The organism is Alicyclobacillus tolerans (assembly GCF_048984885.1).
GTDB classification, from domain to species: Bacteria; Bacillota; Bacilli; order Alicyclobacillales; family Alicyclobacillaceae; genus Alicyclobacillus_I; species Alicyclobacillus_I tolerans.
This window is the reverse complement of the sequence record NZ_JBMGNK010000002.1, coordinates 1,159,728-1,217,398: the sequence shown is the minus strand read 5'-3', so window position 1 is coordinate 1,217,398 and position 57,671 is coordinate 1,159,728. Positions and strand designations below refer to the sequence as shown.

The 57,671-nt window shown below is 45.2% G+C and carries 57 protein-coding genes (2 of these 57 cut by a window edge); 13 read left to right on the top strand and 44 right to left on the bottom strand.

Annotated features, from left to right (window positions below; genetic code table 11):
• Together ACOJUR_RS05995 and ACOJUR_RS05990 are read right to left on the bottom strand one after the other, a co-directional pair.
• Window positions 1-236 carry the beginning of an acetyl-CoA C-acetyltransferase gene (locus tag ACOJUR_RS05995; protein WP_072872882.1) on the bottom strand. Its footprint begins 943 nt before the window's first position, so only the first 236 of its 1,179 coding nucleotides appear in the window; the start codon lies at window positions 234-236; its stop codon lies beyond the left edge, outside the window.
• A 110-nt stretch (window positions 237-346) separates the two neighbouring features.
• A complete protein-coding gene (locus ACOJUR_RS05990; RefSeq protein ID WP_203114496.1) occupies window positions 347-2,752 on the bottom strand; it encodes a 3-hydroxyacyl-CoA dehydrogenase/enoyl-CoA hydratase family protein in 2,406 nt (801 codons plus the stop codon).
• A 290-nt stretch (window positions 2,753-3,042) separates the two neighbouring features.
• On the opposite strand from ACOJUR_RS05990, the gene ACOJUR_RS05985 reads away from it, so the two are divergent.
• Window positions 3,043-3,387, top strand: a complete 345-nt coding sequence (locus ACOJUR_RS05985) for a histidine triad nucleotide-binding protein (protein WP_072872880.1) — start codon at window positions 3,043-3,045, stop codon at window positions 3,385-3,387.
• Between the two features lie 58 nt (window positions 3,388-3,445).
• On the opposite strand, the gene ACOJUR_RS05980 is transcribed toward ACOJUR_RS05985, so the two are convergent.
• The 6 genes from ACOJUR_RS05980 to ACOJUR_RS05955 all read right to left on the bottom strand — a co-directional run bounded on the left by ACOJUR_RS05980 (window position 3,446) and on the right by ACOJUR_RS05955 (window position 10,071).
• Window positions 3,446-3,907, bottom strand: coding sequence for an OsmC family protein (locus tag ACOJUR_RS05980; RefSeq protein ID WP_072872879.1), 462 nt, complete (start codon window positions 3,905-3,907; stop codon window positions 3,446-3,448).
• 86 nt (window positions 3,908-3,993) lie between these two features.
• Window positions 3,994-4,365, bottom strand: a complete 372-nt coding sequence (locus ACOJUR_RS05975) for a cupredoxin domain-containing protein (RefSeq protein WP_420949519.1) — start codon at window positions 4,363-4,365, stop codon at window positions 3,994-3,996.
• Window positions 4,366-4,470: 105 nt separating this feature from the next.
• Window positions 4,471-5,007: a phosphatase PAP2 family protein gene (locus ACOJUR_RS05970; protein WP_306953050.1), complete on the bottom strand. Its 537-nt coding sequence runs from the start codon at window positions 5,005-5,007 to the stop codon at window positions 4,471-4,473.
• 66 nt (window positions 5,008-5,073) lie between these two features.
• Entirely contained in the window at window positions 5,074-6,105 is a 1,032-nt protein-coding gene (locus ACOJUR_RS05965; RefSeq protein ID WP_420949518.1) for a phospholipase D-like domain-containing protein, read from the bottom strand.
• A gap of 229 nt (window positions 6,106-6,334) precedes the next feature.
• Window positions 6,335-7,066 carry a hypothetical protein gene (locus tag ACOJUR_RS05960; protein WP_420949517.1) on the bottom strand — a complete coding sequence of 244 codons (732 nt, stop codon included), beginning with the start codon at window positions 7,064-7,066 and terminating at the stop codon, window positions 6,335-6,337.
• Window positions 7,063-10,071 carry a DEAD/DEAH box helicase gene (locus ACOJUR_RS05955; protein WP_420949516.1) on the bottom strand — a complete coding sequence of 1,003 codons (3,009 nt, stop codon included), beginning with the start codon at window positions 10,069-10,071 and terminating at the stop codon, window positions 7,063-7,065. Before ACOJUR_RS05955 ends, ACOJUR_RS05960 begins: the two co-directional genes overlap by 4 nt.
• A gap of 122 nt (window positions 10,072-10,193) precedes the next feature.
• On the opposite strand from ACOJUR_RS05955, the gene ACOJUR_RS05950 reads away from it, so the two are divergent.
• The 3 genes from ACOJUR_RS05950 to ACOJUR_RS05940 are packed head-to-tail and all read left to right on the top strand — an operon-like array spanning window position 10,194 to window position 11,306.
• Window positions 10,194-10,523, top strand: a complete 330-nt coding sequence (locus ACOJUR_RS05950; protein WP_072872874.1) for a YtrH family sporulation protein — start codon at window positions 10,194-10,196, stop codon at window positions 10,521-10,523.
• Complete coding sequence (locus tag ACOJUR_RS05945; protein WP_420949515.1) at window positions 10,520-10,972, top strand: hypothetical protein; 453 nt, start codon at window positions 10,520-10,522, stop codon at window positions 10,970-10,972. Before ACOJUR_RS05950 ends, ACOJUR_RS05945 begins: the two co-directional genes overlap by 4 nt.
• A 16-nt stretch (window positions 10,973-10,988) precedes the next feature.
• Window positions 10,989-11,306, top strand: coding sequence for a DUF1811 family protein (locus ACOJUR_RS05940; protein WP_420949514.1), 318 nt, complete (start codon window positions 10,989-10,991; stop codon window positions 11,304-11,306).
• A gap of 78 nt (window positions 11,307-11,384) precedes the next feature.
• On the opposite strand, the gene ACOJUR_RS05935 is transcribed toward ACOJUR_RS05940, so the two are convergent.
• From ACOJUR_RS05935 to ACOJUR_RS05890, 10 genes are all read right to left on the bottom strand, one after another.
• Entirely contained in the window at window positions 11,385-12,473 is a 1,089-nt protein-coding gene (locus tag ACOJUR_RS05935; RefSeq protein WP_420949513.1) for a M24 family metallopeptidase, read from the bottom strand.
• A gap of 47 nt (window positions 12,474-12,520) precedes the next feature.
• Complete coding sequence (locus ACOJUR_RS05930; protein WP_420949512.1) at window positions 12,521-13,135, bottom strand: flavin reductase family protein; 615 nt, start codon at window positions 13,133-13,135, stop codon at window positions 12,521-12,523.
• A gap of 21 nt (window positions 13,136-13,156) precedes the next feature.
• Window positions 13,157-13,960, bottom strand: coding sequence for an enoyl-CoA hydratase/isomerase family protein (locus ACOJUR_RS05925; protein WP_420950508.1), 804 nt, complete (start codon window positions 13,958-13,960; stop codon window positions 13,157-13,159).
• A gap of 167 nt (window positions 13,961-14,127) precedes the next feature.
• The gene (locus tag ACOJUR_RS05920; protein WP_072872869.1) at window positions 14,128-15,732 is read right to left on the bottom strand and encodes an APC family permease; all 1,605 of its coding nucleotides are present in this window, start codon (window positions 15,730-15,732) and stop codon (window positions 14,128-14,130) included.
• A gap of 262 nt (window positions 15,733-15,994) precedes the next feature.
• Complete coding sequence (locus ACOJUR_RS05915) at window positions 15,995-16,909, bottom strand: proline dehydrogenase (RefSeq protein WP_306953062.1); 915 nt, start codon at window positions 16,907-16,909, stop codon at window positions 15,995-15,997.
• A gap of 27 nt (window positions 16,910-16,936) precedes the next feature.
• Entirely contained in the window at window positions 16,937-17,887 is a 951-nt protein-coding gene (locus ACOJUR_RS05910; protein WP_420949511.1) for a 4-hydroxy-3-methylbut-2-enyl diphosphate reductase, read from the bottom strand.
• A gap of 66 nt (window positions 17,888-17,953) precedes the next feature.
• Window positions 17,954-19,474, bottom strand: a complete 1,521-nt coding sequence (locus ACOJUR_RS05905; RefSeq protein WP_420949510.1) for a nicotinate phosphoribosyltransferase — start codon at window positions 19,472-19,474, stop codon at window positions 17,954-17,956.
• Window positions 19,475-19,520: 46 nt separating this feature from the next.
• Window positions 19,521-20,408 (bottom strand): inositol monophosphatase family protein, encoded by an 888-nt coding sequence (locus tag ACOJUR_RS05900; RefSeq protein ID WP_420949509.1) that lies wholly within the window; start codon window positions 20,406-20,408, stop codon window positions 19,521-19,523.
• A 270-nt stretch (window positions 20,409-20,678) separates the two neighbouring features.
• Window positions 20,679-23,861, bottom strand: coding sequence for a bifunctional cytochrome P450/NADPH--P450 reductase (locus ACOJUR_RS05895; protein ID WP_420949508.1), 3,183 nt, complete (start codon window positions 23,859-23,861; stop codon window positions 20,679-20,681).
• 170 nt (window positions 23,862-24,031) lie between these two features.
• Window positions 24,032-24,637: a TetR/AcrR family transcriptional regulator gene (locus tag ACOJUR_RS05890; RefSeq protein WP_306953068.1), complete on the bottom strand. Its 606-nt coding sequence runs from the start codon at window positions 24,635-24,637 to the stop codon at window positions 24,032-24,034.
• 236 nt (window positions 24,638-24,873) lie between these two features.
• On the opposite strand from ACOJUR_RS05890, the gene ACOJUR_RS05885 reads away from it, so the two are divergent.
• Window positions 24,874-26,367, top strand: a complete 1,494-nt coding sequence (locus tag ACOJUR_RS05885) for a lyase family protein (protein WP_420949507.1) — start codon at window positions 24,874-24,876, stop codon at window positions 26,365-26,367.
• Here the strand turns inward: ACOJUR_RS05885 and hutH are convergent.
• The 4 genes from hutH to ACOJUR_RS05865 form a co-directional block, all read right to left on the bottom strand.
• Window positions 26,364-27,896 carry a histidine ammonia-lyase gene (gene hutH, locus ACOJUR_RS05880; protein WP_072872862.1) on the bottom strand — a complete coding sequence of 511 codons (1,533 nt, stop codon included), beginning with the start codon at window positions 27,894-27,896 and terminating at the stop codon, window positions 26,364-26,366. The two genes, ACOJUR_RS05885 and hutH, sit on opposite strands and share 4 nt — an antisense overlap.
• 162 nt (window positions 27,897-28,058) lie before the next feature.
• Window positions 28,059-28,469: a hypothetical protein gene (locus ACOJUR_RS05875; RefSeq protein ID WP_420949506.1), complete on the bottom strand. Its 411-nt coding sequence runs from the start codon at window positions 28,467-28,469 to the stop codon at window positions 28,059-28,061.
• A 28-nt stretch (window positions 28,470-28,497) separates the two neighbouring features.
• The gene (locus tag ACOJUR_RS05870) at window positions 28,498-30,600 is read right to left on the bottom strand and encodes a S9 family peptidase (RefSeq protein ID WP_420949505.1); all 2,103 of its coding nucleotides are present in this window, start codon (window positions 30,598-30,600) and stop codon (window positions 28,498-28,500) included.
• Between the two features lie 25 nt (window positions 30,601-30,625).
• Window positions 30,626-30,958 (bottom strand): hypothetical protein, encoded by a 333-nt coding sequence (locus ACOJUR_RS05865; RefSeq protein ID WP_072872859.1) that lies wholly within the window; start codon window positions 30,956-30,958, stop codon window positions 30,626-30,628.
• A gap of 139 nt (window positions 30,959-31,097) precedes the next feature.
• Here ACOJUR_RS05865 and ACOJUR_RS05860 point away from each other — a divergent pair, with 139 nt between their 5' ends.
• Window positions 31,098-31,247 carry a hypothetical protein gene (locus ACOJUR_RS05860; protein ID WP_165611920.1) on the top strand — a complete coding sequence of 50 codons (150 nt, stop codon included), beginning with the start codon at window positions 31,098-31,100 and terminating at the stop codon, window positions 31,245-31,247.
• Window positions 31,248-31,370: 123 nt separating this feature from the next.
• Here the strand turns inward: ACOJUR_RS05860 and ACOJUR_RS05855 are convergent, their stop codons facing one another.
• The 3 genes from ACOJUR_RS05855 to ACOJUR_RS05845 are packed head-to-tail and all read right to left on the bottom strand — an operon-like array spanning window position 31,371 to window position 33,732.
• Window positions 31,371-32,348: an electron transfer flavoprotein subunit alpha/FixB family protein gene (locus ACOJUR_RS05855; RefSeq protein WP_306953075.1), complete on the bottom strand. Its 978-nt coding sequence runs from the start codon at window positions 32,346-32,348 to the stop codon at window positions 31,371-31,373.
• Window positions 32,349-32,370: 22 nt separating this feature from the next.
• Window positions 32,371-33,141, bottom strand: a complete 771-nt coding sequence (locus ACOJUR_RS05850) for an electron transfer flavoprotein subunit beta/FixA family protein (protein WP_072872857.1) — start codon at window positions 33,139-33,141, stop codon at window positions 32,371-32,373.
• Between the two features lie 3 nt (window positions 33,142-33,144).
• Window positions 33,145-33,732 (bottom strand): TetR/AcrR family transcriptional regulator, encoded by a 588-nt coding sequence (locus tag ACOJUR_RS05845; RefSeq protein ID WP_278247826.1) that lies wholly within the window; start codon window positions 33,730-33,732, stop codon window positions 33,145-33,147.
• A 204-nt stretch (window positions 33,733-33,936) separates the two neighbouring features.
• Between ACOJUR_RS05845 and ACOJUR_RS05840 the strand changes: the two genes are divergently transcribed.
• Window positions 33,937-34,227: a hypothetical protein gene (locus ACOJUR_RS05840; RefSeq protein WP_238413511.1), complete on the top strand. Its 291-nt coding sequence runs from the start codon at window positions 33,937-33,939 to the stop codon at window positions 34,225-34,227.
• A 218-nt stretch (window positions 34,228-34,445) separates the two neighbouring features.
• On the opposite strand, the gene ACOJUR_RS05835 is transcribed toward ACOJUR_RS05840, so the two are convergent.
• From ACOJUR_RS05835 to ACOJUR_RS05780, 12 genes are all read right to left on the bottom strand, one after another.
• The gene (locus ACOJUR_RS05835; protein WP_420949504.1) at window positions 34,446-34,889 is read right to left on the bottom strand and encodes an RrF2 family transcriptional regulator; all 444 of its coding nucleotides are present in this window, start codon (window positions 34,887-34,889) and stop codon (window positions 34,446-34,448) included.
• A 69-nt stretch (window positions 34,890-34,958) separates the two neighbouring features.
• Window positions 34,959-35,267, bottom strand: coding sequence for a non-heme iron oxygenase ferredoxin subunit (locus tag ACOJUR_RS05830; RefSeq protein ID WP_072872854.1), 309 nt, complete (start codon window positions 35,265-35,267; stop codon window positions 34,959-34,961).
• Window positions 35,268-35,347: 80 nt separating this feature from the next.
• Window positions 35,348-36,745 carry a Fe-S cluster assembly protein SufB gene (sufB, locus tag ACOJUR_RS05825; protein ID WP_072872853.1) on the bottom strand — a complete coding sequence of 466 codons (1,398 nt, stop codon included), beginning with the start codon at window positions 36,743-36,745 and terminating at the stop codon, window positions 35,348-35,350.
• Window positions 36,746-36,798: 53 nt separating this feature from the next.
• Window positions 36,799-37,221: a Fe-S cluster assembly sulfur transfer protein SufU gene (gene sufU, locus ACOJUR_RS05820; RefSeq protein ID WP_072872852.1), complete on the bottom strand. Its 423-nt coding sequence runs from the start codon at window positions 37,219-37,221 to the stop codon at window positions 36,799-36,801.
• Window positions 37,208-38,446 (bottom strand): cysteine desulfurase, encoded by a 1,239-nt coding sequence (locus tag ACOJUR_RS05815; RefSeq protein WP_420949503.1) that lies wholly within the window; start codon window positions 38,444-38,446, stop codon window positions 37,208-37,210. The genes sufU and ACOJUR_RS05815 overlap by 14 nt, the downstream gene beginning before the upstream one ends.
• A complete protein-coding gene (locus ACOJUR_RS05810; protein WP_072872851.1) occupies window positions 38,446-39,726 on the bottom strand; it encodes a SufB/SufD family protein in 1,281 nt (426 codons plus the stop codon). Before ACOJUR_RS05810 ends, ACOJUR_RS05815 begins: the two co-directional genes overlap by 1 nt.
• A 12-nt stretch (window positions 39,727-39,738) precedes the next feature.
• Window positions 39,739-40,524: a Fe-S cluster assembly ATPase SufC gene (gene sufC, locus ACOJUR_RS05805; RefSeq protein WP_420949502.1), complete on the bottom strand. Its 786-nt coding sequence runs from the start codon at window positions 40,522-40,524 to the stop codon at window positions 39,739-39,741.
• 332 nt (window positions 40,525-40,856) lie between these two features.
• Window positions 40,857-41,165, bottom strand: coding sequence for a metal-sulfur cluster assembly factor (locus tag ACOJUR_RS05800; protein WP_072872849.1), 309 nt, complete (start codon window positions 41,163-41,165; stop codon window positions 40,857-40,859).
• Between the two features lie 14 nt (window positions 41,166-41,179).
• Window positions 41,180-42,298, bottom strand: a complete 1,119-nt coding sequence (ald, locus tag ACOJUR_RS05795; protein ID WP_072872848.1) for an alanine dehydrogenase — start codon at window positions 42,296-42,298, stop codon at window positions 41,180-41,182.
• Window positions 42,299-42,397: 99 nt separating this feature from the next.
• Entirely contained in the window at window positions 42,398-42,697 is a 300-nt protein-coding gene (locus tag ACOJUR_RS05790) for a hypothetical protein (protein ID WP_420949501.1), read from the bottom strand.
• 120 nt (window positions 42,698-42,817) lie between these two features.
• Window positions 42,818-43,876, bottom strand: a complete 1,059-nt coding sequence (locus ACOJUR_RS05785; RefSeq protein ID WP_420949500.1) for a hypothetical protein — start codon at window positions 43,874-43,876, stop codon at window positions 42,818-42,820.
• Window positions 43,866-44,414 (bottom strand): sigma-70 family RNA polymerase sigma factor, encoded by a 549-nt coding sequence (locus tag ACOJUR_RS05780; RefSeq protein WP_238413512.1) that lies wholly within the window; start codon window positions 44,412-44,414, stop codon window positions 43,866-43,868. Before ACOJUR_RS05780 ends, ACOJUR_RS05785 begins: the two co-directional genes overlap by 11 nt.
• Window positions 44,415-44,601: 187 nt before the next feature.
• Between ACOJUR_RS05780 and ACOJUR_RS05775 the strand changes: the two genes are divergently transcribed.
• Complete coding sequence (locus ACOJUR_RS05775) at window positions 44,602-45,681, top strand: quinone-dependent dihydroorotate dehydrogenase (protein ID WP_420949499.1); 1,080 nt, start codon at window positions 44,602-44,604, stop codon at window positions 45,679-45,681.
• Between the two features lie 103 nt (window positions 45,682-45,784).
• On the top strand, window positions 45,785-46,393 hold the full coding sequence (locus ACOJUR_RS05770; protein WP_203114522.1) for a superoxide dismutase: 609 nt from the start codon (window positions 45,785-45,787) through the stop codon (window positions 46,391-46,393).
• A 98-nt stretch (window positions 46,394-46,491) separates the two neighbouring features.
• On the opposite strand, the gene panD is transcribed toward ACOJUR_RS05770, so the two are convergent.
• The gene (gene panD / locus ACOJUR_RS05765; RefSeq protein ID WP_072872916.1) at window positions 46,492-46,896 is read right to left on the bottom strand and encodes an aspartate 1-decarboxylase; all 405 of its coding nucleotides are present in this window, start codon (window positions 46,894-46,896) and stop codon (window positions 46,492-46,494) included.
• Window positions 46,897-47,021: 125 nt separating this feature from the next.
• Between panD and iadA the strand changes: the two genes are divergently transcribed.
• Entirely contained in the window at window positions 47,022-48,359 is a 1,338-nt protein-coding gene (gene iadA / locus ACOJUR_RS05760) for a beta-aspartyl-peptidase (RefSeq protein WP_072872843.1), read from the top strand.
• 64 nt (window positions 48,360-48,423) lie between these two features.
• Here iadA and folE read toward each other — a convergent pair whose 3' ends face one another.
• The 4 genes from folE to ACOJUR_RS05740 all read right to left on the bottom strand — a co-directional run bounded on the left by folE (window position 48,424) and on the right by ACOJUR_RS05740 (window position 52,465).
• A complete protein-coding gene (folE, locus tag ACOJUR_RS05755) occupies window positions 48,424-49,008 on the bottom strand; it encodes a GTP cyclohydrolase I FolE (protein WP_083574013.1) in 585 nt (194 codons plus the stop codon).
• Window positions 49,009-49,230: 222 nt separating this feature from the next.
• Window positions 49,231-50,166 (bottom strand): MerR family transcriptional regulator, encoded by a 936-nt coding sequence (locus ACOJUR_RS05750; protein ID WP_420949498.1) that lies wholly within the window; start codon window positions 50,164-50,166, stop codon window positions 49,231-49,233.
• Between the two features lie 288 nt (window positions 50,167-50,454).
• Window positions 50,455-51,096 (bottom strand): TetR/AcrR family transcriptional regulator, encoded by a 642-nt coding sequence (locus ACOJUR_RS05745; RefSeq protein WP_203114524.1) that lies wholly within the window; start codon window positions 51,094-51,096, stop codon window positions 50,455-50,457.
• 172 nt (window positions 51,097-51,268) lie between these two features.
• Window positions 51,269-52,465 carry a hypothetical protein gene (locus ACOJUR_RS05740; RefSeq protein WP_420949497.1) on the bottom strand — a complete coding sequence of 399 codons (1,197 nt, stop codon included), beginning with the start codon at window positions 52,463-52,465 and terminating at the stop codon, window positions 51,269-51,271.
• Between the two features lie 252 nt (window positions 52,466-52,717).
• On the opposite strand from ACOJUR_RS05740, the gene sigK reads away from it, so the two are divergent.
• The 3 genes from sigK to ACOJUR_RS05725 all read left to right on the top strand — a co-directional run bounded on the left by sigK (window position 52,718) and on the right by ACOJUR_RS05725 (window position 54,990).
• On the top strand, window positions 52,718-53,455 hold the full coding sequence (gene sigK / locus ACOJUR_RS05735) for an RNA polymerase sporulation sigma factor SigK (protein WP_072872840.1): 738 nt from the start codon (window positions 52,718-52,720) through the stop codon (window positions 53,453-53,455).
• A 35-nt stretch (window positions 53,456-53,490) separates the two neighbouring features.
• Window positions 53,491-54,066, top strand: coding sequence for a hypothetical protein (locus ACOJUR_RS05730; RefSeq protein ID WP_129583474.1), 576 nt, complete (start codon window positions 53,491-53,493; stop codon window positions 54,064-54,066).
• A 135-nt stretch (window positions 54,067-54,201) separates the two neighbouring features.
• The gene (locus ACOJUR_RS05725; protein ID WP_072872838.1) at window positions 54,202-54,990 is read left to right on the top strand and encodes an SDR family oxidoreductase; all 789 of its coding nucleotides are present in this window, start codon (window positions 54,202-54,204) and stop codon (window positions 54,988-54,990) included.
• An 88-nt stretch (window positions 54,991-55,078) separates the two neighbouring features.
• Here the strand turns inward: ACOJUR_RS05725 and ACOJUR_RS05720 are convergent, their stop codons facing one another.
• Window positions 55,079-56,311 carry a S1C family serine protease gene (locus ACOJUR_RS05720; RefSeq protein WP_072872837.1) on the bottom strand — a complete coding sequence of 411 codons (1,233 nt, stop codon included), beginning with the start codon at window positions 56,309-56,311 and terminating at the stop codon, window positions 55,079-55,081.
• Between the two features lie 12 nt (window positions 56,312-56,323).
• Window positions 56,324-57,671, bottom strand: partial view of a dynamin family protein gene (locus tag ACOJUR_RS05715; RefSeq protein WP_420949496.1) — the 3' portion only. 614 nt of this gene lie beyond the right edge of the window; 1,348 of the gene's 1,962 nt are visible here — the last part of the coding sequence; its start codon lies beyond the right edge, outside the window; its stop codon occupies window positions 56,324-56,326.

The window sequence follows — 57,671 nt, the reverse complement described above, 5'->3', positions numbered from 1 at the left end:
GGCAACCCGGCATTGATGGCAATAATGCGCGCAACGTTCATTCCTTGTTCAGCTTCTGGAATAGCACATCCTATCAACACATCATCAATTTCTTCATTGGCTACGCCTTGAGTATCTTGCAAAATCCGTTTTACGACTGCCGCACCCAAATCATCCGGACGAACATTCTTGAGTGACCCTTTAGGCGCCTTGCCAATCGCAGTTCGTGCTCCCGCTACAATGACTGCCTCTCTCATATCAATGCCTCCTCACTTTGCAAATCTCCTGCGTTTATTTCTGAGCAGCCAGGCATCTCTACACTGCATGCATAAAGCCCAACTAGCTCTATAGGTAGCAACTGCAACAATTAGTTGCGTAGCGGTTTACCCGTTTGCAACATGTGCTGCATACGAGCCTGTGTCTTCGGCTCACCAATCAAACTGAGGAATGCTTCTCGCTCCAAATCGAGTAAGTATTGTTCAGACACCAATGTACCGCGCGGCAAATCACCGCCAGTCAGAACATGAATCAATTTGTCGGCAATCTTGGCATCGTGATCAGAAATCTGCCCAGCCCATTTCATGCCATAAACTCCCGTCCGCAGCAGAGCTGCACCGGCTTGCCCCACTACAGGTATGGGCCGCTCTTGGCGAGGTTGATAGCCAGCATCCGCCATACTTCTGGCTATGACTTTGGCATCATGTAATAAATAATCACGATTGACAGAAATTCCGTCCGTCTGACGAAGGAATCCTAACTTACGCGCTTCTTTGGCACTCGTCGAAACTCTTGCTAGAGCAATGGTTTCAAAAACCGTACGCACATAATTATCCAAACGGTCTCCCAGTTGCTGTGGCACATTCTCGATTGCACGGATTAACAATTCTTTATTTCCGCCTCCGCCAGGAATCAGGCCCACACCTACCTCCACAAGTCCCATATAGGTTTCGGCTGATGCTTGAACGCGATCGGCAGGAAAACAAACTTCAGCGCCTCCGCCAAGCGCCAAAGCAAACGGAGCGGCAACAACAGGTTTGGGCAAATACTTTAACTGATAGAGCGTCTGTTGAAACTCATGAACAGCAAGATTCAAATCATCCCAATTTTCATCTTGAGCTTCCATGAGCATCATCATCAAATTGGCGCCAACACAGAAATTCGGAGCTTCGTTACCAATGACCAAACCATCCCAATTACGTTCCACTTCCTGAGTTGCAAAGCGAATCATCTGGGTGACATCTGTTCCAATAGCTTGTTTTAATGAATGGAATTCAAGACATACTATTCCATCTCCAATATCCACAAGACTGGCACCCGTATTTTTCTTAATGAGCTTACCTTGCAACTTTAATTTTTGCAGAGAAATTTGCTCAGGTTGCTCTTCAATCTGCCGATACTCACCATTTCCTACATAGAATCGGTTGTTTTGTGAAGCTTCTTGCTGATAAAAAGAGGTACATCCGCTCTTGAGTAACTGCTCAACAAACTCTGGTATGCGTTCTCCCTCACTGCGCATCCGTTCTACCGATTCTTTGAGCCCAAGAATATCCCATGTTTCATAAGGGCCTAATTCCCAATTGAAGCCCCATTTCATAGCTTCATCTACAGCCAGGATGGAATCTGCAATTTCCTCTTGTCTTTCTGCTGTATACAGTAAAACTCGCTTCAATATTTCCCAAACAAAAAGTGAAACTTGGTCTTTGCCATAAGCGAGTGCGCGGATTTTTTCCGGCAGTGTTTTGGCCGATCTCGCTACTTCAAAAGAGGAAGACTTAACCTTTTTACGAGGACGATATTCGAGAGTGTGGAGATCAAGCGCCAATATCTCTTTACCAGTCGATGTTTTCTCCCTCTTAAAAAAACCTTGTCCACTCTTCTCGCCAATCCAGCCTTTCTCAACCATGTTGAGAATATAGTCAGGTAGAGCAAATGCTGCTTTTTCTTGCTCATTGCTGACTGACTCTTGAACATTTTTTGCCACATGAACAAAAGTATCGAGCCCAACCAAATCTAAAGTACGAAATGTAGCACTTTTAGGGCGCCCTAGCACCGGACCAGTGACAGCATCTACTTCATCCACACCAAAGCCAAACTTCTCCATAGCCTGCAGAGTAGCTATCAACCCATAAGTGCCAATCCGATTGGCAATAAAGTTGGGTGTATCTTTGGCCAAAACCACGCCTTTGCCCAGAACCCGACTTCCGAATTCAGTCATATATGTTACAACTTCTGGCAACGTATCTGGACCAGGAATAATTTCAAGCAATTTCATATAGCGGGGAGGATTGAAGAAATGTGTACCAAGAAAACGCTGTCGAAAAGACAAAGGACAGTCACTTGACATAGCCGCGATGGAAATACCAGACGTATTCGTGGAAACAATCGTCTCATCCCCGACAACCTGAGCGACACTCTGCAAAACCTGCTTTTTAATCGCCAAATTTTCTATAACGGCTTCAATCACCCAGTCACACTCTTTAAGACGCTCCAAATGATCGGTTAGGTTCCCAACTTCAACCAAATGAGAGTCTTCTGTTGTATAAAAGGCTGCTGGCTTGGATTTTTTTGCAGTTTCCAATCCCTTTAAGGCAAAACGATTCCTCACTTGCCAAGATGACAGTGTCAGCCCTTTCTTTTTCTCCTCTTCTGTCAACTCCTTAGGCAGAATATCGAGCAGCAGAACAGGAATGCCCACATTGGCCAGATGAGCAGCAATTGCGGCGCCCATTACGCCAGCACCTAGAACTGCAGCTTTTTTAACTGAGAAACCCACGCTGATTGCCTCCTCACTTTACGAGCTTTATAGCGCCCTCTTTTTCTGAGGACTCGGTCCTACTTTCGATCCTACATTACGGACCGACCAGTCGGTAGATTAACTATTCTTATCTTACCACGCCTACACTCTTATGAACAGTTCTAAATGGAAAGAAGTTTGATTTGAAAAGAAAAAAATTTCTGCTTACAATTTGTTTTCTAAATGGATAGACAGAACTTTGATTGTAAGTTTTACAAGTTTTAATGGTATGCTTTATCTCAGATAAAATTACTGAAAGGATGGTACAAATGGCCGACTGCTTATTTTGCAAAATAATCACAGGCGACGTCCCTTCCGAGAAAGTCTTTGAAACAGAAAAAGTTTTAGCCTTTCGCGACATCCGGCCGCAGGCGCCCGTACATATCTTGATTATTCCAAAAGAGCATATCGCTTCTGCCCAACAAATTAACGCCAGTAATTCTCAGGCAGTCGCTGATATTGCCGAAGTTATCCCGAAAATTGCCGAACAAGAAGGAATTTCCAAACAAGGTTACCGAATCGTAACCAATATCGGTTTCCACGGACAACAGACCGTCGAACATTTACATTATCATCTACTCGGCGGCCGACAACTCGGTTGGCCGCCAGGTTAACCCATGAAATCTGTATCATCCGCCATAGTTAGATAAATACGAAACACCTCCCGAGCTTTTAATCCGGGAGGTGTTCTTCCGCTTCAACAATATCCAGAGGAGGAATTTCACTGCCGTTCAACATCAGATGCGGCACAATCTTTGCGTTTAAGGAGGCGCTGGCAGAACAGTATTTTTCTTCACTTAAATGAATGGCACGCCAAACTTTAGCTGGTTGCAAGTCTCCTTCCAAATAGTAGGTCAAATGAATTTCCGTAAACGCCTGCGGTCTTTCTTCGCGACGATGTCCTACTGCTTCAATATGCATCTGTTTGACCGGTTGTCGCATACGCTCTAAGATTAAACTCATATCAATCCCAGTGCAGCCAACAAGCCCCATTAAAAGCAGCTCCATTGGCCGATTTCCTTGTCCGGTACCACCGTCTTCACGGCTAGCATCCATATACACCGTATTTCCAGACGGACCTTCCGCTTGAAAATGCCTTTGCCCGAGCCATTTAGCCTGCACTTTCATTTCCATTTTAATGCCCTCCTGCAGCCTATCAAACTTTTATCTTCACAACTCTCTAGCCATACGGGCATAGAAAAATTTCTCCATTCCTGCAACTACTTCTCCACCACTTGCAGCTTTCCTTTCAATGCAGGTTCAGGAATGCTGTTTTTATCTGAATAGTAATCAAATAGTCCCGTCTTTTCGGGAGAAAATGACACATCGACTGATTCTCCAGGACGAAGGTTTTGCGTAAAAATATAGAAAGCCGGGATAACAAGATTGTGAATTGACTTCCCACGATTCTCAATATGCAATTTTAATGGTTCAGATTCGACTGCACGAATGAATGAGGGACGAATTTGCTTATCCGTGATGACTACTTGAACAAAGGCAGAATTCGCCACCGCAGACATTTTAACAGCTGGATGATTGAATGCTGTAGAAAGAAAGGTAAGACAAAGTATGGAAGTGATGGTCCGTAGCAATCAACAAACACTCCTTTTATCGGCATGATTCCCGACATATCTTAGGGAATGTTGTTAGCTTGGACGAAAGTCATCAATTCCATGTCCAATCATGCAATTTTTTCCTCACTGCATGATTGTAGTACTCGTCAGCAGAGAGAGCACAAACAGGCCAATAAAAGAAAGTCCCATCCCTGTCAACGCTCCTGCCCACACATCACTGACATAGTGCAGACCACAGTAAATCCGTGAAAAAGCCAGAAGAATAGCAAGCACTAATAAAACCAATGCATATCCTGGAACGAATATAAAAGGTATGACCAGCGCAAAAGCACCCGTTGCATGATTGCTTGGAAATGATTCTCCAGGGTCGTGATCCAGCAGAGAACGCATGTACTGTTCTTCAAACGGTCGTTTGCGGCTAATCCAATGGCTAATAGGGTGATTCAACAATCTTCCTAGAACGGCACTGAGAATAGCTACCAAATCAAGCGATAACAGAGAATGATGGAACCAAGGCCGATTGGACAATCCAAACCCCATATTCAGCAAAAAAATAATGAACAGTATCAGCATTGGATTCCACTTGGCTATAACTTTCATCCATCCATCTATCCAAGCTATCCGGCCAACTTTATCAGATAGCCACTTGGCTACTGGCAAATCAATATTGAATACCGCCTGCAGCGTAATACCCTCCTAAATGAACAATCAAGAACTACAAATCAATTAAAAAATATGGTCTGGCTGTGGTGAATCGCTCCCTCGAACCATTTGATGAAGCAGATTTTCTTGAATCGACGCAGAAAACTTTGGCATATCCTCCAGCAGTACATCTACTTCATGATTTTTATTAAACGCCTGATAACTAAAGTTGCAACTGCCAATAAAAATTATCTTGCCATCATCAATATCTAAAATTTTAGCATGCATCAATTCTCCTTGATATGGACGATAGTAACGAACCGTTGCCCCCGCTTGCCGCAACTGACTGGCAGCTCGGCGCGAATATCGTTCGTTAGGATCCAATAAAATCTCAACCTGAACTCCTCGCGACAAATCACTTTCTAAAGCGCGGATGATCTCTCTACTGGACAAATCAAACGCTTCTATCTGCACAATTTGATGAGCACTAGACAGAGCCTCTAACATTGCAGGCTCAATAGAACGGTCGTAAATAAGCAAAGAATCCGTTACAGGCGCTTGTGCTGGGTAGCCACCTGCCCGTTGCCAATCAAAGAGAAAAAGTGAAAGAAAAGACTGAGAAGCATAAGGAAAATAGACAGAAGCGTCATTATTGGTCCAAGATGTTTGACCGAAATTCATTCCGCCCAAAAGTGCTTCACCATCACAGAGCAACATTTTAACATGCGAAATGCCACCAGAAATGTGTAACGATTTTACTGGTACATTGTTATTTCCCAGATAAGGGAGAGCCGTTTGTTGAGAACTTTTTTCCGTGGAATCGATGACGACACGCACATCGACTCCACGGCGTTTAGCTTCCGCCAACGCCTGAAGAATCTCCGGATCGGACAATTCGTAAATGTCTAGATAACATATGTGTTGGGCATGGTCAATCATCTGCAGAGCTACATTTCGTATGTCAGTCTTCCAGAGAAGTGTCAAATGTTTCTCAGTGACAGGAGGAATCGAAAATTCTTCATAGCGATGCGTTTCCGTACCACAGGCTACCAGAAATAACGTAAAAAACATACATAGAGTGGTTTGAACGATGCGTCTAAACTTAAATGGACCCAAACAGCCTACACCTTCACCTAGCAGGTCGACCTACTTTAAATTTGCGCTGAAGATAAGTTCGGCAATCATCGTTCATCACCTTTTCATTTTACATAATTTCACAAAATTATAAGAAGTTTTTGCATAGAAGATGGCCATTCAATTCAATGACTTGCGCTTTCACGCATATATAGCGTTGGCCATGAAAGCTACCGTATTTCATAAAGGTTACTAGAGACTTTTGGCAAATTTATTTTTTGTCCAAATAGACAGGTTCCGCATTTTCAAAAAGTAATCGGAAACGTCGCGATGTCTTGAGGAAGTCTAAAGGTGTATCAGATTTCAGATTTTCCCAAGGCACATTGTCTAAAATTTCTGCACTGCTATGTACAGAGTCACCATCTCGAATTTTCCCGTCTGGAAACTGTTCTTGCCAAAGTTTGTGCATAGCTTGATGAACACTATCCTGAAAATCCTGTACATGAAGACCGAAGAAGCGAAAAGAATCAATAGGAGACGCTTGCATTTCTTCTACAATGAACAAAAACCCTGCCAAAACATGTCTACAAAATGGATCCCCATCCTCGCATGTACAATGAGCTTTCTGCCGCCAAAGATGAACTGTCTGTTCATTAGGAACCACTGGCAAGCCCGCATGCTCAAGCCAATCCAGCCATTCCCCTCCCCACACGCCACTCAGCAATTCAGCATACCAATCAGGCCGTCGAGCAAGCCACTTGGCCATATGAGAAGCGTATGGACGCCAGTCGCCAAGCGCTGGTAGATGAAACTGTTCAATGCGCCGATAACCGCTCGCCAAAGCAACCGACCCCAGCCATTCACCACTTGAAAACCGCAATTGGACAATTTCTCCTTGCTTGAACCCTGTTTTGGCTCTGCGCAACCGGCTTTTATCGATCGCGGCAAAAAGCGGCTTCCAAAGGCGCTCGATGGTTGCTTGCCCATCCTGTCTGGCTTTCAATCTTCGTCCCCCCAAACCAGGCTGTTGTCCAGGCGAAACAGTTCTTGTAGTTCCTGATTGCCCATTTCCGTAAGCCAATGCTCTGAGCCACCGACTATTGCCTGCGACAATCCCCGCTTTTTACTGAGCATCTCATCAATTCGCTCTTCAAGAGTACCTGCCGAAACTAATTTATGCACCTGAACATCCCGTGTTTGCCCCATCCGATGAACGCGATCGGTCGCTTGATCTTCTACGGCAGGATTCCACCATCGGTCAAAATGAAATACATGATTGGCTCGCGTTAAATTCAACCCTACACCACCAGCACGCAACGAAAGGATGAAAAAGGGAGAAACACTGCGCCCCGATTGATACTGCTCCACCATCTCACCGCGCATCCGGGCATTTAATCCACCGTGCAAGAAAAAAGGACGCTTACCAAATTGCTGTTCAATAGCTGTTGTAAGCAGTTCACCCATTTCTCTAAACTGAGTGAAAATCAGCGCTGCTTCCGACTCTTCAGCAACCTCCTGCAGGCGTTCCATCAAAAGTTTGAGCTTACCGGAACGTTTCACATCGACTGCCCCACCTAATACAAGTGCAGGATGATCACAAATTTGTTTGAGCCGAACTAAAGACGCTAAGATCTGTCCACGTCGTGACATACCTGCAGCACTTGGCAAACGACCAAATAATTGATCAATCACAGCTTGGTAAAGAGCCGCCTGCTCGGTGGTCAGCAGGGCATACTCAACACTTTCCCATTTCATCGGCAACTCTTCACGAATCGCAGGATCACTTTTGCGCCTGCGCAACAGGACAGGTGATAATAAACGGCGCAAGCGCACCGCCGCTGGATGCTTCTCGTTTGCTTCATTCGCTTGGACAGAAAAATCAAATTGCTGGAGGAACCAATGCCTTGATCCGAGATATCCAGGATTAATAAAGGAGAATAGCGACCAGAGTTCTTCCAAGCGATTTTCTACAGGTGTGCCAGTAAGAGCAATGCGATGATAAGCATGCAAACGCGCCGCAGCTTGAGCTTGTTTGGTATGCAAATTTTTGATGTTTTGAGCTTCGTCCAAAATCACCGAATCCCATGAAATATTTTCAAATTCTGCTTGATCACGTACCAAAACTGTATACGTGGTAATCACCATTTGAATCCCTTGCTTTTGCAATTCACTCGCATCAAGATGTTCTCTACGCGTGGGTCCATGATGAATATAAAATTGAAATCCTGGTGCAAACCGTCTTAATTCGGATTTCCAATTTTGCAGAAGCGATGTGGGACAGACCAACAAATGGATTCCCTGAGAATCGCCACTCTCTGCAATATGTTGTAAGTAAGCAATGACCTGAATGGTTTTGCCTAGACCCATATCATCCGCAAGACAGGCTCCACAAGGAATGTTACGAAGATAGCAGAGCCAAGAAAAACCTTTTATTTGATAAGTTCGTAATCTACCTGCAAAAGATTTAGGTGTTGGAAGAAGCGGTGGATCTCCTGCTTGCACAAGCATCTTCAATATGCGACTGGCTGTGCTTGCCCCTTCTGCAAATTCAAACTCAAATTGAATCTGCTCATCTGATAAAGAATCCTGCAATAGGGCGGCTTGCGCCATTTGAAGCGTACTTGCGGTTTCTTTTCCATCTGTTTCTAAACCAGCCAAACGAATCCGTTCAAGTATCTCTTCAATCGGTATAATTTTCCACACACCCTGCAACTGCAGTAGTGATTTTTTCTCTTCTACTAAATTCATGAATTCTTTACGCGATATGACTTTATTATCAATAACTACCATCCAGTCAAACTCAACCAACGGAAGCGCCGGGACTACAGATTTGGTCGATCCGCCAGTTACACGGCCTGTTTTCTTTTTAACACTTGACTGTACCTGTACGCGTATTTGTATGTCCTTTGCTATCTCAGCCAACCCTTCCACACGCACAGGAAAGCCAGCGGAACGTAAAGCGGGCAGGATTTGGTCAATCCATTCCAGTAAATATTGTGAGGCAATTTCTGCACATGTAGGTACTGCTTCAGAAAGGGATTTTGCTATTGCAGGATCAATCTGAGCCGCTTGATAAAGTTGCTGCCAAACCCAAGTCTCCGGATGTTGCAAGTAGTCTTTTCCAAACAGTCCTTCACGTTTTTGTGAAGTGTATAATTCAGACATGGATACTCTTTCTTCAGGCCAAAACCGATGAACCCATTCAAATTGCAGTTGCCAAATATCCGAGGGCGCAACAGGTGGCCGCAAAGCAAATCCCAAGCGATAAAAAGCACTCCCTGAAGTATCCCCGAGCTCATCGGTTCCCCATGCGGAACCTTCAATTTCTTGGCGCAACGCTCTGCAAAGCAGCCAGCCATCTGCCGCAAACAGTTTCTGATAAGGTTGTGAAAGCGCTTCTTGCCAAGCATTCAATATCTCCTGTTCGCCTCGATAAAGCACTCGATAATTATAGGTTCGATTAGCAGCATTGGGTGTCTCTGCAACTCCAGTTGCAAATTTTTGTATAAACCAGCGAATGATCTCCAAAAGCACGGTGTCCACTAACTGCATTGCATCCACAAGCGGTTGGCTAGATTCCATCAAAACAGCTACACTGCTAATAATCCTGCGACGAATACTTCTTGCCACAGGATTTCGCCATGTTGGCAACCACAGCCCCACAAACGGTTGCCCTTGCAAATAGAGATTTGGAACAGCATCGTCACGTGCTGCAATTTGTCGCGCTAATTGAAATGTATCTAAAAGCGACGCAGTCACCGGTACTGCAAAAGCACAAACTTCCTCATCCTTGAGGAGGCTTTCTGCCAATTGCAGGCACGCATCAATCCAGGAATCGTCCCTTTCCTTGGTGTTTAAATAATCGTCGAGTGTACAGGAATGTGAAATACCTGTTAACTCGTCCCTCCAGACAACGCTTCCTGGCTTCTGGATATTACTGCCACATAGATAGGTGACAGGGTTAGCATATAATTTCCAGGACAAGCCATCCGTTGCAATTTGCGTCATCTTCTACCCTCTCGTTTCAAAGCTGATTATTCCATCTTACCACGATTTAACGATTCTATGTCCCTTTTCTCTGTCGTAAAAATAAATGCATGAGCCTAAAAGAAACGGGAGTTGACCTTAGAATGAGCATTATCACCACCTGGGTCATAGACTTTTTTGTAGCCATGGGACTTGTGGTAGGAGGTAGCCTATGCGGAGGTTTAGCCACGATTCTCACCCACTCACGTCCCCCTTTGACAACCATGCTCGATCTCGCTGAACAACTAAAAATCTGGGCACTAGTTACGACACTTGGCGGAACCATGGATACGCTTCGCGTTTTGGAAGTCAGTTTGTTTGGGATGAATCTAGGGCCTCTCATGCGACAAGCCACCTATCTATTCGCAGCATTGCTTGGTTGCCAAGCAGGGTATCTTTTGATACGTTTCCTGGCTGGAAGTGATATTCTTTGAAAGTAAGAGAACGCCTCGCTTGGTTTTGTCTCGGCTTACTCATGGGGGCTCTAACACTCTTTGTTATGCAAAGTCGTGAAATCAATGACTTGTATCTGAAGGCTGCAAAGTCTAACATCATTATCAGTGAACTCAAAGAAGAAAATGCGCGGATGTATGTTCAACTGCATAATCCTTCGCAAACTCTGATACAGAGCATTCGTGTGGAATGTTCAGTTCCAGGCAACAATGAAGCCGTAGCCATGATTGGATCGCGCTACGCCAAAGAACAACTCACTTTTTTAATTGGCCGGGAATTGGACATCCTCATGCGTAGTCCCACCATTCCCGAGCGTATTCTTAATGGGCAAACTTTTATGGCCCTGGGTCGAAAATACCAAATTCGAGTGACAATGGTGGTACTTGGCGAAGTCATTTATGTGCAGTTGCGGGCTAGTCCTGAGGCATAATAGTGGAGTGAACATAGTGGCGTTATTTAGTGAAATGTCGAAAGAAGAATTGCAAAAAGAAATGAAATTGCTGCAAGAAAAAGGACAACGTGCGTTTGATGAACAAAATTGGAGTGCCTATGAAGTTTACATGACCCAATGGTATCTGGCTAAATCGTATGAGATACTTCCAGAAAATCAAGTGGAGGTAGGGAAAACATATAAAATTGCCGAAGAAATCAATGAATGGTTTACCGTGACAGGCCTGGAGGGAGTCATGGCCTGGGGGTTTCGCGAATCGACAGGAGAAACGGAAGCTCTGCCTATTGCCCGACTTGAAGAAATAGAAGAGTAAAAGAACTCGCTCACGGTTGCTTAGATGATCCGTGAGCGAGTTATTTGCTTCAAAAAATACCTGACCGCCCGCCCCGACTTAAAAATTGATCAGCATAGCTTCTAACGATTTAGAGGCTTGATTCAATACTTCTACAGCATCTTCTCTTACAGCAACCAAATCTTCGATACGAACGCCAAATTTTCCAGGTAAATAGATCCCTGGTTCTATGCTCATAACCATTCCTGGAACAATGATTTGTTCATTTCCTTGCATGACAAAAGGCGCTTCATGGATATCAATACCCACTCCATGACCCGTACGATGTGTGAAATACGCACCATATCCAGCACTTTCAATGACCTGCCGCACAGCATCATCCACTGAACCCAGACTTTTCCCAGGCTGGACCGCCTCAATACCAGCCTGCTGAGCCGCTAAAACCACTTGATAAACCTCACGCATCTCCATACTTGGTTCACCAAGTATAAAAGTGCGCGTAATATCACTGCAATAATGCTGATAAATGCCCCCGGTATCGACAATCAGTGTAGAATGTTCCAATTTGGCGGTTCCGGGCTCATGATGAGGAGCTGAACCATGATGGGCAGTAGCCACAATAGGTGGAAAGGACATACCCATGGAGCCCACTTTTGTCCATAACTCCGCTAATTTCTGTGCAATTTCTGCTTCACTTGCTTCAGGATGAAAAAAGAATCGAATTTCCTCCACCACTTTATCTGCCATACGGCTTGCTGTTCGCAGTAAATCCAGTTCATCTGAAGATTTCACCATTCGCAACGGCTCAACAAGCGGATCGACTGAAAAAAGACGCAATGAAGAGTTCTCTTTTAAAATTTGCAACAAGTGTGCCGAACGCCAGTGCCCGTCTATAGCTAAAGTATCGCCTGGCACCTGATGAAGAAGACGTGAATAAGGAGACTCTCCATCACGATAGGTTTCATATTCATGATGATCCGCAACTTCGCCTGCAAACATTTCGTGCAACAGTAAAAATGAATGTCCATCTGACGTAACAAGCAGGGCAACCACTCGTTCACCTGCTTCCACATAAAAGCCAGCAAAATAGTATAAATTGGCTGGAGAAGCTAATATAGCCGCCGAATAACCGCATTGATGTAACTGATAGGAAAGTTTTTGACGTCTGGTTTCGTAGAGAGTTGTCATTCATGCACCCCCAAATATACCAAATTTTTCATACCCAAATACTCCGCCTATTTCAAACTGGGACGCGGCAGATGAAAAATATCGGTCGTTCTCGCATAAGCATCCCCCGCCAACCTTGCTACAGGCTGTAACGTTTCAAGCAAAATATGTCGACCATCATAGACGCTGTCATCTACATGTAAAAAAATTACTTCTCCAATGACCAATGAACCAGCGCCTTCTTCATCGCCAAAATGTAAAATATCTACTTTCCGACATTCCATATGCACCAAACTTTCTGCTACACCCGGTGGTTTTACCCGTTGGCTGGGTCTTGGTGTTAACCCCGCGACTTCAAATTCATCTACTTCAAAATCATACTCAGGAGATGTCAAATTCATTTTTTCCACCAAAGACTCAGAAACAATGTTAATAACAAATTCGCCCGTTTCCTCTATGTTCAACAAAGTATCCTTTTTCTCTAAATTCCCCATTTTTCGCATAGGAGCAAAGGAAACAATGAATGGTTTAGGACAGACGCCATTAAAAAATGAAAACGCGGCTAAATTTCGTTGACCATCTTGACTGACTGTAGAGACAAACGCAATGGGTCTTGGCACGATAGTACCAATCAAAAGTCGATAATTTTCTATGGCTGATAATTGACTAGGGTTAAAATCCATACCTTCCAATCCCTTCTCTTTTTATCTACCTTGAAAATTCGGCTTTCTCTTTTCTAAAAACGCTCGAACGCCTTCCACCACATCTTCCGTAGCAAAACATCGTTGAATGAGTTGGTACTCTTCCCGCAACTGAGTCTGCAAATCCGCATCGACCGCATGGTGCAACAGTCGCTTGCTCAATGTCATAGCGATGGGCGCATGCTCAGCTAGATTAGTAGCGTAAGCCATCACTCTGGACATAAACTCACCATCAGCAAACACTTCATTCACCAAGCCCACTTGTTCCGCTTCCATAGAAGATATGTCTCTTCCCGACAATATCCATTCACTGGCTCTTGTCCAACCAATCAAACGTGGCAAGAAATAGCTCATCCCTGCATCCGGCGACAGTCCTCTCCGTATGTATCCCGTAGTCAATTTGGCTGAAGTAGCCATAAATCGCAAATCACAAGCAAGTGCCATCGCCATTCCCGCCCCCGCAGCTATACCATTGATGGCTGCAATCACTGGCTTGTCACATTCTCGAATCGCCAACGCTAAATGTCCAACCCACCCCAACGGATCGAGAGACTGATGACGTGTTATCCCATGCCGCATGGACTCAACGGTACTTAAATCGAGTCCGCTACAAAATCCTTTGCCCGATCCGGTCAAAACGATGACACGCACTGTGTCATTGGCAGAAGCTACCCGCAAAGCATTGATTAGATTAGAAGAAAGATCTCCATTCACTGCGTTATACGTCTCTGGACGGTTTAACGTCAAAAGACGTACACCATCCTTGTCATCTTCCAGTAACACTGACTGACTGTTCAACTCTTCCATAGCCACTCCGCTCCCTCTTCATGTATCTGTTTTCACATTCCTCAGAATAAACCGAAACAAGACAGAAAAAAAGAGCAAGGCGTATTGCATACTCGCAATATGCCTTGCCCAACATTCCCCATATCCTAAGTGCATCTAACATTTTGAAACGAATACAATTCAATCCATTATACTTCTACAGCCAATTCACCAATTTCTTCTGCTTCTTTGTCCGTCGAGAAATCTGGAACACGCAGACGGCTAGCTACACCCCAGTAATAGAAGACAAGCGAACCGACACCAACCACGATTGAGTCCCACCATGGACCAGGAATAATAGGCTTTTTCAGGGGTCCAAAAGAACCTATATACGACATGACACCAAGGAATAAATAGTAAACGATAACCCAAATGCCGGATTTCCAGTCCCTCTTTAAGCGAGTTATTGAATCTGGACCTTTATCCATGAATGCGAGATACAGCACCAAAGAGCCAATGGTCATGCTGATCAGTAATTTGTCTACAGTCCATCCTGTCCAATAGACAATCCAGCTACCTGCAATAAATGCTAGTGGTGCAATGATACTCATTCCGCCCAATCTAAATGGACGTTTGAGTTCAGGTGCAGCACGCCGCATAGCCGCTGCCGAAACCGGACCAAATACATAAGTCAATACAGTTGCCGAAGTTACTGCGCCAACAAGTCCCTGCCAAGAGTGAAAGTTGCCCGGAAGAATCCAAACAATGGAGAGGATAAAACTTAACCAGAGAGCTGGTCTGGGCAATCCTGTCTTTTTGTTCAATTTACCAAAGATAGAATAAAAATATCCGTTACGCGACCATGCAAAGAGAACACGAGCTGTCGAAGACAAATAGATGTTGCCTGTACCTGCTGGCGAGATAACGGCATCGATAAAGAGCAGCGAAGCCAGCCAGCCAAACCCAAGAGTCATGGCTAGATTAGCAAACGGTGAATTAAAGTTAACTGCCGCCCACCCTTTCGTCAAATCGGCAGCAGGCATTGCGCCTACAAAAGAAACTTGCAACAAAATATAAATAATAGCTCCAAGAGATATGGCCAAGATGATAGCAAGAGGAACATTGCGTTGCGGATTCTTTGCTTCGCCAGCAAAGTCTATCGCTTGACGGAATCCAAGAAATGCAAAGACAATACCTGCAGTGGAGACTGCAGAGAATATGCCTTTTACTCCTCCAGGACTTGCTCCGCCAGCCGCAAAACTCGCCGGATGCATATTGAATAACAAAATGATGAGTGTGAGTAACGGAAGAATGAATTTCAAAGCTGTCACAATAGAATTAATCTTACCAAAAACTTGCACACTCCAATAATTCAGCAAGAAGAAGAGAACAAGGAAAGCAATCTCAAGAATGAGTCCTGCTAGAGTATAGTTGTTGCTGCCTTTTACTGATAATCCAGGGAGATAATACGTGGCGTACTGACGCACAGCCTGTGCCTCGATGCCAGCCACACTGGAATACGCTAACAATGAAGCGAATCCCATAATATAGCCAACCAGTGAACCGTGCGTATATTCAGGGTAACGGATAATACCTCCGGTACGTGGCAACGCAGCACCCAACTCAGCGTATACCAAACCAATAAACATAACGGCGATGGCACCAAACACCCAAGCAATCCAAGCTTCTGAACCAGCCAATTGAGCACCAGACTGAGAAGCAAAAAGCCATCCAGAACCTATTATGGCACCAAGACCCAAAAAGGTTAAATCAGCCAAAGTAAGCGCTTTTTTTAACTTCCCTTGACTCGCCATTGAGACACCCCTTTCTCACATACCCTTTTGACAAGCGTTCATATTTTGCTAACATTCATAGCTTTTGAACCTATATTAATCTGGCTATCACCCGCCTTCGTAGTGGTTGTTCGCCAAGCGCTTGCTTGTTCCGCTTAGTGAAACAACCGAATAGGACTTGGTGATAATTCTATGCGAATTTATCAGATAAATCAAATGTTTGAGTGCATTCAATTATCAAGAAAGTTTTGGGAATCCCAATTTTTTAACTACACAGAACGAATTAACGAAACATACCTTTTAAGACAAAACCGACGTTGGCCGGCCGTTCCGCCAGACGCCGCATGAAATAACCATACCAGTCATCACCGTATGGAACATAAATGCGCAATGGATGGCCTTCATCGGATAATTGCTGCTGTAAATTGACACGAATACCGTATAGCATTTGAAATTCATACTTATCTTTAGAAATTTGGTGTCGTTCAATAAATGATTTACAGTGTTCAATTATAGCTTCATCATGGGTTGCAATCGCAGTCAGTCCTGGTGAAAGTAGATGGGCTTCCACCATTTTTATATAATTAGCATCTACATCCGCTTTCTCAGGGTAAGCCACAGACTCTGGCTCCTTATATGCCCCCTTGACAATGCGTAAAGATGCACCTTTGCTGGCCAAACGGAGCAAATCATCCATACTGCGGTAGAGATACGCCTGCAATACAGTCATGACATTAGGATACTCAGACAATAACTCTTCAAAAATATCCAGCGTTACTTGACAACGCGCGCTGTCCTCCATATCTATGTTAACAACAATACCATACAGCAACGCTTTATCCAGTATTTTCCTCATATTCTCCATACAAAGTTCACGCGATATATCTAACCCAAGTTGCGTCATTTTTAAGGAAAGCGTGGATTTTACCTGATGTTGGTGAATCGCTTCCAGCGCTTGCAGACAATCGTCAGCTGCTTTCCGCGCCTCTTTTTCGTCTGCTACAAATTCACCTAGATGATCGAGTGTTGCAGTCATATGGCGCATGTTTAATTCCCGCACAACACGAATCGCATCAGTAATTTGTTCTCCAGCCACAAACCGTTGAGCACCCAATTTATGTCCATAGCGCTGTGCCCATCGATTAGCAGATTGATTTTTAGCTAATGCCTGGAAAAATGCACGCAATAATTCTTCCATTCAAAATAATCCTCCTAGAAAATAAACTTAGGCGTCTTTATCCTTACGCACCATTGGAAGAATTTTATCCAATCCAACCTTGTGCTCTGGTTGTTGCGTTTCAGGTACATGAACATCAAACCGTTCAAGAAAATCAATCACCTCTTTAGTAATTGCCGTAGGAGTGGAGGCACCTGCAGTAACCGCCACCTTTCTGGCTCCCTGTAACCATGAAAGTTGAATTTCACTGACATCAGCAATTCGATAGGCAGGCACATGGGCTATTTCTATAGCAACTTGAGCTAAACGATTGGAATTATTACTGCGCGGATCACCCACCACCAGGCAAAGATCTGCTCCTTTAGCCTGCTCTGCCACCGCCTGCTGTCTCGTTTGTGTGGCCAGACAAATCTCATTATGCACCTCTGCTTGTGGGTATCGTTGCAATAACGCCTCAGTCAACGCTTTTGTGTCCCACTGACTCATGGTTGTCTGGTTCGTAATCACAAATTTGTTTGCGGTTACTTGCAATCGTTCAATGTCTTGCTCGCTTTCTATAAGATGTACTTTACCTGGAGCAACTCCCATTGCACCTTCTGGTTCAGGATGACCTTTACGTCCAATATAGAGAATTTCATAGCCCTGTGCAGTTTTTTCACGAATCAGATCATGTGTGCGGGTGACATCCGGACACGTGGCGTCTAAAACTGTCAACCCACGCTCTCGAGCACGTTCCTTGACTTCTGGCGAAACGCCATGCGCTGTAAAAATCACTGTTCCTTCAGAAATTTGTTCCAGAAGCTGCATACGATTCGCACCATCTAATGTTTGAATCCCCAGTTTAGAGAATGCTTCCACGACGTGTGCGTTGTGCACAATCATTCCCAAAATGTAAATTGGCCTTGGCAAGGAAGGATTGTCTGCTGCCTGTCTGGCGAGTACCATGGCATCCACAACGCCATAGCAATAGCCACGAGGACTGATTTTAATCACTTCCATTTTCTTCACCTCCAATAATAAGCTGATGAGCGAATTGAAAGCCTTTATCAACCCATGATAGATTCATTAACCCCGCAATTCGTGCAGTAGACGCTGCTTTAAATCCCAAAGTGGCTGGGAAAGATCAACATGATATTCGTGCGGATTAAGATGTCGCAAAGTTTCTGAAGAAAAACGACACAGTCCATCCTCTACCCGTTTGCGAATTTCTGGCAATCGCGGCAGTGTATATACTAATTCTCCTTGGATAACAATAGGTTGCAATAATTCTTCTATCTCATAATGCACTATAGTTTTGCGTTTGTAAGTATGAATTGGGTGGAAAAGCGTCAACGGCTGTTCAGGATTCAGCTCTTCATCGTCCAGAGCAATTAAATCAGCAACCGCCATCCCGTCTTTTAGTAACCGTAATACTTTTTTCTTTCCGGGATTGGTAACTTTACTTGGATTTTCAGACACTTTAATGCACGGTTCCAATTTTCCATTCATCTCGTGCGCCACTAATTTATAGACGCCGCCCAGCGCTGGACAGTTATTCGAAGTAATTAAACTCGTACCAACACCGTAAGATGTAATCTGAGCACCTTGCAAAGCGAGTTCACGAATCGTCCATTCATCGAGATCGCTCGATGCTACAATACCGCAATCTGTCAATCCAGCAGCGTCGAGCATTTGCCGCGCTCGTTTGGAAAGGTAGGCCAAATCACCACTATCAATGCGAATAGCCTTCAGTGAACGGCCTTCTTTGCGCAATTCGTGACCCACTGTAATAGCGTTTGGAACTCCACTATTGAGCACATCGTAGGTATCCACCAAAAGAACCGTAGCATCTGGAAATGTACGAGCATAGGCGCGAAACGCTTCCAATTCACTTGGAAAACTCTGAATCCAACTATGTCCTTGCGTTCCAGCTACTGGAATGTCAAAAGATTGTCCCGCCAAAACATTACTTGTAGAAGTGCATCCGCCAATGTAAGCTGCGCGCGATCCAAAAACTGCCGCATCAAGGTTTTGGGCACGTCTAAGACCCATTTCAATCACAGGTGCGTTTGGCGCAACCGGATTGACTTTAGCGGCATCAACAATACGCTGAGCTTTGGTTGCTATCAAACTTTGATGATTGACAAATGTAAGTACAGCTGACTCAATGAGTTGGACTTCAAAAATCGGTCCCTCAAAACGAAGCAGAGGTTCATTAGGAAAAACGATGGTTCCTTCCGGAACAGCATAAAGATCTCCTGTAAAGTGAAAATGGCGCAAAGCTTCTATAAAATCATCACCAAACAAATGCAATGAACGTAAATATTCCAGATCTTCTTCAGAAAATCGCACATGCTGTAAATACCAAACTACCTGTTCAAGTCCTGCTGCTATGACAAATCCATTGTTGCAGGGATTACTGCGATAAAACATATCAAAAACAACTCGTTGCTGATGTCGCCCAGCACAAAAATGGCCATACATCATGGTAAGCTGATAGAGATCGGTCAAAAGCGTTGTATGGCGGTTTCGATAAACAGGCAATCGAGAAATTTCCAAAATTCGCTCCGTCGCTTTTCTTGCAGCGAGTGACGAAGGTTCTTTCACCTTACACCTCTCCTCATTCATTCCATGTCATGTGAGATAGATTTTGTCAATCGAATGGTTTTTGGATAATATTATATATTTGTTCAGCCAAGGCACTTTTCCCCGCAACAAGAATATCGCGAGTATGTAAAGAGTGCGGGTTTGCTTCCAAGCTTATCAAGGTACCCCCAGCTTCTTCTACCATTAACGTTCCGGCTGCCAAATCCCACACATTTAAATCAAACTCCCAAAACGCATCTATACGACCCACCGCGACATAAGCTAAATGCAGCGCAGCCGCACCCAAAGCCCGAAAACTTTTAGCCTCCACAGCTACTTCTGCTACCCGTTTTGTCCGCTCAAGGCGTGGCGCAATACGTACAGGCATTCCTGTCGCTACTACAGCACGGCGCAATTCTGTAGTTGCTGATACTGTCACACGCCGTCCAGGAAACTCTTTCTGTGACTGCTCAAGCCATGCTTCAACTGCAGTGTCTTCTGCTAAATAAACTCCTTGCCCACGAGCTGCCAAAAACATCTCATGACGATATGGATCGTAAATGCAAGCTGTTTGTACTTTACCATGAGAAGCGTAGGCAATGGAAACGACAGAAAGCGGCATACCGGAAACAAAATTAGTGGTTCCGTCAAGCGGATCGACCAGCCAAAGATGCGGTTCGTCTGCTAACTCGAAGAGAGCTTTTGCTGCTGCCTCGCGGCCAGGCTCCACTCCCTCCTCACCCAGGACTTGATGGTTTGGATGATGCTTTTCTATCCAAGCACGAATAGCTGCTTCTGCTGCTTTATCTACTTCTGTCACCACATCGGACAATGAAGTTTTTTCTCTAATTTCAAGCGCGGTGCCCAGTCGAACAGAGAACATCCGTCCAGCTTGCAGTGCAGCCCCAGCTGCTGTTGAAAGTAATGTATCCAAAGAAATCGAGGAATTTTGCACCCTGCATGTTCCTTTCTCATGATGATCCACACATTCGAAGGTCCTGTCCTTTTCATTCTCGCTACTGTATCCTAGCACATTGTGCCGCAGATTCGATAAAAGTTTGTTTACGAAAATCTTTTCCTTGCCATCTTCTAAATATGAAAGAAAAAAGCGGGACTCGACGAGAACATCATCTCTCAAGCTACCCGCGAAGCAGAAATACATATGATTTTTACAAGTTCTGCAGATTTCACCAGCTAACCCAACTGTGCATAAGCTACATCCAACTTAATTGGCCCATACATCTTTGACGTACTGACCTCTGTCCATGAGCTGCTGCAGCCATTTTTCAGCATCTTTTTCCTGAACACCATACACCTTTTGATAGCTATGAATCATCTCTTGGTCTACTTCAGGTGCCATTTTCCTTCCATCTCCACAAACATATAGCCGTCCACCCTTTTCCAGAATGGATATCACTTCTTGAGCGTTTTGAGCCAGTAAATGTTGAACATATGTTTTAGGCATTCCTTCCTTACGGGAAAATGCCATGTGAAGCTTGACAAGGCCGTTCCTTTCAAACTCTTTCCATTCCTCACGATAAATAAAATCCGCTTCATTTCTGCATCCAAAGTAAAGATGGGCCGAACCTAACGATTTACCTTGTTTTTGTAGAACAGATCGAGCTTGCAAAAATCCCCGGTAAGGAGCGATGCCAGTCCCCGCTCCCACCATAAGAATAGGAGTCTCAGGGTTTTCAGGAAGTTGAAAGCCTGATTCTGGCGTGCGAATAAAGGCAACCACATGTTCTCCCGGCTGACGTTCAGCTAGATAATGAGAAGCAACTCCATAATATTCGCCTTGACCATTCCATGCTGGGCCTGCAACCACACCCACGGAAATGGAAAGTCGATGAGGATCTATCCGCGGAGAACTGGATATTGAATAATATCGTGGTTTGAGTGCCGGTAAAAGTTCTAAAAATCGTTCAAAAGGAATTTCACAAGCCTCATATTTTTCAAGCAAATCGAGCATAGTGACTCGTTTTTTGAGAATCTGTTCTTCATAAATACCCTTCTCCAACAGATTCTCCAACTCTCGTTTATGCGGTGGACATAGCGTATAAGAGGCAATTTCACGGATTTGAGCGCGTGTCGCCGCTTCTTGAAGTTCAACACTGTTCTGAAGAAGATCGACCAAAGCAACTGGCTGATTTAACGGCAAATGAGAGGCACCGGAGCCACTCGCCCTTAAAATTAATTGATCGCTCTCCGTCAAGTGAAAACGTTTTATGACTCGTTTTACGTTTTCGCTACGATTGCAAGCAAAAATGCCTAGATGATCGCCTTCTTGATAAGAAACATCTGCAGGCAGTTCGATCTCGATATGTCTCGTACTTCTTCCGCTACCGACATGTTGGAGTTCGCGATTGTCACCGACCACTCCATGAAACGCTTGATAAGATTCAGCCAGTGGCGTTTTTGCAAATCCACTAACAAACTGGATGTTTAAAGTGCCTTGATCCTTCTCCTCCTGTTCCCGAATCTGTAAGTTAAATGTTTTCACTGCATCCGCCAACATTTGAGCTTTCCAGTTATCCAAATCTTTTTCAAAATCACCGCTAGCATCAGCTTCACCGCGAGCCGAGAATCGGTTAGCCCCTTTTTCGGCAAGCTTTTCGTCAATCCAACGCGGAACCGCTTGATACGTACTTGACCAGTTATGGTCGCCGCAACCGAGTACCGAATAGTTGACTCCCTTGAGTTGTCCTTCATCTACTTGTTCCAGCCATTGAACAAACTCCCTGGCATTGCTGGGAGGTTTGCCGTTATAAGAAGACGTAATAATCAGCAATGCGCCTTCTGTAGGCAATTTTCCTATATATTGGTTTGCAGGAGCAACTTCACTGCGAATCCCCTGGAATTGGGCCAGATCTGCAAGCTCTTTGGCAATCCGACTAGCTGTTCCCATGTCAGATCCATATAACACGAGTAGTGGTCGTTGATTGACACCTAAAATCTTAGGCACAGACGAACGAGGCTCTTCCTGTTTCTTGGTTTCCACACCTAAATTCAATTGGGATTCTGCCATATGAAGAGAGTTGGTAGCCTCTCGCAGCTGTACGCGAATGGTTAAATCGTCTGGCTTGAGGGTCAATGTTTGCTTAATTTTGAGTTGATAATTCATATGATCTATCAGTTGAAATCTTTGCAAAATCATGCCAAGCACTAAGCTTGCTTCATGAAGCGCAAATTGCATGCCAATACATGCTCGTTGACCATTACCAAACGGTTTATAGGCATGATTAGGCACTTGGTTTAAATCCGCAAATCGTTCTGGACGAAATTCTTCCGCATCTTCCCCCCATGCTTTTTTATCGCGATGAAGTTTGGGGATATGAACGAAAACGACCTCACCTTTTTGTATCTTGTATTTGCCACCAACCACAGTATCCTCTTTTGCATAAAGCGCAAACCCTGGAGCTGTTGGATAAAGGCGCAATGCCTCATTTAAAATCATGCGAATATATTTCAGTTGCAGTACCTCTTGATAAGTTGGAACTTCGCTTTTAAATACCGCATCCACTTCTTCATACGCCTTTTGAAGAACTTCAGGATGCTTTAACAAAAAATAAATAGCAAAAGACAAAAGTCCACTGGTAGTTTCATGTCCAGCAATCAAAAATGTAATCATCTGATAGCGAATATTCGCATCATCGAGGGATTCCCCAGTTTCCGGATCAGTGGCATTCAACATTCTTGCCAGCAGATCGTTCTCCCCTTTATCTCCAGCATTTTTCCGATCCGATATCAATCTATCTACTAAAGAAAACATGGTTTGGATATCGCGATCAAACTGGCGCTTGGTAAGAACCATGAACTGATCTTGAATAGGTAACCGATTGCCTTTATGCATGGCCTCGTCTAATGCCCGAACCATGCTCAATATAAAGGGAATGGGTGTTTCTCGATAAAAGCTGTTAAATCGATAATTGAAACCACACAAGCCAATCGTATCAAGCGTTAATCTGGTCATATCTTCCGGCACACGAATACTTTCATCCGTATTCAACCGTGACCATTTCTGTACCAACTGCAACGCGATGTCCACCATTTTGGAGTGATAAGCTTTCATGGCCGGTTGACTAAATGCTGGCAAAAGTATGCGATGTGCTTTTTGCCAATTGATCTCCTCAGTCCAAGCCGTAAACAGGCCATCACCTGCGAAAGATCGCACATGGAGTAAATGGCCAATATTTTTATCAAACCGAGTCTCATCGCAAACTTCTTTTACAATTTCTGGGTCACTCGTAACAATGAATGATCGGCCTGGAAGTTCAAGCCTTATATTAGGACCCCACTCGTCCACCAGATGATCAAAAGAAGAACTGGGAGAATCTTTATCAATCAGAGGCAAATTTCCAAGCAGCCCAAATTTCTTAGGTTGAGGAAAGGTTGAAAGTTTTTCCATGATGGAACCTCTTTTCACTGTTAAATCGGCATAGAATGACGTTTCCAATCTAAACATGAGCAATTACTCATATTTTTATTATATGAATATAAGATCATATTTGCAAGAAGCTGCTGACCACTCAGTGAATCAAAATCAAAATTTAGATGAATCCATCGAGACTATCCGAATCAATTCTTTAAAAGAGGCATGAGATAATTTTTAAGAACATTTTTTAACTCCCGTACTCCATCCATCCGAATTTCCGATTTATCATGTGTAACCGGCAGTAAGGCTACCATGACCCGCAAACAAATATCCGCATGCAAATGACTCTCTTCCCTCGACATATGGGGTGCCCATAACGTCAATAGTCTAACCAATCTCGACATAACTTCGTTGAACAATAAATCTGTCGCCATTCCCTTGTAAGGTTGAAAAATAACACCAAGCGCTAAATGATGAACTTCGTATAAAACAATTTTTTCAATGAGATTGTCTAACTGCTCAGAAAAATTGCAGGAATGGAGTGTCCTTTCCAAAGATTCATCGAGAATATGATTTAAATCCATACGGTATTGATCGGCTAATGCCAACAATATACTTTCTTTGTTTGGAAAAAATTGATAAACTGAGCCTATAGAGGTTTGAGCCCGTTTGGCCACAGCATTGGTTGTTAAGGTATCTAAACCCTCTTCAACAATCAGATCAGCAGCAGCATTGAGAATTTTTTGAACCCGTCGTTGTCCACGTGCTGTTTTCGGCTGCACATAATGGATATCGGCGTCATTTTCCATATCAATTATCCCTCACCGTATCGAAATCTCACCTGCAAGACGATTGCCGATCAATGCCAATTGGGCATGATGTAAATAATGATAATAGACCACCATGATTCACAACATTTCCATTCTAATCTGAAACTGATTCGACTTCACATAGAACTGGTCTAAGGCGGATAGACTAAAATAAATAATATTCCAAAATTTCACTTGTCTTTTTATCCCTGGTTCGTGGCTCTGGAGGGTATGAAATGAAAGAAAGAAGAACTGTTCATGATTCGCTCGGTCAAATGGAAATTCCCGCTGATGCCTATTATGGAGCTCAAACTGCGCGGGCTTTGCGCAATTTCCCTATTAGTGGACTCCGTTTGCCGCCTATTTTTGTAGAAGCGCAAGCACTCATCAAATGGGCCGCGGCCAAAGCTCATGCTCATCTTCACGCCCTGTCACCAGAACTGGCAGCAGCCATCTGTCAAGCTGCTGATGAAGTCATTGCAGGCCAGTGGAATCAATGGTTTCAAGTTGACATCTATCAAGCAGGCGCAGGTACTTCGCAAAACATGAATGTCAATGAAGTGATTGCTACACGCGCTTCAGAAATTCTCCGCGGCACACGTGAAGAACCTTTAGCCGTCCATCCTAACGACCATGTCAACAAATCTCAGTCAACCAACGATACCATTCACGCCGCTATGAATTTATCCATGCTTTTGACACATCAACGTTTGGTCGATCCGTCTCTGGCTATTTTGGAAACCACTCTAGCTAAAGTTGCCCATCAGGCAGGTTCTGCAGTCAAAGCTGGGCGCACACATCTCCAAGATGCAGTACCTATGCGTATAGCTGACAGTTTCTTGGCATACGCCGAAAACATTCGACGCCATCGTGTATGGTTAAATGAGGCTAGTAGCGCACTGGCGGTACTTGGCTTAGGTGGAAACGCTGTAGGAACGGGTATCAATACTCCTCCAGGTTTTGCAGAACAAGCCATAACTTATCTGGCAGAAAGAACACAGCTTGCTCTCTGCCTCCCGGTTAATCCCTTCACCTTTAATCAAAATCCTGATGAAGTTGTATATTACGGGAACATCTTGCAAAGGACGGCAGAGGCCATTGGTCGTATTGCCAACGATTTACGTCTGCTGGCTTCTGGACCACGCACTGGATTGGCAGAAATTGAATTTCCTGCCGTACAACCTGGTTCCTCAATTATGCCCGGCAAAGTCAACCCAGTTATGGCAGAAATGATGAACATGGTAGTCTTCCAGGTGCAAGGTTGTCAATCGACCATTGCTCTGGCCGGATCGGCCGGACAACTGGAACTTAACGTCATGATGCCAGTCATGGCAGCAAACGCTCTGCATGCCATGACTATTTTAGCCAATGCCGTCAAACAATTTGCAGAGCAAGGAGTGGCAGGGCTGATTCTCCATACGGATGTTTCACGTCATTATGCTGAATCCAGTCTGTCTCTAGCTACTGCATTAAACGTCGCTATTGGCTACGAACGTGCAGCAGCAGTTGTTCATCAGGCACTGATAAATAATTGCAGCTTACTGGAGGCAGGGCAACAGCTCGGGTTGGATAGCCATCTGCTGCAATCAGCACTTGATATTGACAGACTGGCAGTGCCCGTTTCTCGTTATTTACCTAAATCCCGCTCAGACATGGAGTCAAACCACCCAACCACGCCTGAGCCAAACGTTCATCAAGCAAATACAAATTGGCCAGAGACTGGAGATTAAATTCCTTCCTGGAATGACGAATGGGCCATTGGAATAGGTGTAGAAAGCAGAACTTCGGCCAACTTTTCAATTTCGGCGCTGTATGAACTGTCTGCCAGCCGAAATGGAACATGCTCGGTTACAAATTCGAGAATACGTAACGTAGCAGGTGCCATCTGTTCTTGACACCTGTTCATCAGCAGAGCGCGTGTCGCAGCAATAAGCTCTATCGCCACGACACGGGCACTGTTGTGCACCATTTGTCTTACTTGACGAGCCGCAATGGTCCCCATGGAAACATGGTCTTCCTGATTGGCAGAAGACGGAATGGAATCAACAGAAGCTGGATGAGCCAATACTTTGTTTTCTGATACAAGAGCTGCCGCAACATACTGAATGATCATGAATCCCGATTCCAAACCTGCCTCACCCGCCAAAAAAGCTGGAAGATTGCTAAGTTGAGGATTAACCAGTCGTTCAGTACGTCTTTCGGAAATATTTGCCCATTCCGCTACGGCTAATTTTAAAAAGTCAAAAGCAAGTGCCATAGGCTGCCCATGGAAATGACCGCCAGAAAGAATTCGCCCATCCGGTAAAACTATGGGATTGTCGGTTACTGCGTTCATTTCAATGGCAAGTTTGTCTTCAACATAATGAACAGCCTGCCAACTCGCGCCATGAACCTGGGGTGCGCAACGCAAGGAATACGCATCTTGCACGCGCACCTCTCCCTGATGAGTGGTGAGTCTGCTGCCACTCAATAAACCCAGAATCCTTTGAGCCACTTCAGCCTGCTCAGGATAGGGGCGTGTAGAGTGCAGTTCTGGCAAGAAAGCATCTGTAATGCCACCAAGAGCCTCCATGGTCAAAGCTAGTGCAGCATCTGCGGCTAAACCCAGGCGTCTAGCTTCCAATGTTGCCAACGCACCAACTGCTGTCATCGCTTGTGTTCCGTTAATCAGAGCCAGCCCTTCTTTGGCTGTCAATTGTACTGGTTGTAAACCCGCTTTTTGCAGAGCAGCCGCTCCGTCCATCACCACTCCCTGATATTCAGCTTGACCTTCGCCCATCAACACAAGCGCCATATGCGCCAACGGCGCCAAATCTCCTGAGGCGCCCAAGGAACCCTGACTAGGAATAACAGGATGTACACGACGGTTGATACAATCGACGAGCAGTTGCAATGTCTCCCTGCGAATACCAGAAAAACCTTTAACCAGTGCGTTCGTCCGTAATACGAGTAATGCCCTTACCACATCCACAGGAAAGGAGTCACCGACACCCATAGCATGGGAACGGATTAAATTGACTTGTAATCTAGCCACATCTTCTTGCTGAATAGGCACATCTGCCAACTTGCCAAAACCGGTTGTCACCCCATAAACCACCTGTTTTTCAGCAATACAGCGTTCAATATGTTGTCTACTTGCTTCTACCTTTGCCCAAACCTCAGGTGATACACCAACTTGCCAAACCCCTTGGACGATCCGTTCTAATTCTTCCAAAGTCATGTCTGTTCCGTTCAACCAGTATACTTTCTGCTGTTCCATTTCTATTTGTCCCCTTTCTATTACTCTGTTGCTTTAGCATAAGAAAGGGACGACCCAGAGGGCCGCCCCAGAATGAACATCGTGGTTTTTCGAAAATCTTGCATAGCTTGCAAGGTTGTGGTGATAATGGCAGGAAACTTATTTTATGAAAACTATACTTGCTCATGATTCGCCACCCTGTTTAAAATGCCTCCAGTCTAAAGCAGAGTCTTTGAGCAACTCTTCAAAAGACTGATGATCGTCCTCTGCCGGATCAAACAACTCCGCGAAAGTGGCATCTGGATTTTCTTCTAATTTCTCTTTAGCAGAACGAGTCTGAATCTGCTTCTCTTTCTTCGACTTGTCACTTATACGAAGCGAAGTATCTTCATCTGGCTTCTCAGTCATTTTTAGAGCGGACAGTTTCTCCGCCACTGCTGCTGAAAGAAACTCTTCCAAACGTGCGCTTTCTTCCGGTATAACGTTTTTTTTAGGTTTTGCTACCGGCTCCATTTTATCCATGGCGTAGTCAGGTTTCCATTCATCACGATGGTTTACTGTAGAAGCAGACTTCAACTTGTTTCTTTTCGCCATTGGCTCACCTTCATGTACGCAATTAACATTATTCTGCCACAACAGGCAAGTGCCTGTCGATAAATTCTAAAATCGCTTCTAATCTTTCTTTTCTTAACGAAGGTTTACCGCTACGAGACAAATCATGGTTGGCTTCAGGTATGCGCAACAGTTCCACTTCACGCCCTAATCTTTTCAAAATCGTATAAAACTGCTCAGCCTGTTCAATCGGACAGCGCATATCCAGTTCCGAATGAATCAAGAGCAGAGGCGTGCGAACCTGTGCTGCATAAGCGAGTGGAGATTGCCGCCAGAGTGTCTCCACATTGTCCGTAACGTCACCTTTTAATTCCGATTCAGTGAAAAAAGGTCCAATATCGCTTACGCCGTAAAAGGAAACAAAATTGCTAATGGAGCGTTGCGACACGGCTGCAAAAAAACGATGATCATGAGCTATCATCCAGTTGGTCATGAAACCACCGTAACTGCCACCTGTAATCGCAATTCGCTTGTCGTCAAGCACATCATGTTGTCGCAAAGCCATTTCAAGGCCGGCAAGAATATCCTGCATATCTTGACCACCGTAATCGCCCTGGACAGCATCAGCAAATTTTTGCCCGTACCCCACACTGCCGCGAGGATTGACAAAAACAAGAGCGTAACCCTGACTTACGAGATATTGAAATTCATGAAAAAAAGAATAGCTATATGCTGCCTGTGGGCCACCGTGAACTTCTAGTATAACTGGCACTTTGCCATCCACCATTTTGTCAGAATGATGAGGTAACATGACAAATCCTTGCAAACGCCAACCATCCGCAGCACTATACCAAAACGGTTGCACATCTACCCAATTCATCGAAGTTGCCCAAGCATTCGGATAATAAACCTGTTGTTCGTCATTCGGAAAACTGTTGGTTTCCCCTTCGTCCATACTGTCCGTTTCCTGACGCACTGGCCAAGCTGGCAGTCCCTGACCCAGTTGGCATTCTGCCAAATAACACGGTGTTTTCACGTCAGTATAAACATAGACAGCACGGCCTGCCTTGACATCAAAACCGTAAAGATCTCGCCGTCCACCTACCATGCGTTGCAATTCGCCAGTTTGGGCATCCACCCGCACCAACTCTGTCATAGCTTGGCGAGTGACGAGCAGATATACCCAACGCCCATCCTCCGACCATAGCGGCGGCGGAAGACTAACTCCCGCACGCAGATCACTCATGTTGTGATTGCCTGTAGCTTCTTGCCAATTTTGCATTAAACTCGTCCACTGACGAGTTTTCAGATCAAAACGATAAAGCCGTTCAAAAGTTGCATTGCCGTATTCTTTGCCATGAGCAAGTACGGCCAGTGCAGTTTCATCTGGTGATACGGAAAGACTATGAACATCCCATTCCTGGCTGAGCAGCGTCAATTTCCGTTCAGATAAAGAAAGTTCATATAGATCGCGCCAAAGACTTATTTCTGCATCAGAACGGCGATTGGATGCAAGATAGACGGCATTGTTTTTCAAGGAAAGGGCATAAGAAGAAACGTCATATGAACCTTCAGTCATAACTTCCACGGTTGAGCTCTGCAGATGAATCCGAACGAGTTGACGAAATACAGGAGATAAAATGCCTCTGCCATCCGCTTTATAGTACAATCTACGAAAACGCTTACTATGTGCCGACCAAGATTTTTGTTGTTCCAGAATCCAGTCTTTTACTTCTGTATCCTTCAACTCTTCTGGCCAAATTTCTATTTCCCCGTCTTCCGGTACATCCACCAATCCATACATCCATTCACCTTGCGCATCTAACTGAATATCGGAAATGCCTCGTAAAAAACGAGTCATCCGATAAGATTCTCCCCCATTCAGTGGCATGCACCATACTTGTGTCGATCCGTTTCGATCAGAGAGGAAATATAACTTGCTCTCATCAGGGGCAAAAACAGCTCGAGAATTAGACCGTCCTAATTGGGTCCACTGCTTGATGGTATGGGTTGAACGATGATATGCGTAAAGATGAGTTATATTCTCATCCTTGTCCACATCAGGCCGAGTTTGCTCAAAGACAATCCAATTCATTTGCGGTGAAAATATAGGCCGTTTAACAACCTGCAAGCGAAACAGATCGGAAATCTCAACACGCGTATGTTCCACCATCCCAAACCCCTCTCTCTGCGCTAAGCTAGTTCACATCCAGACTGCCTTCATCCTGAAGAAATGCAGCTAAAAACCGCTTCTCATCTTCTACTAATGATGGATGACTATCCAAATATTCGCGCAGCACCTGTTCTTCCAATGAATTGTTCACTTCACCGATTAAGATTCCTGCTGGCCAATCAGCAATTTTTCGATCATACAAAAGCTCCCACTGCTCTGCACCATCTTCCAGACAACGACGTGATACCTGCATGCGTATGCCTGGTTTTTCCTCTCCATCCCCTACATTGTCGAGATACATATACATTTCAAAATCATCCCATTGATGAGTCCAATCGAGCGGATCAAACTTAGCCATGAGTTGCCGCCTTTCTTAGCCAATATCATCATTTCATGACACTTCATTGATAGATGCATAGCACCATCTTAACATGTTAAAATAGATTTGTTGTAGAAAAGGACATACGTGATTTGTAGAGATGAAAGGGGGGGCACTGGTGCGTAGATTTTTTGAAATTCTGTTTGTCATCGCCATTATTGTTGTGGGTTATTATACTTTCCGTCCTCAGCCTGCGTTTCCATATAACGCAAGCAATGGTTACCTCTCAGTTCAATCGGTAGCCAACCAAGTGTCGTCCGCTCCTTAAAAAGATTGGACAGAGGTAACGAGAAAAATCTCAAAACACGTCAGGGCTGTTCCAAAGTAAAACAAACTCTTTTGGAACAGCCCTGATTTTATTGGGTACGGTAAACCATCTACTGAGTGAGCGTTATGCCAACAATTTTTTAACCTCTGCCGTCATCAAGGGCACTACTTCAAACAAATCACCCACAATGCCGTAGTCGGCCACTTGGAAGATGGGCGCTTCAGGGTCTTTATTAATTGCCACAATCACTTTCGACGATGACATACCGGCCAAATGTTGAATCGCACCTGAAATACCACAGGCGATATAAAGATCGGGTGTGACTACCTTACCTGTTTGACCAATTTGCATAGAGTAATCGCAATAGCCTGCATCGCAAGCACCACGAGATGCGCCAACTGCCGCTCCAAGCACCTCAGCCAGTTCACGTAAAGGAGCAAAACCTTCTTCACTTTTCACTCCTCGGCCACCGGAGACAATAATTTTCGCTTCCGTCAAATCCACACCAGTCGATGCCTTTTGAATAATCTCTTGAACTAAGGTTGCCAAATCCTGTTGTTCAAAAGACACAGAGAGGGCTTCCACGGTTCCCGCTTTACCTGCATCTTCTGCAAGCGGAGCAAGATTGTTGGGACGAATAGTAGCGACAACAGGGTTACTCTTAACAACAACTTTTGTAAATGCTTTGCCAGCATAAATGGGACGAGTAAACTGTAATTGGCCGTTGGTCAACTCGACAGCAATCGCATCTGAAACCTGTCCCACACCCAGACGTTGACTGATTATGGGAGCCAAATCCTTACCTATGGCTGAATGGGCCAATAAGATAAGTTCAGGAGAGAAAACTCGATAAATTTCCATCAAAGCCTTACGATATGCGCCAGGTGTATATTTCTCAAGTTCTGGCGCATCAACCACATAAACGCGATCGGCACCTGCCTTGCCAAGTCCTTCTGCCAAAGAACTCACTTGATGCCCCAAGAGAGCTACAGCCACTTCCCCACCTTCGGCAGCTTTTGTTGCTGCTCCGAGCATTTCCAATGTCACATTGCGCAATTTTCCATGACGTACATCAGCAACAACCAGTGCTTTTCGACTCATTCCAGTATCCTCCTTCAGAAATTTAACCAATCACTTTTTCTACAGAATGCAATGCTGTTACTAGTTCACTCACTTGTTGGGATAAATCTCCAGATAGAATCTTGCCAGCGGTTTTAGGCTGTGGCAGGAAAGTTTCAACCACTTCGCTTTTTCTGGCAATTTCCTCGGCAGTTAAACCGAGATCTGCCAAAGTCACGTGCGTAAGCGGTTTTTTCCCAGCTTTGCGAATACCTATCAGAGAAGGATATCGTGGATCGTTTAAGCCCTGTTGAGCTGTTACGAGAACTGGCAGAGTAGCCTTGACAATTTCTTCATCACCTTCTGCGTCACGATGACCAATGACTTCATTGCCGTTCACTTCAAGCTTGGTCAGCGTAGAGATATGCGGAATGCCAAGTTCTTCAGCCAATCGCACTGCTACTTGACCCGAACCGTCATCAACGGCTTGGTTGCCGGCAATAATTAGATCATATTGATCTTTACGAGCTATCGCCGCGAGAACTTTCGCAGCGGAATATTCATCACCAAACAGCTCAGAATCGTCTGCCAGTATGGCTTCATCTGCACCCATCGCCAATGCTGTACGCAGGGCCTCTTCACTGCGTGACGGGCCTACAGAAACTACCACCACTTCGGCGTCACCAGCTTCTTTAATACGGATAGCTTCTTCAATCGCATATTCATCATAAGGATTAATGACAAAACGGACACCATCTTCTTGAACTTGCCCATCTTGAAGACGAATTTTTTCTTCCGTATCGAAGGTTTGTTTAACCAAGACCAGAATTTTCAACGTTTATTCTCCTCCTGTGGACGTTATTTTCTTTTGCTCGCAATTTTGATGCAAGCCATGCAAGAGTACGTCAACCACATCGTTTGATAAATCTGCAAGCGCATATTTACTTCCAGTCAAAACCCAAGCTGTTACAGTTTCATCCATGGTTCCAAAAATCATCCGACGTGCAATTCTATGATTGAGAGCCGGACGAAACACACCTTGTTGCTTGCCTTCTTCAATCAGTCCATCCACAAGATTGTAAAAAGGCTTAACGATATCTCCTACCTGCCTGCGAATATCTGCATCAACTTGGCGCAGATATACCTGTGTAACCATGGCAAGCGCCGGATTGGCTCCGAGATGACTGAAATAGAGATGAATCAGCGTGGACAACTTGTCATCCACATGGGATTTCAGAGGCAGCTTTTGCTCGCACTCTTCGACAATCTGACCAATCGCTGTACGCAAAATGGACACTAGAATATCCTCTTTGTTTTTGAAATACAGATATACTGTGCCGTCTGCCACGCCAGCCTCCCTAGCGATGCGAGAAATCTGCGCGCCATGGTACCCATACTTAGACATGACAGCAATCGCGGCTCGCAGGATAGCACTGTGCTTGGCATCATCACGTTCCTTAGCGATGGCCCCTCCCCTCCTCTAATGAATGAACAGTCATTCACTATTTGTAGAGTACACCTCGATGAATAAGCTGTCAACTGTCCTATCTGCTTTCAAGATGCCTGAAAGGCAAGTTTCCTGTATACTAGAGAAGAACACTGAACGGTACATGAAGGGAAGGTAAACCATATGATGCCGACACACTCTTCTGAAGAGTGGACCAAAGCGCATATCCAAGTTAATGACAATTTGAACCGACTGCTTGGCGCGTTGCGGGATTACGGCTACAATCCCAATCTTCATATTTCTTACGACCGGGAAGAGCACCATCTTCAGGTCGATCCGGCCATTCTTAACAAACATCCAGATATTAAAATGCTTTTTTTGGACTATTTGTCCGCTTGTCGAGAACGTGATGCTGCACTCGATAAAATTCAACAGTTGCCGAAGATGGACTTAGGATTTCAACAGCAACCTTAAAAAGAGGAATCATCCACTTTTCAAAACACTATTTTTATTTTAACTCTCTAGTTGTCACTTCCTTTACCATGAAAAAGCCTCCATCTCCACACTATCCGTGGATTTGGAGGCTCTTTTTTGGCTTCTTTCTTTTCAAAACAACTAGAAGTTGATATCCGCATACTGCAAGACTTTACTGTACCTGACAAAGAGAATGGAATGACGCATGAAGATTCGAATCAGATGGCAGGCAGCGAAATAGGTTTGTCAGAGAGAACGTCGGCAAGCGTTAAATTATCAAGAGCATCTATCAGAGCTTCCATCACACGCAGCCAAACAGAGCGTGTATGACAAGTAGAAACGCGATCACAAAGCAGTTCAGGACTCAAATTGTCCTCACTTACGCAAGCCATAGGTGAAAGAGAGCCTTCCAGAAAACGCATCAAACTGCCAACAGAAATTTCTGATGCCGGACGACTCAACATAAAGCCTCCATTGACACCTCGAACACTCCGTAGAAAACCAGCTTTGCGCAATTGGGAAACAATCTGATCTAAAAATTGCTCTGGGATGCCTTCTTCGAGAGCAACTGTAGGCAACGCTACGGGAGTCTGCGTCCCCGCTCGCTCGGCAATCGCCACCATAGCGCGCAAACCATACTCCGTTCGCTTCGATACCTTCATTGTTCATCCCCTCGCTTTGTGCAGGTTCTCATTTGCTTCTCAGTGAAAATCCTGACTGCTTTCTGGCTGTCAATCCAAGTGAATCCATACTTCCTCGCCGCGTACTTCTGTCTGATAAGTTTGCAGTGGAATATAGCAGGGAAACGCTGTTGCTTCACCTGTTCGTACATCAAACTTACCACCATGCTTGGGACAAGAGACAATGTTTCCTTCCAACCGACCATTCGTCAACTGTTGTGCCGCATGTGTGCAAACATCAGAGGTAGCAAACAAACCGTCTTCCGTATGAAACAAACCAATATCCTCCATGCCAACTTCTACATGAAGCATTTGTCCAACCGGGATCTCAGATAATTGAGCGATTTTGACCCAACCCAAATCTCCATTCCTCCTGCTAAAAACGACTGTAAAGCACGACTTGCCAAGATATCTTGGCAAGTCTGCAGATACAGGCCGTATTAACCAATCGAACCTTCCATCTCAAATTTGATCAGTCGATTCATCTCAACTGCATACTCCATAGGCAACTCACGAGTAAACGGCTCAATAAAGCCCATGACAATCATGCGCGTTGCATCTTCCTCAGAAATGCCTCGACTCATGAGATAAAATAGCTGTTCCTCAGAAACCTTGGATACAGATGCTTCATGTTCCAAAGTTACATCGTCATTCATAATTTCATTGTATGGAATGGTATCCGACGTAGAGTCATCATCCATAATCAGTGTGTCACACTTGATATTCGCTTTGCTCCCTACAGCGTTTGGCGCAAATGATGCTAAGCCCCGATAGGTTGTTTTGCCACCATGTTTGGAAATGGATTTAGAGACAATGGTCGACGTTGTGTTAGGGGCGTTATGCACCACTTTGGCGCCAGCATCTTGATGCTGTCCACGTCCACCAACAGCAATGGAGAGTACCATCGCTTTAGCACCCTCGCCCATCATATATACAGACGGGTATTTCATGGTCAATTTGGAGCCAATGTTGCCATCCACCCATTCCATCGTTGCATCACGATAAGCCACTGCACGTTTGGTTACCAAATTATAAATATTAGGCGCCCAGTTTTGAATTGTCGTATAACGGCAACGGCCCCTATCCTTGACAATAATTTCAACCACGGCACTGTGCAACGAATTGGTGCTGTATACAGGGGCAGTACAACCTTCCACATAATGCACAAAGGAATCTTCATCGGCAATAATCAGCGTGCGCTCGAATTGCCCCATATTTTCTGAATTGATTCGGAAATATGCCTGCAATGGAACTTCACAACGCACACCTTTGGGAACATAGATAAAACTTCCGCCACTCCACACAGCAGAATTGAGCGCTGCAAATTTATTGTCTTCCGGAGGCACGACCGTGCCAAAATACTCTTTAAAAATCTCTGGATGCTCACGCAACGCCGTATCGGTGTCGGTGAAGAGAACACCCATTTCTTCTAAATCTTTTCGCATGGAGTGATAAACAACTTCCGATTCGTACTGGGCTGATACACCTGCCAAAAACTTCTGCTCAGCTTCTGGAATTCCCAAGCGATCAAACGTATTCTTAATTTCTTCTGGAACTTCTTCCCATGTCTTCCCTTTTCGTTCAGAAGGCTTGACATAATAGGTAATATCATCAAAATCGAGCTCGGACAAATTACCGCCCCATCGCGGCATCGACTTTTCAAAGAAAATATCCAAAGAACGGAGACGAAAATCAGTCATCCAACCCGGCTCATTCTTCATCATGGAAATCTCTTCAACTGTCTTACGTGTCAAGCCCTTTTCAAATTTGACAACCGATATATCGCGATCGCGAAAACCATATTGATACTCTTCCATATCCGGCAATGGTTTAGCCATCTCGTAGACCTCCCATTCATGTGAATTCAATGAATCCAACCTAACCATTCTGCTTATGAATTTGTCTTAGCCGCATTGTCCAACGCTTGCCAAGCTAACGTCGCACATTTAATTCGAGCTGGAAATTTTGACACTCCTTGTAAAGCTTCCAAATCTCCCAATGCTTCCGCATCAACTTCTTCACCGCGCATCATGGCACGAAATTGATGAGCCAATTCAAGAGCTTTATCGACTGATTGCCCCTTGATGGCTTCCGTCATCATGGATGCTGACGCCATAGAAATGGAACAGCCGCTACCTTCAAACCGCACATCCTCAACCTTACCGTCTTGCAAAAGTAGTTGCAGACGAATTTCATCGCCACAAGAAGGATTGCGCAGTTCCACACTGACTGCCGCTTCTTCCAACTTGCCTTGATTGCGCGGATGCTGGTAATGATCCATAATCACTTGACGGTACAATTCATCCAATTGCATGAGCGAAGAACTCCTTTGCCGATTCCAAACCAGACACCAGTGCATCAATATCGGCTTTTGTATTGTAAAGATAAAAACTCGCCCGCGCCGTGGCCGCTTGATGAAGCCATCTCATTAAGGGTTGAGCACAATGGTGACCAGCGCGAATGGCAATGCCTTCTGAATCAAGCACTGTGGAAACATCATGCGGATGCACACCCTTCAAATTGAAGGTCACCAAACCGGCACGCTGTGAACCTGGTGCTGGTCCGTAAATCTCAAGCCCTTCCATTTTCGACAATTGCTCCATAGCGTATTGGGCGAGTTGACTGTCGTGTTGATGAATGTCCTCCATGCCCACCTGTTGCAAATAATCAATAGCAGCTCCCAGACCTACCGCACCAGCAATGATAGGAGTTCCACCTTCAAACTTCCAAGGAGTTTCCTTCCAAGTGGATTGTTCCAACTCCACCAAGTCAATCATTTCTCCGCCAAAATACGTTGGCTCCATCTCGTCGAGCCATTCCTTTTTGCCATATAACACACCGATACCTGTAGGGCCACACATTTTATGACCGGAAAAAGCGAGAAAATCGCAATCCAAATCCTGAACATCCACGGGCATATGCGGTACACTTTGCGCGCCGTCTACAACCATTAGCGCTCCCACCTGGTGGGCCATAGCGCCAATTTCTTTAATGGGGTGAATCGTCCCCAAAACGTTGGAAACGTGCTGAATAGCGACTATTTTTGTGCGATCGCTCAATTTGCTACGCACTTCATCCAAATCCAAATTTCCATCTGGCAAAAGTGTTAGGTAAACCAGCTTTGCCCCCGTTACTCGTGCCACTTGCTGCCAGGGCACCAAATTGCTATGATGCTCAGCAGGCGTCAGCGCTATCTCATCACCTTGCTGTAAACGCAAACGTGCCCAACCGTATGCTACCATATTAATGGACTCTGTAGTCCCTCGCGTAAAGATGATTTCCTCTGGACGATCCGCTTGAATAAAATCGGCCACTTTTTCTCGAGCCCGCTCATAGGCTTCCGTTGCACGACTACCCAGCGTGTGTACACCTCGATGAACGTTAGCATTGTCCATCTCGTAGTAACGGCGCAACACGTGTAACACAGATTGCGGCTTTTGGGATGTCGCCGCACTATCCAAATATACGAGTGGGTGTCCATTGATGCTTTGATCTAAAATGGGAAAATCTTTGCGCAGTTGTGTGGGATTGAACATCATCAATCCAACTCCTTTTCCAAACGCGCTACAAACGCTTCACGCACTGCCTCTTCTACAGGCAAACTGAGAATCGTCTCTTCAAAATATCCCCAGATAATCATGCGTGTTGCTAATTTTTCTGAAATTCCCCGTGACATGAGATAATAGATCTGATTGGGATCGATTTTCCCAACACTGGCCGCATGGCCGCAACGCTTTACATCATTCTCATCAATCAGAAGCATGGGAATGGCATCGGCGCGTGCCGTAGAATCAACCAGAATCATCCGGTCATGCTGCTCACTACCCGCTTCCACAGCACCTTTAACAATTTCTGTGCAAGAACGAAATACCGCATTGGCTTTTTGCCGCAATACTCCATGCATGACAATATCACTCTCCGAATATCGTCCGGCATGTGTCATTTTAGCGGTTAAATCATGGTGCATACGCCCCACCGCAGTACCTAATACACGCGTGTTGGAACGTGACCCATTGCCATCCAGCAAACTCTCTATATCGGACACAGCCAAACCGTCACCCGTGCTCGCTGCATACCAGTTAACTTCTGCATCTTTGCCCAACTTAGCACGGCGCGTATAAAACCGATACGGTCCTGCAAGAATTTCATCGATCAAGCCAATCTCTAAACGCGCGTCATTCTCAGCCACCACTTCCCACACATCCGACGTGGCAGCAGCAGAAGTAGCCGCAGGTTTCGCAAATTGCATCTCTGCCACACGAGCCTTAGCACCTGTGTCTGCAATGACCAATGTACGAGGATAGGCACTCTCTAGAGCTTCTTCTTCCGAGCGAATGATGAGAATGTCTGAAGACACTTCTACATGACGTGGAATATAGAGCAGCACACCAGCCTGAAATGCAGCCGCATTCAAAGCCGCCCACTTGGAATGTGAAGAAGGAACTACACTTCCCAGATATTTTTCAAGCAAATGACGATGTGTATGGCTTGCCTCATGCAAACTCATGAGGACGACGCCATTTTTCTTATCTTCTTCTGTCAGGCGAATCGCTTCAATTCGATTCCCTAAAATCAAAACAGCCGATCCTGTTACAGACTCAAACAGTTTTCTCGCTTCCAAGTGACTTCCAGTAGAAGGACTTTTTTCTACAACTTCAAACTGACAGCGCTTCAAATCCGTTTTCTCTAACCAAGGTTTTTCTAATGTTTGAAAAGAAGTCCATGCAGACTCACGCCAATCTGCTAGCCAATCTGCTTCCTGCAACTGATGACTGAGCGCACGCCCTACAGAGGCGCTGACGACATTTTTCTCTGTCACAACAGACCCTCCTTACACGCCAGCCTGGACAGATTCGTCTTCAATGCCCAGTTCAGCCTTGAGTTCATCATACCCGTGCGCCTCAAGATATTCGGCAAGTTCCCGGCCACCCGATTTCACAATCCTGCCTTGCATCATGACATGAACGCGATCGGGCACAATATAATTCAACAGACGTTGGTAGTGTGTAATGATGAGAAAACCTGTTTGCGGAGATTTCAAATTATTTACGCCTTCCGCAACAATCTTCAACGCATCAATATCCAAGCCAGAATCGATTTCATCCAAAATAGCGATCCGTGGTTCGAGCATGCTCATTTGCAAAATTTCGTTTCTCTTTTTTTCTCCGCCTGAGAACCCTTCGTTCAAATAGCGCTCTGCAAAGCTTGCGTCTATATTCAATTTCTTCATTTTTTCCTGTAATTGACGGTGGAACTTTAACACTGGAATTTCGTTTCCCTCGCCGACACGAGCATTTAAGGATTGGCGAATAAAATTGGCATTAGATACACCTGGGACCTCAGCAGGATATTGCATGGCCAAAAAGAGTCCGGCACGAGCCCGTTCATCCACGGACATACTGAGTAAATCTTGGCCATCCAGAGTGACACGCCCACCTGTGACCTCGTATTTGGGATGTCCCATCAAAGCGGAAGCGAGTGTACTTTTACCCGTGCCATTCGGACCCATAATGGCATGAATCTCTCCGCCTCCAACTGTCAAATCCAATCCTTTGACAATCTCCTTGCCTTCAACCGTGACGTGTAATCCTTCAATGACCAACTGTGGAACAGACATCACCATATCCTCCTCACTCAAGCGACCCTCATCATTTTGATGAGAGCCGTTTAACACCATTCATGGCTTCATACATCCATTGGCATAATGTCTTAAAGTTGACTGTTTGAGTCATGTTTCATTCTCAATGTACCATATTGCTGATGAAAATCAAGGGTAACTGCGCATACATGTACCTTGAATTAACTTCGCATACCCTTTTGTCTACAAAATGTCTACAAATAAAGAAGGCAAAGACAGTGTAGTAAAGTTTCGCACTGTCTTAACCTTCTCCAAGAATCCAGGCAAACATGCTGGGAATCCACCCACAACAGGTAGTTGTGTGAAAGCCTTTAAAACAAATATTTAAAAACCAGCTTCGCTTCCTCAGACATCATTTCTTTATCCCAAGGCGGATCAAAAGTCAATTCTACTTCGACTTCTTGCACACCTTCCAAAGAAAGCAACGTGTCCTCAATTTGTTGCTTTAAATCGTCGTAGGCCGGGCAACCCATAGCCGTCAATGTCATGGTTACTTTAATCTTGCGGCCTTCTTCGAGTATATCGATCCCGTAGACCATGCCCAGGTTGACAATGTCAATCTGTATTTCCGGATCGAGCACATCCATCAACATATTGCGAACGACTTCCTCCGTAACCATAAAAACCCCTCCTCTCAGGAGACAAGATTGGACAACGGAGTATACGGCAATCCTAATGAATCAGCTACCGCCTGATAGGTTACATGCCCACGGTATACATTGACACCTTTGGCCAGTGCCTCATTTGCAGCAACCGCTTTTTCCGCTCCCAAATTCGCAAGTTGTAACGCATAAGGAATGGTGACGTTGGTCAATGCAAGCGTAGAGGTACGTGGCACAGCTCCTGGCATATTGGCAACAGAGTAATGCAATACGCCATATTTTTCAAATACAGGTTGGTCATGAGTGGTGATTCGATCAATAGTTTCAATACTCCCACCCTGATCAATGGCCACATCGACAATCACGCCACCAGGATTCATACCCTGCACCATTTCAGCGGTTACCAGTTTAGGAGCACGGGACCCTGGTATTAGGACTGCACCCACCAACAAATCAGCACCTTCAATCTCCTGACGCAAATTGTAGGCATTGGACATGATGGTACGTATACGTCCCTGAAAGACATCGTCAAGGTAGCGCAAACGCGAAAGGTTCGTATCCAGTATGGTTACAGAAGCACCCAAGCCCATGGCCATACGCGCCGCGTTTGTCCCCACTATACCTCCTCCCACAATGACCACTCGAGAAGGCGGCACGCCGGGAACACCACCAAGTAATTCACCACGTCCACCATGTGCTTTCTCCAGAAAATGCGCGCCAATTTGAATCGACATGCGACCAGCCACTTCACTCATGGGCGAGAGCAACGGCAAACTCCTATCGGGCAATTGCACCGTTTCATAGGCTATCGCCGTACAACCGCTATCCATCAACGCCTTCGTCAATTCAGGTTCTGGAGCCAGATGCAAGTATGTAAACAACGTCAAGTCTTGACGAAAATATCCAAACTCTTCCGGAAGCGGTTCTTTGACTTTCATGACCATCCCAGCTTGTCCCCAAACATCTGCAGCTGATGGCACAATTTTCGCACCGGCTTCTTCATAGACACTGTCCGTGAAGCCACTGCCCAATCCTGCCCCAGCTTCCACCAAGACCGTATGACCATCTAACTTCAACGCGTGAACACCTGCCGGCGTAATAGCCACACGATTCTCATTATTTTTAATCTCTTTCGGAACCCCCACTATCACCTTTTCCAACCTCCTCGCTATTTGCCAATCCTCAGGCGGCGCCATCAGTGTAAATCAGACCACCCCAGAAACGCAATTGCTGATAAAATAAGCAAGAATTCAGTCCTTTTGATAGCTCTTGTTCGGAGCAGAAATGACTTTCCTGACAACTCTTCTCTGTCCGCGACCTGACTGTTTTTCGGCTAATGGATGTTGACTCAAGTGTTCTCTGTTTTCCACCAACCAGTGTGCAATATTTTTCACATCACTTGGAGCAATTCGCCAATTGCGATGACCAAATTGAAAAGATTCCCCTGTCAGTTGGCCTGCTGCAGCAAGTGAATCCACAGCTATCCGTACATGCTCGATGTTTTCATGAAGCATTTCTGCCAGTTCAGCCATGCTAAATCTTGTTGTCATGCTCAAATACCTTCTTCGTCCATTATCTCACATCTATGCTCCTCTATTCCGCTATTGAAAGCAAGAGCAACTTTACCATCATTCCATTGCACAGGCCGAGATTGATAAGGTCGAGATCGTTCAAGGAGAAGGTGTTGGGACTTGAGTAGGCAATTCCACAAGTTGAACATGCGGTGTCATACTGAAATAATCTGTCTTCTCTCCACCAATGACATGAAATTGCACATCAAAGGAGGCTCCTGGCGCTAATTTGTTGGGAATCGACGAAGGCAGATGTTCCAGAAAGCGTGCAGTTCCATATTCAGTAAATCCTTGGTTGGGCATGTTAGAGAACCAAACAACGGCGAGTAAATTATGAGTTACAATCGTCTGCTTGGTTGGATTGGTAAACTGGGCATCCACCGTGATGGCTTGCCCCCGCGCTAAAGTTGGACCATTTAAGACACTGATGTTGCTTAAGAGAATAGATGATTGACGCCAAACCAGCGGCGAATCATGGGGATTGGATGGAATATCGGAAGCATTCGACCAATAAAACGCAAGTTGGGCTTGCTCCGACAGCGCACCTGCAGCATTAACCGGTGCACCCACCGGATGAAACGACCAGGTAACTGTGGCATGGGGCGCTATTTCTTTAGGGCCATTGACAAAACTTAAAAAATTGTCTCGTGATTGGACGGATTTTCCAGAAAAGCTAAGAATGCCAAATATTTCAGATTTTTTTATGATCCGATTCGACTCATTGGTCAACTGCGTAAAGACCACAGAACCAGCAGGCCAACCAGGAAGCTGACCAAATCGAATATGTTGAACAGTTATCGGTGCCGGATAGAGCAAATAGGCATCCTTAGATAAGGAGGATGTGGATGTAGAAGCTAGACTACCTTGCGAAGCCGAACTAAAAGCACCCGAAGGAGCAATTGGTCCAGCCTGCGGCTTTTTTTGTGTATAGAGCCAAGCCCCTACAGCAATCACGCAAAATACTGAAGCTGCAGCAGTCAAATTGGGCAAAAGCCGAAACCAGCGCCGTTTTTTTACCCCCAAACCAGGAACGTTGACCAATTGTCGCTCAGCCTCTTCTAGAATGCGCTGTTGCAATTGTTCACGAAACGGGACTTTACCTGCTTTCTGAAGCGTTTGGCGAATTTTCTGCTCCATATCATCGTCATCATGTTGCATCTGTGAAACCTCCTTTCTCCAACTCGGTTTTCATGAACGACCTCGCTCGATGCAAACGCGTTCGAACAGAGGCTTCGGAAATCTGCAAGATTTGTGCAATCTCTTGACCGCTTCGTTCCTGCTGATAAAACAGAACTAGAACCTCTCGATATTTTAGAGGGATACGTTGAATCATCTGCCAAATTTCATCCTTCTCCAACCGTTCTATCACTTCACGCTCTACATTTTCAGATGTACTGAACGTTTGAATAGGCTGTTCGTTGATTTCTTCGTGCTTGACTTTCCAAGACCTGATATAGTCTTTGCATCGATTGGCTGTGATAGCCATGAGCCAAGTTTTTGGCGAGCTTTCCTGCCTGAATGTATCATACTGTGTCAAAGCCTTTAGAAAGACATCCTGAGCGATATCTTCTGCTTGATGATAATCTTTGACATAGGAGTATGCGTATTGAATAACATCCTGTCCATATAACTTCATCCAGTCTTTGAGGGCGGCTAATTTTTCTTCTTGAAGCCACTGCTCTCGCTGTGAGTTCACTGATGGTTTTCACCAATCCTTCCAGCCGTCCTCTCCTTTTTGACGGCACCATCGACTACCATGTTACAAACCATTATTTAACATCGGCCGATCCGTTTCTTAGTCTACCTTGTTGGGGTGTCAGCGTAAAGGATGCTAAACTTTGACTAGATAAAAACGCATCAAGGTGCAGAGGAGAATCCATTCGATGTATTCGGTTTTGCGAAAACTGCTTTTTAGCACCGACGCTGAGACAGCTCACCACACCACGCTCTCCATGCTGAAAACAGCGCCAAATATGGGGAAATGGCTGCGTCCTAAAGCCCAACAGCCCGCCCCAAATTTAGCCACACAACTTTATCATATGGATCTTAAACATCCGATTGGACTTGCCGCGGGTCTGGATAAAGACGGTATTGCACTCACTGGCCTTGAAGCTTGTGGTTTTTCCATGCTTGAAGTGGGCACCGTCACTCTGCGGCCGCAACCCGGTAACCCGAAACCTCGTTTATTTCGAATTGTTGAAGAAGAAGCGCTGGTGAATCGTATGGGATTTAACAACGCTGGTGCCCATGCACTCAAAAAACGTCTGCAAGAAAGCCATCTCACCATTCCTGTTGGGGCGAATATTGGGAAAAATAAAAGCACCCCCAATGCTCAAGCTGTTGACGACTATGTAGCCTGTACAGAAATATTGGCGGGTGTAGCTGATTATTTGGTCATTAACGTCTCTTCTCCCAATACTCCTGGACTACGCGACTTACAAAACGAACAAGAAGCCAGCCGTATTGTCGAACAAGTGATTGCCGAACGCAATCGTCAAACCTCTCACCGCTCCTATCAACCGCCCGTCTTTGTCAAGCTGTCACCCGATTTGCCGAATGAAAGTCTGGTTCCACTAGCCAGCAAACTTCTTGAAGCAGGATGTGAAGGCTGGATTGCCACCAATACTACCCTTGAACGTTATCAAATCAAACATATCCATGCCCGAGAAAGTGGCGGACTGAGCGGCAAACCTCTAAAAACGAGATCGAACCAAGTCATAGCCGCTTTGTATAAGGTTACAGAAGGAAAAGTGCCGATTATTGGATGTGGCGGTATCTATAGTGCAGACGACGTATACGAAAAGATAAAACTAGGCGCCAGTGTCGTTCAAATTTATTCTGCTTTTATTTATCGCGGGCCTGCTTTATTGGACGTATTGACACAGGAATTGGCTGAACGGCTCGATCGTGAAGGTGTCCAAAGGATTGCTGATTTGGTGGGACAAGCGGAATCGTACAAGTAACGGAAAATGCAGAAGTGGCAAAATCAGATTTGGAAAATCCCGCATAATTACGCTAAACTAAAGAAGAACAAATACTCTACAACTTTACATAGGAGGGATTTGCATGGCTTTTCAATTACCACCGCTCCCATACGCTTTTAACGCTTTGGAGCCACACATTGACGCCCTGACAATGGAAATCCACCACGACCGTCACCATGGTACGTATGTCAACAATTTGAACGCCGCTCTGGAAGGACATGCTGACCTGCAATCCAAAAGTATCGAAGATCTGCTAAGCCATTTAGACGCTGTTCCAGAAAATATTCGCACCGCTGTGCGCAACAATGGTGGCGGACATGCCAATCACAGTATGTTTTGGGAAATTCTCAGCCCCAACGGCGGCGGAGCACCTACGGGTGAAATTGCCAAGGCGATTGACGAGACCTTTGGCTCATTCGAAAAATTCCAAGAGGAGTTTACCAAAGCTGCAACAGGTAGATTTGGAAGTGGATGGGCATGGTTGGTGGTGGATGGCGGTAAACTGTCCATTATGAGCACTCCCAATCAAGACAACCCCATGATGGAGGGCAAAAAACCAGTTCTGGGACTTGATGTATGGGAACACGCTTACTATTTGAAGTATCAGAATAAACGCCCAGACTACATCAAAGCGTTTTGGAACCTCATCAACTGGGCTGAAGTGAACAAACGTTTTGAAGCTGCGAAATAATAGCAGTTGCACCATGCTCATCTTAAAGCGGGCAGCCCTACGGTTGCCCGCTTTGCTTTTTTCATACTTGCATACAAAGGGTGGAAATAAAGCCTCAGTCAACGAATAACCGTTTGCAATTGCTGATTGAACGCATGTGTTTCTGTAAAATCAACCGGCACAGGCTGATTATGCTCGTCGACAATGACAATACGAGGCCGATGCTCCCGAGCTTCTTCTTGACTCATTTGCGCATAGGACATAATGATGATAATATCTCCAGGCTGTACCAAACGAGCAGCCGCGCCATTCAATTCAATCGCACCACTACCGCGATCGCCCCGAATGACGTAAGTTTCCAAGCGCTCCCCGTTATTACAATTCACAATCTGAACTCTTTCATTTTCCCATATATCTGCAGCTTCCATGAGTATTTCGTCAATCGTGATGCTGCCAACATAATGTAAATTGGCCCGCGTGACTGTGGCTCGGTGAATTTTTGATTTCAACATTGTTCGTTCCATCTTGGCAACACCCCCCACAGCATTATACACAGATTGTCCGTATCTCCATAATATCTTGCCACGTTTATTGCGGGCTATGGATGGAAAGACTTGTAGCAGCCTTTTGTTGGAGCGAGGGGATTTGCATGCCTGTACTGACTTTGATTAAAAACGCTGAAGTGTTTGCACCAAAATCACTTGGCAAGAAAGACATTCTGCTTGGTGGCAGACACATTCTGGCAATTGCTGATGACCTTTCGATGCACGGAAGTTTACCCGAACTGGAAATTGTCGAAGCTGACGGATATTACGCCTTTCCTGGATTAATTGATCAACATGTCCATATGGCTGGTGGTGGTGGCGAAGGTGGTTTTCATTACCGTACTCCAGAAATATCTTTGAGCCATATTACAACAGCTGGAGTCACCACCCTTGTAGGAGTTCTGGGAACAGATGGTGTAACGCGCAGCACCCGCGAACTGCTAGCCAAAGCGCAGGCACTCGATTTTGAGGGCGTCAGCACGTACATATACTCTGGTGCCTATCAAGTGCCCACACGTACGTTGACAGGCATGCCACGCAGCGACTTGGTTTTAATCGAAAAAGTGATCGGCATTGGCGAAATTGCCATCTCTGATACCCGTTCATCCCATCCTAGCGAGCAGGATTTAGCCGAACTAGCCAGTGAAGCGCGTGTTGGCGGGCTTTTAGCTGGCAAGGCAGGCGTGCTTCATTTGCATGTGGGTGATGACGATCAAAAGCTGTCGATTCTTTTTCATTTAATCGACAAAACAGAATTGCCTCTATCCACTTTTGTCCCAACCCATCTTAACCGCAATCCTGATTTATTAGAGGATGCTGTGCGATACGGAAAAAAAGGGGGAATCGTCGATGTTACATCTGGTATTCGCCCCGACAAGCACGACCACGTTTCTGTTAAACCATCCAAAGCGATTCGCCGCTTGTTGGATGCCCAAATTCGCCCTGCTTTGATTACCATGAGTTCTGACAGCAATGGCAGTTCTCCTATTTTTGACGATCGCGGCAAACTTTTAGCCATGGGCATTGGCTCTATTAAAACACTTTGGGAAGAAACGGTGGATGCCATCGTTCAAGAAGAGGTTCCTGTGGAAACAGCTATTAGCATAGTGACCCTGCACGTGGCACGCATATTAAAACTACAACACAAAGGCCGACTCAAAGCCGGCCTTGACGCTGATATACTATTGACGGATAAAGAATACAAAATTCAACACGTATTTGCCAAGGGCCGCAAGGTAGTGGAAAACGGAGAGGCAATTGTCTTTGGCACCTTTGAAAATGCGCATGATATTCCCGGATCTCCACAAAGCAACGACGAATCTGGAGAAAAGTCAGAAAAACGCGGCAGACCCATGCTTGAACCGTCAGACGAAGACGAAGATGACTTTCCTGATCGCGACGAGCGACAAGCGAAAAGCCGCCGTCGCCACTACTGCTGCTAACACCTCGAATGATATATTCAGCATGGTTTTGCCTTGAAGATGAATAAAAACTAGCCAAGTACCTTTAGTGCGCATAACGAATCATTTGCAAAATTTCCTCGCGGCGTTCTGGATGTTCTTGAAATTCGCCGCGAGCCGCAATGGTGAGTGTCTTGCTGCCAGGTTTCTTGATTCCGCGCATATTCATACACAAATGTTCTGCTTCAATGACAACCATAGCCCCTGCAGGTTCCATTTCTTGCATCAAAACATCGACAATCATGTTGGTCATGCGTTCTTGAACCTGCGGGCGTTTGGCCACCATATCGACAAGACGCGCAAGCTTGGAAAGGCCCGTTACAACACCGCCACTTGGCAGATAGGCTACATGCGCCACTCCAAAAAACGGGAGAAGATGGTGTTCACACATCGAATAAAACGGAATATCCTTAACAAATACCAATTCATCGTGATCAACATGAAAACGGGCGGATAATTCCTCGGACGGATTATGATGCAAACCTGCAAAGATTTCTTCATACATGCGCGCGACACGAGCAGGGGTATCCAGAAGACCTTCCCGATTAGGATTTTCTCCTACAGCTTCGAGCAACATACGTATGGCTTCTTCAACCTTTTCTCTGTCTACGGTCGGTCTGTGCCTTTTCATCTCAATCGCGGCTGTATCTTCCGCGAAAGTAGCTACCGATTGCAGCGCTTTGCTACGCTTGATTTGGGCCATGACCTCATCTCTCCCTCGGAACACTTGTAAACCATCTATACCTGTCCACTTTACCACTCCAATATACTTTATCCACATATCGATTGGATCACTATTCAGAAACGAATGACAAAATTTGCTGACCGATGACTTGGTAAGACATGGATAAGTCTAAAAAAAGTTGGGCGTTCTTAATACATCCCGCAGGTTTTGCACAAGGTAAAATGGATGCGCAGAATGCGTAGAAAAGTAAGCTTGGGCTCCCCGTCCGCCAAAGAAGAAAGTCGTATTGGCATGTTTTGCCGCAAATTGACTCAACTCATCTATGAGAGTTGGATGGATATGGACAGGCTCGAGAGTGGACATGGAAAGCGCCACACGAACAGGCTGCAACTCTACGATTGAAGTTTCAATTGCTCCTTCAGCTGGAGAAGGGCCTAAGAAAACACTGCGCCATCCTTCCAGAGCAGCTTCAATCATCAGCATGTGCAAAGGAATCTCATGCCGCTCATAAGGTACACAAGCGGCCAGCAGAAGCGGTCCACTTTCAGGTGTCCTCAATGTGCGTCTCATTTGAATCAGCACATCGCGTGTCACTCCTGAGGCAATATGCTCCTGATATTCGCTCCAAACCCCTTCTTCCCAAAAAGTGCCCACTTTTTGCAAAAAGGGAACAACGATTTCATAAAGGAATGGCCGAATTCCTAGTTCCTGCTGCATGCGTTGCATCGTCTCAATTAAACCGCTGCTGTCCGCTCGTTCTCCTAAAGCAAGCAGTTGTTGAATTTTTGAAACATCCATTCCTCTGTCTGAAACCAGAGTCTCTGAGGTTTGCTGATATTCTGGATGACTTTCTAACGCTCGCAAATGAGAATGCTGGTTTTGCACAGAGAGAACCGCGTTTTTTACGGAGAACCCATTTTGCACAAGCTTACTTACTTTTTGGAGAAGATCCACATCATGCTGTGTGTAAACCCTATAGCCATTAGGCATGCGTTCTGGTTGGATGAGACGGTAACGCTGTTCCCACTTCCGGATTAACTGCGTTGTCAGTCCCGTCATTTCCGCAACTTGGCTAATACTGTAAAACGCAGGTTTATTGCCCACAACATGGCCTTCCTTTCCCCAAATTAAAAAATCTCGCAATCACGACATCATGGATAACCTTGATCCTTCAGATCATTACAAAAATTTCATAATAAACCATTTGGTGATAATCCAAGTCTCGCCAACTGATTTCTCAGGCATACTTGTCTGCCTATCCAAGAGACTGAATGGATAAATAGGACAGTAGGTTCATTTGTATTGTACAACAGTTGTATAATATTTGTACAATGTTATTTTTTCGATCACGTTCCATTGCTCGAGCGTCCAACGAAGCATAAGTATGAAGATTTATTCGATTGTCTGAAAAGAAAATCCTAAAACTCTAGCGGTGATATGGACAACTTCCGATGCTGCTTGCTCGGCAGTTGAAAAATAAGCAGCGCCGTTAGCCAGTTTCAAACGACCCAGTGGCAAAAGTGCTTGATAGACCTTAGCTGCCAAATAAGGATCGACATACGCTTTGGCTTGGGATTCTTGAGTTTCTTGAATTGCATGGGCTAAGGCTGTGGCTAAACGTTCTTCCGATTCTTTCATACGCCGTAACTGTTGCCGACTTAATAACGGCTTAGCTTCTCTCATCAACGTGGAAAACTCCATGCGTGGTTCAGCAATTTTCAAATAAGCCAGTGAAATTTCATAAAGCCTGTCCAGAAAAGGCATGTCTTTGGACAAGATATCCTTAACTTGATTCTCTATTAAATTCATCAAATGAATCATTGAAGCAGTAAAAAGACTCGCCTTATTAGCAAAATGGTAGTAGATACTTGCCTTTGTCAAATTGCATTCTTCTGCCACGCGCTCTACGCTCACGCCTTCATACCCATAATTCATAAATAATTCAGCAGCCTTTTCTAGGATAGCGTGCGCAGTTGAAGTATCACCATTGACCAGCTTGGGGCGGCCCGGTTTGCGACGGACAGTTGACGTCATACAAATTTACCTCCCTAACCAACGCCTTGGGCCTTTTCCATTGATGCCAAGGTGGTCCATACGCTTTATCATACCCCATAGTGTACCTTATCCACCTTGGCATGCCAAAGAACAGCAGTTGTTTTACAGACATATCGGATGCTAAAAAAATGGAAACTATCATCTGCTGGTTTTAACTGTTGGGACCACAATCTACACCGCTGTCCGCAAATTGAACTGTATTGTACGTAGCTCCCCAGCTTTTTACCTGCTCTACATCAGAAATTACAGGACAACTTGCGGTGTAAGCAATATAGCCACGGATATTGCCGCCCGTTACTTCAGGTTGATTTCCCGAGATTGGAGATATGGCGATAAATGCCGGATCGGGCAAAGAGCTTAATTGATACTGTTGATACTGAAACTGATTACAGTAGAATCCTGGTTGCAAAGAGCTATCTACAGAGAGCAGTCCTTCCCGCCATCCACTGATAAAATCCTTCCATTCACTGGAGGTCGTTGCAGGTTGATTGTATCCTTCCGGATCAATCACAACAAAACTAGGGCGTATTGTCCCTGGATAGTTGGCCAATTGATTGGCAGCATAGACACCCGCAGCATGCCCAGCCGATTGAAAGCTATCTCCCGGTTCAGGCCAAGAAACCGTCCAAAAGGAAATCCAGAAGACAAGAGGATTGTTATTGTTGGCCAACGCGGCTGCAACATATTGATCAGAATGGTTAGAGAGCAACTCTGTATAAGGAGGCGTAGAGATACCCAATGCCGCTGTGCTGGCCAATCCTGGCCAGCCGATTTGTAAAGCTGACTCGGCAGACTGTACAGAGTCAAACACCGCGTATAATCCAACCTCTGGCGAAAGAATATTGGTGCCAGCTTTTTGAACAGTGGTTATTGATCGTTGCAAAGGATCAATATGGTTAGACGAACCTTGGACACAAACAGCTTGCGGAGTTTCCTGTATCGGCAATCCAGTCCACCCATAAGGGTAGACACCATTAATTGCATAGTAAGTGAGCATTGTGGCTAATTTGAGCGAATCTAGTGCTGTATAACCTGCTGCATTCACAAAGAAGTTCTTGGTGATGGTTTGGATACCTCCACCATTGGCATAATGAGAAAATGGTGTGTGCCCCCCAGCTTCAGCAGCAGGATTCTGCCAATTGCACGGATTGTAGTAGAGCGCATAAAGTGCAGCGCCCCCAACAGCTATAACCAGATGTTGACCATCTGCAACATAGCGCCAGGCTTCTTGGAAATCACCCGTCACTTGGGAAACTGGTATATTACAAGCTTGCGCAGCAGCCATTGCTTTCCAAAAATCACCTTCTGTTGCTGCGTATAAATAGATTTTTTGTGAAGGTACCGTCATTCTTATAGACCTCCTATGGTATGGATGGCAACTTTGTTTTACCCCGTCATTAGACCTACAAAAGAACAGGTTTGCTTGCATTCAATAAAGCGAAAGCATGCATGAAACGATTTATCATACGCAATGAAGATTTTTTCTGCGAAGACTATGATGTAAAACAAACTTTGGGCAGGTGACATCTACAAAGCTCCTCACCAAAAATACGCTTCCGACATACGCTATCTTGAATCAAATGTCGGAGGTGTTCCTGCCTTGTTTTCTCTTGCCGCTGCTGCCTTTTCCCTGCTTCATGATGTCACGTTGGTCAGCGGCTACCTCCATCAGTCTTTTCCCCAACCGTTGAGCAAAGAGCAGGAGAAGATGTACTTCGAACGCTGGCAAAACGGCGATCGGGAAGCGCATGACATGTTGGTTAAACACAATTTGCGCCTAGTTGCCCACGTAGCAAAAAAATTTGACTCAGCCAATATCGATCAGGACGATCTCATTTCCATTGGCACCGTTGGACTGATCAAAGCTGTAGATACTTACCAGCCCAACAAAGGGACAAAATTTGCTACTTACGCTGCGCGCTGTATTCAAAATGAAATTCTCATGCAACTGCGAGCACAGAAAAAATCCCGTAAAGATGTATCCCTTTACAGCCCCATTGGCACTGATAAAGAAGGTAACGATATCGTCATTGCCGATGTACTTGGCTCTGAAGTAGACATGACTGAGGAAGAAGTCAGCAAACGCATGGAAATCCTATCCACACTAAAGTTGCTTGATATTTTGGATGAACGGGAAAGACGTGTCATTGAACTGCGGTTTGGACTGACGGACGGACGCGAGTGGACGCAAAACGACGTAGCAGATGCTTTAAACATATCCCGTTCCTACGTTTCACGTTTAGAAAAAAGGGCTCTGCTCAAAATGTTTCATCACTCGCAAGCAGGCAAGCGCCGACGAGCTGCTTTTCGTTATCAGCGCCGATATGCAGATTCTTAGAACGCTGCTAACCAAGATAGATATTTCTCACAAGATTGTTGATCAATAACCATATAGTTGCTGTTGATGTCGATGCTCTTTCAGAGTACGATACCAGAGGACGCGCCAAGCGACTTTTGAATCAAGGAGTCCTCTGCCCTATGTATGGCTTGCGAAGAAACCGTATTCCACGTACTGTCTGGATTGCGCCAATTCTCCTGATTGTCGCATTCCTGTCTGCATTTGTCGTTGACTATATCAATGAACATGTCACACTTCACGTATTGACGGAAAATATAGATGTGGCTAATGTTCGTTCCATTTTATTGCAGCCGTTGACTTCTGGCGCAACGGCTGCCAATACGCTGATTTCAGTCAGCGGTCACAACACGATTGTGCAAATTCTTAAATCTCTATCTGAATCGACTCCTATATCTGATAACAAAAACGTCCAAAGCGCTCAAGTATTCGATACGCTTTATGTGGAGTCCAATTCACAACAAATGCTTTCTATCCAACTGGCCGTAAACCCAACCTCATTACAATCGCCTTATGTTCTGGCCAATGGCCATGCATTTATGGCTTCCCCTTCACTCGTAAATATTTTGAAAAAATTAAACTCAAACGGCTGAAAATAAGGTAATCTTTGTTTATCAGAGTTTTGACTGAATGTCAGTTGAAACTCTTCAGAACAGTGGGCTCTGTGCAGAGGTTGAACTAGCTGCGCGATGAAGACCTTTTCAGGCCCGCGAAAGTGAGGAATCTTATTGTTAAACAGCGGAAGAGTTGCACTTGTTACCGGAGGAAGCAGCGGCATTGGCGAAGCGTTTGCGGAGCATTTTGTGAAAACGGGAGGTTCTGTTGCTCTTATTGGACGAAGTATTGAGAAATTGCAGAACGCCTCTAATTCGATTGCCACGCATTGCGGATTAACAGAAAACAAAACAGATCGTATACGTTATTATCAGGCAGATGTACGGGACTCAGAACGCGCAGAGGAAATTTGGGATGAGGTTTTTTCAGACTTTGGAAAAGTAGATGTGCTGATTAATAACGCTGCAGGGAATTTTATCTGTAAAGCAGAAGAACTGTCAGCTAACGGCTGGAATGCTGTTGTTCAAATTGTATTGAATGGAACATTTTTCTATTCCACCGCTTTTGCTCGACGTTTAATTGCCCGCCAGCAACCAGGAGCGATTGTCAATGTTGTCGCCACTTATTACGCGAATGGCGGCCCAGGTGTCTGTCATTCGGCTGCTGCTAAAGCTGGTGTAGTGGCATTCTCGAAAAGCGTAGCTGTCGAGTGGGCCAAACACCGTATTCGGGTTAATTGCATTGCTCCTGGGCCAATAGGCGACACCGGCGGCGCCGATCGCCTATGGCCAACAGAAGAAGCCTATCAACGAGTTCTTCATTCCATCCCCGCAGGAAGACTGGGCAGCAAAGAAGAAATCGCCAAAGCTATGGATTGGCTCGCTTCCGAGCAAGCCAGCTTTATCACCGGCGATGTACTCACGATGGACGGCGGTCAAAGTCTCGGGCCAATTCGATTTTAAAAAACGACTGTATGGCAATATCGACTTTTCATCCCATACGACTGGATAACCAACCGGTCAGCAAAAGACCGGTTGGTTATTGATGAAATCAACCTCCACTGGATGATGATGGCCAGTTACCAAGCGTCACGGAGATTTGTATTTTCTTACCATTCCTTAACACTGTTAACTGTATCACTTGTCCAGGCTGATCCCGATTGATATCTGCCGTCAACTGCTCAATGGTCTGAATGGGATGCCCATTGTAGCCAATAATGATATCTCCATCACCGCGCAGTTTACTGATTTGCCCCGTCTGATTGGCGGCAGCCGCACCACTATCTCCGCGTAATCCTGCTTTCGCAGCCGGACTGTCGGGTGTGACAGACTCTACGTAAATACCCTGGCTGACTGGGAGGTCAAGTTGACTTTGCAAATAACTGTCAATATCCATTCCTGCAATACCAATCCAGGCATGCTTGACCTGTTCACCGCGCAATAAAGTCGGAAGCAAGCGTTCCAAACGGTTAATAGGAATCGCAAAACCAATCCCTACAGATCCTTCAACCGGACTTTCAATGGCTGTATCTATACCAACCACCTGTCCAGCCTCGTTAAGCAAAGGACCGCCAGAATTTCCAGGATTCAGAGGTGCATCGGTTTGAATTAATCCATCCATCACATGACCCGTTTGCATTGGCATCGATCGATTCAAACCGCTGATAATGCCAAAAGTCACACTTTCCGTCAATTGAAACGGATTGCCGATGGCTATGACAAACTGACCTGGTACCAGTGTGTTGGCATTTCCAAGAGGCAACGGCGGCAGTTGATCGATACCCGCCACATGAACAATCGCCAAGTCATCCAATGTATCTGCAGAAAGCACAATTCCTGTATAATTCTTTTGTCCAAACGTAACCGTAACAGTTTTCTGTCCATTTACGACATGAGCGTTTGTAGCTATATCGCCCTGATTATTAATTAAAAAGCCTGTGCCAATGTCTTCCTCGCCGGCATTTTTGCCTGTACCGCCAGAGATAGCTGTTATGGTACAAATGCTGTTTTTTACCTGATTATAGACCCGAGTAATGACATTAGCCGACTGTCCACTGGCAAGGGTATTCGCAGGAGAGTTTCCGAGCGCACCCGTACTGCTTGGAGCGCCAGAAGTTGGAGCCTGCATTGGCACTTCTACTACACGCGGCGACTGCACCAACAATCCTACTCCAAGTCCTGCAGCAAATGCAGCAAATATCCCAATACCGAGTAGAACTGTCCGCGCCCCCCCGTTGCGGCGCGATTGCCATAAATCATCATCGCGCCATTTTCTTCTCGCCATGTGCATACCCCCTTATTGCGCCCTAGATAGCCCCCACAACTTTGCCCATTCTTCTGCAACAAATTGCCAACGCGATTGATTCTCTGCTATTTCTTCTGCTCTACCTTGCTCTGTAAACTGTCGCAACTGCAACATCCATGCTTCAATCCATTCTTGCTCCATCTCTGCCCATTGCTGTTGCAAATGTTCGAGTAATTGTGTTGTCAAACGGCTAATCTCGCTTTTTACTTCCCCCATCTGCAATGGTTCCACTGCTTCAAGCATATCACGTTGGCCGCCTTCTTCAAAAAACTGCCGCGCAGAACGGAAGTAGTGGAGAGATTGCAATAAAGGTTGATGATTCATGTGCACATCTTCTGCCTGAACCTCAGGCAACTGAATTTGTATGTCTGGAATATTGATTGCTGCTCGCAACATCTGTGGTAGTCGAGCACAAAGAGCATCTGCTGCTTGTTCAAGTAATTCCTGTCCAATTTTTTGCAAACGAAGCGAAAAAGTTCTAGTCTCTACCAAAATTTGCGTTTCCAATTGTCCGGCCAATTCTACGGCCGCTTCCTGCAAAGCCATTTTGGTCTCCTTACTTTGAACAAAACGGCCCGGATAAAACGCCTCACGGAATAAGTTAGAAAACCTGAGACGAATGCGTTCTCCTATATGAAAAATAAGTTCCTGACAATCACTTTGCAGTTGTACTTGCACATTCCGCAAAACAGCGCCGTTTTCTTTTTCTTCCTGAAGCAAACGATGAGCAGTTTCAACGTCTGCCACGAAACGTTCCCGCTCTTCTGCTCGAGCGCGCTGGAGCAATCCCAAACGCGTCACTTCCGCTTCGATTTGATTCATAAGATGCGTCATTTCGCGTTGTAAAGTCTCTACCCGCAAACGCTCACGCACATCATCATTTGCCGTCATTAAATCTTTTTGCAAAGCTTCCAGCCCTGAAATATTCCATATCTCATCCGGAACTGGCAATGGCTCTTCAGGACCTAATTGAAGACGTACTCTTGCCATTTGTTCAAATTTCGGATCCGTTTTTATTTTTAATTGCTTGGCCGCTAAAGCCAGTTGGCTGGAAACTCCATAAATACGCGGCTCAACGATACCCAGTGATCTCAGCTCATCTCGAACGCGTTGCTCTACAGCATGGCGCTCTTCTTCGTTCACAGCAAGATCGACCGCATTCACAACCACGTACAATTTGTTTTGACCCATTACGTTTTGCACATCAGCCAATTGTTGCAAAAAGTTTTTATCTGCACGCGAAAAAGCGTGTGTATAATAAAGCACAAAAACGATTGCATCCGCTTGGCGCATATAGTTAAAAGCAACATTGGTATGACGGCGGTGAATAGAATCGACG

What these genes read in the sequence shown, in the direction of transcription:
- ACOJUR_RS05985 (WP_072872880.1), top strand. Translation starts at nt 3,043, where the DNA reads ATGGCCGACTGCTTATTTTGCAAAATAATCACAGGCGACGTCCCTTCC.
- ACOJUR_RS05980 (WP_072872879.1), bottom strand. Translation starts at nt 3,907, where the DNA reads ATGGAAATGAAAGTGCAGGCTAAATGGCTCGGGCAAAGGCATTTTCAA.
- ACOJUR_RS05955 (WP_420949516.1), bottom strand. Translation starts at nt 10,071, where the DNA reads ATGACGCAAATTGCAACGGATGGCTTGTCCTGGAAATTATATGCTAAC.
- ACOJUR_RS05950 (WP_072872874.1), top strand. Translation starts at nt 10,194, where the DNA reads ATGAGCATTATCACCACCTGGGTCATAGACTTTTTTGTAGCCATGGGA.
- ACOJUR_RS05935 (WP_420949513.1), bottom strand. Translation starts at nt 12,473, where the DNA reads ATGACAACTCTCTACGAAACCAGACGTCAAAAACTTTCCTATCAGTTA.
- ACOJUR_RS05930 (WP_420949512.1), bottom strand. Translation starts at nt 13,135, where the DNA reads ATGGATTTTAACCCTAGTCAATTATCAGCCATAGAAAATTATCGACTT.
- ACOJUR_RS05925 (WP_420950508.1), bottom strand. Translation starts at nt 13,960, where the DNA reads ATGGAAGAGTTGAACAGTCAGTCAGTGTTACTGGAAGATGACAAGGAT.
- ACOJUR_RS05920 (WP_072872869.1), bottom strand. Translation starts at nt 15,732, where the DNA reads ATGGCGAGTCAAGGGAAGTTAAAAAAAGCGCTTACTTTGGCTGATTTA.
- ACOJUR_RS05915 (WP_306953062.1), bottom strand. Translation starts at nt 16,909, where the DNA reads ATGGAAGAATTATTGCGTGCATTTTTCCAGGCATTAGCTAAAAATCAA.
- ACOJUR_RS05910 (WP_420949511.1), bottom strand. Translation starts at nt 17,887, where the DNA reads ATGGAAGTGATTAAAATCAGTCCTCGTGGCTATTGCTATGGCGTTGTG.
- ACOJUR_RS05895 (WP_420949508.1), bottom strand. Translation starts at nt 23,861, where the DNA reads ATGGAAAAACTTTCAACCTTTCCTCAACCTAAGAAATTTGGGCTGCTT.
- ACOJUR_RS05890 (WP_306953068.1), bottom strand. Translation starts at nt 24,637, where the DNA reads ATGGAAAATGACGCCGATATCCATTATGTGCAGCCGAAAACAGCACGT.
- ACOJUR_RS05885 (WP_420949507.1), top strand. Translation starts at nt 24,874, where the DNA reads ATGAAAGAAAGAAGAACTGTTCATGATTCGCTCGGTCAAATGGAAATT.
- hutH (WP_072872862.1), bottom strand. Translation starts at nt 27,896, where the DNA reads ATGGAACAGCAGAAAGTATACTGGTTGAACGGAACAGACATGACTTTG.
- ACOJUR_RS05875 (WP_420949506.1), bottom strand. Translation starts at nt 28,469, where the DNA reads ATGGCGAAAAGAAACAAGTTGAAGTCTGCTTCTACAGTAAACCATCGT.
- ACOJUR_RS05870 (WP_420949505.1), bottom strand. Translation starts at nt 30,600, where the DNA reads ATGGTGGAACATACGCGTGTTGAGATTTCCGATCTGTTTCGCTTGCAG.
- ACOJUR_RS05865 (WP_072872859.1), bottom strand. Translation starts at nt 30,958, where the DNA reads ATGGCTAAGTTTGATCCGCTCGATTGGACTCATCAATGGGATGATTTT.
- ACOJUR_RS05855 (WP_306953075.1), bottom strand. Translation starts at nt 32,348, where the DNA reads ATGAGTCGAAAAGCACTGGTTGTTGCTGATGTACGTCATGGAAAATTG.
- ACOJUR_RS05840 (WP_238413511.1), top strand. Translation starts at nt 33,937, where the DNA reads ATGATGCCGACACACTCTTCTGAAGAGTGGACCAAAGCGCATATCCAA.
- ACOJUR_RS05835 (WP_420949504.1), bottom strand. Translation starts at nt 34,889, where the DNA reads ATGAAGGTATCGAAGCGAACGGAGTATGGTTTGCGCGCTATGGTGGCG.
- sufB (WP_072872853.1), bottom strand. Translation starts at nt 36,745, where the DNA reads ATGGCTAAACCATTGCCGGATATGGAAGAGTATCAATATGGTTTTCGC.
- sufU (WP_072872852.1), bottom strand. Translation starts at nt 37,221, where the DNA reads ATGCAATTGGATGAATTGTACCGTCAAGTGATTATGGATCATTACCAG.
- ACOJUR_RS05815 (WP_420949503.1), bottom strand. Translation starts at nt 38,446, where the DNA reads ATGATGTTCAATCCCACACAACTGCGCAAAGATTTTCCCATTTTAGAT.
- sufC (WP_420949502.1), bottom strand. Translation starts at nt 40,524, where the DNA reads ATGTCTGTTCCACAGTTGGTCATTGAAGGATTACACGTCACGGTTGAA.
- ACOJUR_RS05800 (WP_072872849.1), bottom strand. Translation starts at nt 41,165, where the DNA reads ATGGTTACGGAGGAAGTCGTTCGCAATATGTTGATGGATGTGCTCGAT.
- ACOJUR_RS05790 (WP_420949501.1), bottom strand. Translation starts at nt 42,697, where the DNA reads ATGACAACAAGATTTAGCATGGCTGAACTGGCAGAAATGCTTCATGAA.
- ACOJUR_RS05785 (WP_420949500.1), bottom strand. Translation starts at nt 43,876, where the DNA reads ATGCAACATGATGACGATGATATGGAGCAGAAAATTCGCCAAACGCTT.
- ACOJUR_RS05775 (WP_420949499.1), top strand. Translation starts at nt 44,602, where the DNA reads ATGTATTCGGTTTTGCGAAAACTGCTTTTTAGCACCGACGCTGAGACA.
- ACOJUR_RS05770 (WP_203114522.1), top strand. Translation starts at nt 45,785, where the DNA reads ATGGCTTTTCAATTACCACCGCTCCCATACGCTTTTAACGCTTTGGAG.
- panD (WP_072872916.1), bottom strand. Translation starts at nt 46,896, where the DNA reads ATGGAACGAACAATGTTGAAATCAAAAATTCACCGAGCCACAGTCACG.
- iadA (WP_072872843.1), top strand. Translation starts at nt 47,022, where the DNA reads ATGCCTGTACTGACTTTGATTAAAAACGCTGAAGTGTTTGCACCAAAA.
- folE (WP_083574013.1), bottom strand. Translation starts at nt 49,008, where the DNA reads ATGAAAAGGCACAGACCGACCGTAGACAGAGAAAAGGTTGAAGAAGCC.
- ACOJUR_RS05745 (WP_203114524.1), bottom strand. Translation starts at nt 51,096, where the DNA reads ATGACGTCAACTGTCCGTCGCAAACCGGGCCGCCCCAAGCTGGTCAAT.
- ACOJUR_RS05740 (WP_420949497.1), bottom strand. Translation starts at nt 52,465, where the DNA reads ATGACGGTACCTTCACAAAAAATCTATTTATACGCAGCAACAGAAGGT.
- ACOJUR_RS05720 (WP_072872837.1), bottom strand. Translation starts at nt 56,311, where the DNA reads ATGGCGAGAAGAAAATGGCGCGATGATGATTTATGGCAATCGCGCCGC.